This window comes from Bacillus sp. 0102A, from assembly GCF_036765155.1.
In the GTDB taxonomy this organism is placed as follows: Bacteria; Bacillota; Bacilli; order Bacillales; family Bacillaceae; genus Bacillus; species Bacillus subtilis_G.
On the sequence record NZ_JBAIZW010000006.1, the window covers coordinates 230364 to 288034 of the forward strand.

At 45.0% G+C, this 57671-nt stretch carries 47 protein-coding genes, 1 pseudogene and 2 riboswitches (2 of these 50 cut by a window edge); of the genes and pseudogenes, 6 read left to right on the forward strand and 42 right to left on the reverse strand.

Annotated features, from left to right (window positions below):
- From V6D41_RS15245 to V6D41_RS15310, 14 genes are all read right to left on the reverse strand, one after another.
- Positions 1-3162, reverse strand: the start of a protein-coding gene (locus V6D41_RS15245) for a non-ribosomal peptide synthetase/type I polyketide synthase (protein ID WP_333518776.1). Its footprint begins 5934 nt before the window's first position; 3162 of the gene's 9096 nt are visible here — the first part of the coding sequence; the start codon lies at positions 3160-3162; the stop codon falls past the left edge of the window.
- A gap of 21 nt (positions 3163-3183) precedes the next feature.
- The gene (locus V6D41_RS15250) at positions 3184-4326 is read right to left on the reverse strand and encodes an acyl-CoA dehydrogenase family protein (protein WP_333518777.1); all 1143 of its coding nucleotides are present in this window, start codon (positions 4324-4326) and stop codon (positions 3184-3186) included.
- Positions 4313-4582: an acyl carrier protein gene (locus V6D41_RS15255; RefSeq protein ID WP_003240117.1), complete on the reverse strand. Its 270-nt coding sequence runs from the start codon at positions 4580-4582 to the stop codon at positions 4313-4315. The genes V6D41_RS15250 and V6D41_RS15255 overlap by 14 nt, the downstream gene beginning before the upstream one ends.
- A 25-nt stretch (positions 4583-4607) precedes the next feature.
- Positions 4608-5669 carry an HAD-IIIC family phosphatase gene (locus V6D41_RS15260; RefSeq protein ID WP_333518778.1) on the reverse strand — a complete coding sequence of 354 codons (1062 nt, stop codon included), beginning with the start codon at positions 5667-5669 and terminating at the stop codon, positions 4608-4610.
- A 15-nt stretch (positions 5670-5684) separates the two neighbouring features.
- On the reverse strand, positions 5685-6539 hold the full coding sequence (locus V6D41_RS15265) for a 3-hydroxyacyl-CoA dehydrogenase family protein (RefSeq protein ID WP_148963508.1): 855 nt from the start codon (positions 6537-6539) through the stop codon (positions 5685-5687).
- A gap of 1 nt (position 6540) precedes the next feature.
- On the reverse strand, positions 6541-7242 hold the full coding sequence (locus V6D41_RS15270) for a thioesterase II family protein (RefSeq protein WP_333518779.1): 702 nt from the start codon (positions 7240-7242) through the stop codon (positions 6541-6543).
- Positions 7239-8222: a hypothetical protein gene (locus tag V6D41_RS15275; RefSeq protein ID WP_333518780.1), complete on the reverse strand. Its 984-nt coding sequence runs from the start codon at positions 8220-8222 to the stop codon at positions 7239-7241. The genes V6D41_RS15270 and V6D41_RS15275 overlap by 4 nt, the downstream gene beginning before the upstream one ends.
- On the reverse strand, positions 8212-9714 hold the full coding sequence (locus tag V6D41_RS15280) for a serine hydrolase domain-containing protein (protein WP_333518781.1): 1503 nt from the start codon (positions 9712-9714) through the stop codon (positions 8212-8214). The genes V6D41_RS15275 and V6D41_RS15280 overlap by 11 nt, the downstream gene beginning before the upstream one ends.
- A complete protein-coding gene (locus V6D41_RS15285; protein WP_333518782.1) occupies positions 9711-14204 on the reverse strand; it encodes an amino acid adenylation domain-containing protein in 4494 nt (1497 codons plus the stop codon). Before V6D41_RS15285 ends, V6D41_RS15280 begins: the two co-directional genes overlap by 4 nt.
- 86 nt (positions 14205-14290) lie before the next feature.
- Positions 14291-15484, reverse strand: a complete 1194-nt coding sequence (locus tag V6D41_RS15290; RefSeq protein ID WP_148963503.1) for an MFS transporter — start codon at positions 15482-15484, stop codon at positions 14291-14293.
- A gap of 125 nt (positions 15485-15609) precedes the next feature.
- Complete coding sequence (locus V6D41_RS15295) at positions 15610-16800, reverse strand: CamS family sex pheromone protein (RefSeq protein ID WP_333518783.1); 1191 nt, start codon at positions 16798-16800, stop codon at positions 15610-15612.
- A 15-nt stretch (positions 16801-16815) separates the two neighbouring features.
- Entirely contained in the window at positions 16816-18822 is a 2007-nt protein-coding gene (gene ligA / locus V6D41_RS15300; protein WP_333518784.1) for an NAD-dependent DNA ligase LigA, read from the reverse strand.
- A 23-nt stretch (positions 18823-18845) separates the two neighbouring features.
- Entirely contained in the window at positions 18846-21065 is a 2220-nt protein-coding gene (gene pcrA, locus V6D41_RS15305; RefSeq protein WP_333518785.1) for a DNA helicase PcrA, read from the reverse strand.
- A gap of 61 nt (positions 21066-21126) precedes the next feature.
- Complete coding sequence (locus V6D41_RS15310; RefSeq protein WP_333518786.1) at positions 21127-21813, reverse strand: heptaprenylglyceryl phosphate synthase; 687 nt, start codon at positions 21811-21813, stop codon at positions 21127-21129.
- Between the two features lie 247 nt (positions 21814-22060).
- Here V6D41_RS15310 and V6D41_RS15315 point away from each other — a divergent pair, with 247 nt between their 5' ends.
- A complete protein-coding gene (locus V6D41_RS15315) occupies positions 22061-23638 on the forward strand; it encodes an FMN-binding glutamate synthase family protein (RefSeq protein WP_333518787.1) in 1578 nt (525 codons plus the stop codon).
- 37 nt (positions 23639-23675) lie between these two features.
- Here the strand turns inward: V6D41_RS15315 and V6D41_RS15320 are convergent, their stop codons facing one another.
- The 3 genes from V6D41_RS15320 to V6D41_RS15330 are packed head-to-tail and all read right to left on the reverse strand — an operon-like array spanning position 23676 to position 26757.
- Positions 23676-23990 (reverse strand): YerC/YecD family TrpR-related protein, encoded by a 315-nt coding sequence (locus tag V6D41_RS15320; protein WP_148963497.1) that lies wholly within the window; start codon positions 23988-23990, stop codon positions 23676-23678.
- Between the two features lie 2 nt (positions 23991-23992).
- Positions 23993-24988: a DUF3048 domain-containing protein gene (locus V6D41_RS15325; RefSeq protein ID WP_333518788.1), complete on the reverse strand. Its 996-nt coding sequence runs from the start codon at positions 24986-24988 to the stop codon at positions 23993-23995.
- A gap of 26 nt (positions 24989-25014) precedes the next feature.
- Positions 25015-26757 carry an adenine deaminase gene (locus tag V6D41_RS15330; protein ID WP_333518789.1) on the reverse strand — a complete coding sequence of 581 codons (1743 nt, stop codon included), beginning with the start codon at positions 26755-26757 and terminating at the stop codon, positions 25015-25017.
- Positions 26758-26883: 126 nt separating this feature from the next.
- Between V6D41_RS15330 and V6D41_RS15335 the strand changes: the two genes are divergently transcribed.
- Positions 26884-27117, forward strand: a complete 234-nt coding sequence (locus V6D41_RS15335) for a YgaP family membrane protein (RefSeq protein WP_087991352.1) — start codon at positions 26884-26886, stop codon at positions 27115-27117.
- Positions 27118-27132: 15 nt separating this feature from the next.
- Here the strand turns inward: V6D41_RS15335 and V6D41_RS15340 are convergent, their stop codons facing one another.
- A complete protein-coding gene (locus V6D41_RS15340) occupies positions 27133-28407 on the reverse strand; it encodes an APC family permease (RefSeq protein WP_333518790.1) in 1275 nt (424 codons plus the stop codon).
- Between the two features lie 143 nt (positions 28408-28550).
- Here V6D41_RS15340 and V6D41_RS15345 point away from each other — a divergent pair, with 143 nt between their 5' ends.
- Complete coding sequence (locus V6D41_RS15345) at positions 28551-28973, forward strand: Lrp/AsnC family transcriptional regulator (protein WP_333518791.1); 423 nt, start codon at positions 28551-28553, stop codon at positions 28971-28973.
- A 40-nt stretch (positions 28974-29013) separates the two neighbouring features.
- Here the strand turns inward: V6D41_RS15345 and purD are convergent, their stop codons facing one another.
- From purD to V6D41_RS15465, 24 genes are all read right to left on the reverse strand, one after another.
- The gene (gene purD / locus V6D41_RS15350; protein WP_333518792.1) at positions 29014-30282 is read right to left on the reverse strand and encodes a phosphoribosylamine--glycine ligase; all 1269 of its coding nucleotides are present in this window, start codon (positions 30280-30282) and stop codon (positions 29014-29016) included.
- A 15-nt stretch (positions 30283-30297) separates the two neighbouring features.
- Complete coding sequence (gene purH, locus V6D41_RS15355) at positions 30298-31836, reverse strand: bifunctional phosphoribosylaminoimidazolecarboxamide formyltransferase/IMP cyclohydrolase (RefSeq protein ID WP_333518793.1); 1539 nt, start codon at positions 31834-31836, stop codon at positions 30298-30300.
- Positions 31833-32420 (reverse strand): phosphoribosylglycinamide formyltransferase, encoded by a 588-nt coding sequence (gene purN, locus V6D41_RS15360; RefSeq protein ID WP_333518794.1) that lies wholly within the window; start codon positions 32418-32420, stop codon positions 31833-31835. The genes purH and purN overlap by 4 nt, the downstream gene beginning before the upstream one ends.
- Positions 32417-33457: a phosphoribosylformylglycinamidine cyclo-ligase gene (purM, locus tag V6D41_RS15365; protein ID WP_087991346.1), complete on the reverse strand. Its 1041-nt coding sequence runs from the start codon at positions 33455-33457 to the stop codon at positions 32417-32419. Before purM ends, purN begins: the two co-directional genes overlap by 4 nt.
- Before the next feature lie 99 nt (positions 33458-33556).
- On the reverse strand, positions 33557-34987 hold the full coding sequence (purF, locus tag V6D41_RS15370; protein WP_333518795.1) for an amidophosphoribosyltransferase: 1431 nt from the start codon (positions 34985-34987) through the stop codon (positions 33557-33559).
- Complete coding sequence (purL, locus tag V6D41_RS15375) at positions 34963-37191, reverse strand: phosphoribosylformylglycinamidine synthase subunit PurL (RefSeq protein WP_333518796.1); 2229 nt, start codon at positions 37189-37191, stop codon at positions 34963-34965. Before purL ends, purF begins: the two co-directional genes overlap by 25 nt.
- The gene (purQ, locus tag V6D41_RS15380) at positions 37175-37858 is read right to left on the reverse strand and encodes a phosphoribosylformylglycinamidine synthase subunit PurQ (protein ID WP_333518797.1); all 684 of its coding nucleotides are present in this window, start codon (positions 37856-37858) and stop codon (positions 37175-37177) included. Before purQ ends, purL begins: the two co-directional genes overlap by 17 nt.
- Positions 37855-38109 (reverse strand): phosphoribosylformylglycinamidine synthase subunit PurS, encoded by a 255-nt coding sequence (purS, locus tag V6D41_RS15385; protein WP_003219409.1) that lies wholly within the window; start codon positions 38107-38109, stop codon positions 37855-37857. The genes purQ and purS overlap by 4 nt, the downstream gene beginning before the upstream one ends.
- A complete protein-coding gene (gene purC, locus V6D41_RS15390; protein ID WP_148963485.1) occupies positions 38102-38827 on the reverse strand; it encodes a phosphoribosylaminoimidazolesuccinocarboxamide synthase in 726 nt (241 codons plus the stop codon). The genes purS and purC overlap by 8 nt, the downstream gene beginning before the upstream one ends.
- 74 nt (positions 38828-38901) lie before the next feature.
- Entirely contained in the window at positions 38902-40197 is a 1296-nt protein-coding gene (gene purB / locus V6D41_RS15395) for an adenylosuccinate lyase (protein ID WP_333518798.1), read from the reverse strand.
- On the reverse strand, positions 40194-41336 hold the full coding sequence (gene purK / locus V6D41_RS15400; RefSeq protein ID WP_333518799.1) for a 5-(carboxyamino)imidazole ribonucleotide synthase: 1143 nt from the start codon (positions 41334-41336) through the stop codon (positions 40194-40196). The genes purB and purK overlap by 4 nt, the downstream gene beginning before the upstream one ends.
- Positions 41329-41817, reverse strand: a complete 489-nt coding sequence (gene purE / locus V6D41_RS15405; RefSeq protein ID WP_087991339.1) for a 5-(carboxyamino)imidazole ribonucleotide mutase — start codon at positions 41815-41817, stop codon at positions 41329-41331. Before purE ends, purK begins: the two co-directional genes overlap by 8 nt.
- A 140-nt stretch (positions 41818-41957) precedes the next feature.
- Positions 41958-42059: riboswitch (purine riboswitch) on the reverse strand.
- Positions 42060-42138: 79 nt separating this feature from the next.
- Complete coding sequence (locus tag V6D41_RS15410) at positions 42139-42336, reverse strand: NETI motif-containing protein (RefSeq protein WP_148963482.1); 198 nt, start codon at positions 42334-42336, stop codon at positions 42139-42141.
- Positions 42336-42890, reverse strand: a complete 555-nt coding sequence (locus V6D41_RS15415) for a DUF2179 domain-containing protein (RefSeq protein WP_333518800.1) — start codon at positions 42888-42890, stop codon at positions 42336-42338. Before V6D41_RS15415 ends, V6D41_RS15410 begins: the two co-directional genes overlap by 1 nt.
- A 214-nt stretch (positions 42891-43104) precedes the next feature.
- Positions 43105-43272 (reverse strand): Fur-regulated basic protein FbpA, encoded by a 168-nt coding sequence (locus tag V6D41_RS15420; protein WP_052245624.1) that lies wholly within the window; start codon positions 43270-43272, stop codon positions 43105-43107.
- 159 nt (positions 43273-43431) lie between these two features.
- Positions 43432-44238 carry a hypothetical protein gene (locus V6D41_RS15425; RefSeq protein WP_148963480.1) on the reverse strand — a complete coding sequence of 269 codons (807 nt, stop codon included), beginning with the start codon at positions 44236-44238 and terminating at the stop codon, positions 43432-43434.
- Positions 44239-44445: 207 nt separating this feature from the next.
- Positions 44446-45768 (reverse strand): hypoxanthine/guanine permease PbuG, encoded by a 1323-nt coding sequence (gene pbuG, locus V6D41_RS15430; RefSeq protein WP_087991336.1) that lies wholly within the window; start codon positions 45766-45768, stop codon positions 44446-44448.
- Positions 45769-45910: 142 nt separating this feature from the next.
- Positions 45911-46012, reverse strand: a riboswitch (purine riboswitch).
- Positions 46013-46158: 146 nt separating this feature from the next.
- Positions 46159-47625: a DUF4179 domain-containing protein gene (locus V6D41_RS15435; protein WP_333518801.1), complete on the reverse strand. Its 1467-nt coding sequence runs from the start codon at positions 47623-47625 to the stop codon at positions 46159-46161.
- A complete protein-coding gene (locus V6D41_RS15440; protein WP_316274982.1) occupies positions 47607-48140 on the reverse strand; it encodes a sigma-70 family RNA polymerase sigma factor in 534 nt (177 codons plus the stop codon). The genes V6D41_RS15435 and V6D41_RS15440 overlap by 19 nt, the downstream gene beginning before the upstream one ends.
- A gap of 110 nt (positions 48141-48250) precedes the next feature.
- The gene (gene guaA, locus V6D41_RS15445; RefSeq protein ID WP_087991386.1) at positions 48251-49792 is read right to left on the reverse strand and encodes a glutamine-hydrolyzing GMP synthase; all 1542 of its coding nucleotides are present in this window, start codon (positions 49790-49792) and stop codon (positions 48251-48253) included.
- 161 nt (positions 49793-49953) lie between these two features.
- Entirely contained in the window at positions 49954-52158 is a 2205-nt protein-coding gene (locus tag V6D41_RS15450) for a DUF4129 domain-containing transglutaminase family protein (RefSeq protein WP_333518802.1), read from the reverse strand.
- Between the two features lie 20 nt (positions 52159-52178).
- Complete coding sequence (locus tag V6D41_RS15455; RefSeq protein ID WP_333518837.1) at positions 52179-53375, reverse strand: DUF58 domain-containing protein; 1197 nt, start codon at positions 53373-53375, stop codon at positions 52179-52181.
- Complete coding sequence (locus V6D41_RS15460; protein WP_148963475.1) at positions 53372-54334, reverse strand: AAA family ATPase; 963 nt, start codon at positions 54332-54334, stop codon at positions 53372-53374. The genes V6D41_RS15455 and V6D41_RS15460 overlap by 4 nt, the downstream gene beginning before the upstream one ends.
- A 151-nt stretch (positions 54335-54485) precedes the next feature.
- Positions 54486-55358 (reverse strand): cation diffusion facilitator family transporter, encoded by an 873-nt coding sequence (locus V6D41_RS15465; RefSeq protein WP_333518803.1) that lies wholly within the window; start codon positions 55356-55358, stop codon positions 54486-54488.
- Positions 55359-55623: 265 nt separating this feature from the next.
- Here V6D41_RS15465 and V6D41_RS21550 point away from each other — a divergent pair.
- The 3 genes and pseudogenes from V6D41_RS21550 to cotA all read left to right on the forward strand — a co-directional run.
- Positions 55624-55731, forward strand: a pseudogene (locus tag V6D41_RS21550) (hypothetical protein); the annotation flags it as partial.
- 37 nt (positions 55732-55768) lie between these two features.
- Positions 55769-57178 carry a GABA permease gene (gabP, locus tag V6D41_RS15470; protein WP_148963473.1) on the forward strand — a complete coding sequence of 470 codons (1410 nt, stop codon included), beginning with the start codon at positions 55769-55771 and terminating at the stop codon, positions 57176-57178.
- A gap of 152 nt (positions 57179-57330) precedes the next feature.
- On the forward strand, positions 57331-57671 hold the beginning of the coding sequence (cotA, locus tag V6D41_RS15475) for an outer spore coat copper-dependent laccase CotA (protein ID WP_333518804.1). It continues 1201 nt past the right edge of the window; 341 of the gene's 1542 nt are visible here — the first part of the coding sequence; the start codon lies at positions 57331-57333; the stop codon falls past the right edge of the window.

Here is a 57671-nt window from a genome sequence, read left to right on the forward strand (position 1 = left end):
TTGCTCTTCATCATGACCTGACAAGAACTCAGCAAGCAATTGAACTGTTGGACGGCGGAACATCTCAACCATTGGGATACTTTTTCCCGTTTCCTTAGAAAGCTGCTGATTGACTTGGATCAAATGCAGGGATGTGCCGCCGATTTCAAAAAATTTATCCTGCACATTGATGCTGTCTTGACCAAGTACGCGTTTCCAAACCTCCAGCACCATCTTTTCTGTTTCAGAAGCGGGGGCCGATGCAAACACCTCTCGTTTTGTCTCTGCTCCAAGCTCGGGCAGTGCTTTTTTATCCAATTTTCCATTGGCCGTCAGCGGCATCTCACTCATCACAATAAATCGGGATGGGATCATATATTCCGGCAAATAACGGCGCAAGTAAACGCGCAGCTGCTTTTCATCAATCGTCTCATCAGTGAAAAGATAAGCAGCCAAGCACGGCGTCTGGGACGCATCCTTCTTCACGACAGCCGCTGCCCCTTTTATACGCCCGTACCGGCAGAGCCAGTGCTCAATTTCCCCGCTCTCAATCCGATAGCCCCTAAGTTTGATTTGGTCATCGTTTCTGCCTAAAAACTGAATGGTTCCATCCGGTAAAAAGCGGGCTGCGTCTCCTGTTTTATACATTTTTTCTCCGGGTTTAAAAGGATGCGCCACAAAGCGCTCTGCCGTCAGTTCCTCCCGGCCTAAGTAGCCTTCTGCTACTCCTTTTCCGGCAATATATAGTTCTCCCGCTGCTCCCTGAGGCAGCAGATTCATATGTGAATCAAGAATGTATATATCAGTATGTGCTGCCGGCCGGCCAATCGGCACATACAGACCTTTATCCCTTTCAGATGAGTAGCGGTGAATCATGCAGCCGACTACCGTTTCCGTCGGGCCATATTCGTTAAAGATTTCAATTTCCCCATCGAAGTTCTGTTCAATTTTCGCCGCAAGAGAGGTTTCTAATTGCTCTCCCCCCAGTATCAGGCACTTCATCACACTGTCCCGAAACGGCATTCCGGAAATGAAATGCAGATGGGACGGCGTTAACTTCATAACATGGGCTCGATTATCTTTCAGAATCTGTTCCACAAGAAGCTGCTTGTTTTTATCACGATACACAATAATTGCGTTTCCTGTAATAAGCGGGGTAAAGATAGAAGTTACAGTTAAATCAAAAGACAGGGAGGTATAAAGGGCAAAATCTCTTTTATCACCTCTTACATATTGCTCGGCGGCCCAGGAAACATAATTTTCAAGACCAAGATGCTTAACAAGCACCCCTTTTGGCCTGCCTGTTGTTCCAGAGGTATATATGCAATACGCAATGTCCTGCGAACCGTATTGTTTCACCAGATTGCTGTCGTTTCCTTGATAAAGGTTTTGATCGGTAATATCTATTTTCACACCATCGAACGAGTAAACCAGCCCCTCAATATCTTCTGTCAGCAGCAGTTTTATCCCGCTGTCCTGCAGGAGATATTCAATTCTTTCCGAAGGATAATCGGGATCAACTGGGACATAAGCGCCGCCCGCTTTTAATACAGCGAGACAAGCGATCACCATTTCAATTGAATGTTCTGTTAAAATACCGACTCTTTGTGCAGGTTTGACTCCCCGACTTTCTAAAAAGCGGGCGAGCTGATTCACTTTTTTATTTAATTGATCATAGGTCAGGGATTCCGAGCGAAAGTCCACAGCAAGCGCGTCCGGCGTCTTTTCCGCCTGCTGTTCAAACAAATCAATAACAGTTTGATGTTTGTTGCCGGTCATACCTTTATAGCTGCAAAACTCTTCAAGCTGATAATGCACTTCGTCTTCGGAAAGCATATTCAAGCGGTGCACAGATCTGTCTGCCGGATACTCAATCACTTCCGATAACAGGTTGAGAAAATGATCTCCCAGCTGCTTCACTTGAAGGGCAGACATGACACCAGGATTGTATATAAATGAAAAATGGATATGCTCATCAAAAGCTTGTACACTCAATGTCAAATCGAATTCAGTTTGTTCAAACATGTCATATTGCTCGATTGAAAGAGGAAGACTGTTTGACTTAAGCATCTGGTCAAGCGGATAATTTTCAATCACGACGATCGTGTCAAATAATGACTGCTCAGCGGTCAGACCCGCATAGGTTTTTAAATCAGACAGCGGTGTATGTTCATACTCACTTCTCTTAGCAATCTGCTCATGTGCAAGCTGAATCACATCTAAAGGAGTGGAGTGAGGCTTGAAGCGGAGACGAAGCGGAATGGTATTGATAAACAGCCCCGTCATTTGTTCTATTCCCGGTACATCTGCGCCTCTTCCGGAAACAGTTGTCCCGAACACCACTTCTTCTTGATCAGAATAATTCTTTAGCAGCAGACCCCAGACACTATATAGAATTGAAGCCAGTGTAACCTGCCTTTCAGCAGCGAGTGAGCGCAGAGCTTTTCCTGCTGAAGCTGGAAGCTGTATCTCATGTTTAGAAAAAGTACCATTTCGCTTCCCTTGCCTTTCTGAATTCGGCAGCAATTGCACAGGCTCCCAGTCTTTCAATAATCCTTTCCAAAATGAAGCCTGGCTGTCTATTGTTTTACGCTGCTGTGCCTGCTGCCATTTCACAAATGCTTGATATGAAGGTTTTTGTGGTATAACAGGTGTTTGACCCATGGCTAACGCTTGATAGGACTCCATCCACTCTTTGAGGACAGTCCCCATGCTCCAGCCGTCCATCAAGATATGATGAAAGCTGATCATCATCCAGGTCCCGTTTTCTTCTGTTTGATACAGTGTGACACGGAAAGGTACTTCTTGAAGTTGAAACGGCTCTTCTCGATCACTCTCCGCAAGCTCTTCCTTCAGCTTTTCCTGAGAAATGCCTTTCTCGAACGAGAGGCTCAGATAACGGATATCTATTTTATGATGCTTTAATATAACCTGAATTGGCTTAGCTGTTTCCTTCCACCTAAACACCGTCCGAAGCATTTCATTTTGCTGAACCGTTTGCTGCCATGCTTTTTCAAAAAGATCGCGGGCTGGCTCACTCTCTAGCTTGATTAGCATTTGTTCAAAATAAGCATTACCTTCCGGCTCCATTAAATGATGAAAAAGCAGACCTTCCTGAATGGTGGTCAGTCCGAGAATGTTGGCTATGTTATTTTTATCTATTTTTTTCATTTGCTCACTCACAGAATCCTCTCCATCCTCTGCCTATATATGTTTGACAAAATATCGTCTCAATCCATAATTCGCTATGACTTGCTGCTGAATTTGAGATGTTCCTTCAATGATTTCCAACACTTTGGCTTCTCTGTACAAGCGGGCAGCTGAATGATCTCTGCTGAAACCGCTTCCTCCATGGATCTGCACATTTGAATTGGTAATCTCCACAGCAATCTTTGAAGTGAAATATTTCGCGATAGACGTTTCCGTCACGGCCTCTGGATCTTGTTTCATCCGCATTTCGCCTGCTTTCATACATAAGGCTCGGGCTGCATGCAGCTGTGTTACAGCATCACCGATCATTCCTTTAATCATTTGATGTTTGTAGAGCTTCTCTCCAAATTGGCTTCTCTTCCGTGAGTATGTGACTAAAGAATCGACGGCTTCCTGTGCAATCGCCAAGCCGGCCCATGCCACACTGTACCTCCCATGATCCAAGGCTAAATTAACGATGTAATTAAAGCCGCCCCCGATTGGCCCTAATATCTGATCATCAGAAACCTCGACGCTGTCAAACTCTATTTCCGCAAGATAAGAAGCTCTATTGGCCATCATGCCTTCCATTTTTTTAACCGTTACTCCGCTCTGGCGGCTGTCTACGATAAAGGCTGTAACCACTTCTCTATCACGGGCTATAACCAGAAAAAAGTCAGCAATGGCGCCAAAAGAAATCCATTTTTTTCTCCCGTTGATGACATAGCAGCTTCCGTTTTTTGTATAAGATGTTTCAATGTGGTTTGCGTCTGAACCAATGTTTGGTTCAGACAATGCAAACGCTCCGATTTTCTCTCCTTTTCCGATTGGGATAAGCCATTCTTCTTTTTGGTACTCTGTACCGTACCGCAGCAGAGATTCGCCGACTAACGAATTCACAGTCAAAAGGGTTCGAATATTACAGCACGCTTTACCTGCTTGTTCAGTAAACAAACCGTACTCGACAGGGTTCAATCCCAATCCGTGATAGACCTTCGGAATACCCGCGGCAAAATAAGATTTGCTCCCTAACTCTTTTATTAATGCTGCAGGAATGCATTCCTTCTCATCAAACTCTCCTGCAAAAGGTCGGATTTTTTCGTCACAGTAAGCCTGGAAATCTTGAATGATGTCGGCTTTCATCTCAGCTGTTTTCATTAGCAAGAGCCCCGTTCTGTTTCTTTTCAATTAGGCTGACGATTCGGTTTACCGTGCTGAAGTTAGCAATATCTAAATCTTCGTTATCAAGCTGAAACCCAAAGTTTTGCTCAAGAAATGTTACAAGTTTCATCGCAAATAAAGAATTCACAAATCCCATTTCAAAAATGTGATCATCATTGGTTAATTCGATTTCATCGTCAAAGACCACCAAATTTTGTTCAATATATTCTCTAATTTGTTCATGAAGATTCATCTATTTGCTCTCCCCGCTATTTAGATTAATTTCTGCTTCTTGCAACAGGTGATTGGCTGAATTCCGTTTTGACCTCGACATACGCAGGATAAGGCTGAATCCGGCTCAAGTCATTTTCAAATAAGATGAAGCCGTCCGGGCCCTTCGTATGTTCTTTGAAATTGGCAAATTTATATGTGATATACATGACTCTGTTCCGATCTGTTTGTTTAAAATCAGCGAACAGTTTTTTCCTTTTTTGTTTCGCTTCATTTAAAATAGCTGTCAGTAAAATCGTACCGACGCCGCGGGACATCACGCGGCATGACATTAAAAGAAGATTAATATGCCATTCATCTCCCTTTTCTTCTATTAAAGAGAGTCCAATTTTTCCATAAGAACCGTACTTGTCCTCAAGCTCGCAAACTAACAGCATATGAGAATCTGACTCTCGGAAATAATTTAATTCCTGATAATCATATGTTTTTCCGCTTGCATTCAGCTGGTTTGTACGTACCGTTAGCTCTTCTGCCCGCTGCAAGTCGCTTTCTTGCGCATGGCTGATCGTAAACTTCATATTCAGAGTAGCAAGGAATTGTTCAGACGGTCCTTCAAACTGCTCTTCGTCCTCTTTTCTGCGGTCATCCTCAAGATACATCTGCCGGCGTCTTTTGGCATCCTCCGTTACGAATGCAGGCTTCAGCAAAGGATCGACGATGAGATCCTTATACCGAACGGCATCCCAGCACGAAATCTCCGGATGGGCATTTTGCACTTCTTCCCTTTCAAATGCTTGATCGTCAATAAAGAGAAGCGTATCCTTATGGATATTGAGATTTTTACTTATTTTTTCCAAAGAAGCCGATTTGGCATTCCAGCTGATTTCCGGATATAGAAAGAAATGATCAATTCCAAATTCCTTTAATTTTTCCATAACAGCAGCTTCGTCATTTCTGCTTGCGACAGACAGCAATATGCCGCGTTCATCAAGCTCAGTCAAAATTTCTTTGATATTGTCCTTCAGCTTTACATCATCAGATTCAAGCAGAATACCATCCCATAGCGTATGATCTAAATCCCAGACAACACACTTAACTCCCTTTTTCAATGGTCTGCTCCTCCTTTAACTGTATTGAAAGAATCCTTGTCCTGACTTTCTCCCTAACTTTCCTGCGTCTACCATTTTCACGAGCAGCGGACATGGCCTGAATTTTGAATCTTTGTAGCTTTCATATAAAACCAGCAAGGAGTTAAGGATCGTATCAAGACCAATTAAATCCGCAGTCGCGAGCGGCCCCATTTTATGCCCGAATCCGCCGCGAAAGATTTTATCCACATTGGCTGGTGTCGCCACTTGATCTTGAACCGTCCAAATGCTTTCATTAATGGTCAGCATTAACACACGATTTGACACAAAGCCAGGCAAATCATAAACAACGACAGGATTTTTATCGAAAGATTTCAAAAACCCGACGGCTGCATTGACAGTCTCGTCAGAAGTGGAATCGCCCCGAATCACCTCTACAAGTTCTTTCAGAGGAACAGGATTCATGAAATGCGCTCCAATTACCTTATCCGGACGATTCATCAGTGAACCAACCTTCGTGATTGAGATACAGCTTGTATTTACAAGGTAGATGGTATCCTCTCGGCAGATATCCTTTAGTTGTAAATACACTTGTCTTTTTATCTCCCAATCTTCTGTTACGTTTTCAATGATGATATCAGCCGGCTCCACATTGTGCGGCTCAGTCGTGAATTGAATGTTATCAAGCACATTTTCCAGTGACATGCTGAATTTTTCTTTCCGCATTAGTTGAACAAGCCTGAATGTCTTTTTAATATTTTCCTCTGCGGCTTTCAGTTTTTCATCACTGATATCCAGCAAAATCACTTGATACCCGTTCGCAGACAAATCAAGAGCCATATCGGCCCCCATGACGCCTCCTCCGATAACACCGGCAGTTCTGAAATCCATTTCACACCACTCCTGTCTGATTCAAAATATGATTGATTTTAGCTGTCACTTCTTCTGTCTTCTGATTAATGAAAAAATGATCTCCTTCAAATTCGTAAAATCTGCATGTCTGATCGGTGTACTGATTCCAGTCGGATAAATCAAACAGCACCGACGGCAGATCACGTTCTCCATACAAAACCGAAATATCGCAGGATAAAGGAGCAACAGTTGTATTCTTGTATGTTTCCAGCAACTCAAAGTCAGCTCTTAATATAGGAAGGAAAAAGTCAATCACCTGCTCATTTTTGCTGAATTCTTCTGGTACACCCCCCATTTCAATAATCGCTTGTTTTAAAGCGGAATCTGAAAGCTGATGAAGCACTTTCTTTTCCGGGATGTGGGGCGGGAAACGTCCGGAAAAAAACATATGGATTGGCTGTTTATGTTCCGCGGCTAACTTCTTTTGCAGTTCATATGCAAGCAGCGATCCCATGCTATGTCCAAAAATGGCATAATCCGAATGGCCCAAATGGGGTATTGCTTGTTCCAAAAGATCTTCCGCCACGGATTCCGCATGATGCAGCAACGGTTCAGACATTCTCGTTCCGTGTCCGGGAAGTTCTAAGGCCACCAATTCAACTGACGCATCAAGAAACCTTTTCCATCCGCTGAAGATGGTGCTCGAACCCCCGGCATACGGCAGACAGAATAGTTTGATCATTTGACCCTCTCCTCTTTACCAATATCCTTCAAACATTCAATATGGGCTGCTTCCAGCTCCAGCACTTTCTGCAGTGAATCTTTGATCCGGTCTTTATAACCAGAAGAAGATCTTCCTGAAAAATAAAGCTTAGCCGCAAGATGCCGCGCTGCTTCCCATTCATCAATAATGTCAGATGTCACAGCGGCAAGCTGTTCAAAAGCCGGAAGAAATGCGAGACGGTATCGCTCTGTTTTTTTCACATTTAAAATTCCATTAAATGAATGAAGGAGTTTTTCGCTGTCTCTTATGCCGTGAAATTCCTCAGTAAACCGGCTGAAGCTCGCCAAACCGGATAACATCCGATCTAAGTGCTCGGTGATGTTATGAACAAAAAAGGCAGCAGCATCTTTGAAAAGGCTTTGCCCTGAGCGATCCCTGCCCGGATCATAAGAAAAGGAGGCATAAGAATGAAAAGCGGCAGGAGTCTGGAAATAACGATGAAAGCCTTGATAGGCTTTGGCCAAATGATCATATGAAATGTGTCTGGCTTCATATGACAAGTTATCGGGATAACGGTTTTCAAGGGCAAGAGCAGTTTGATTTGCGTCATGTAAGCCATAAATCAGTATGCTGTTCCGATTATGCTTAGACATATATTCCTGTCTGTAAGGCTGCGCATATGTATCCAACCAAATGATGACGGGTTTATTTTTAAGAACATCCCGTTTCACATCATCTATGAGACTGCTGCTCATCGATTGCTTATCCGCGCTTATTCCCTGCTGATTCATGACAAACTCAGGATCATAAACTTCAGTCCGATCAATCATTGGGTAACCGTCTTCATCCAATTGATACGAATATATGTCATTTAAAAGATAAGGATAGATTTCTTGTTGAAACGAGCGAACCACGGAAAAATAACAGTTAAAAAAACAGCTTCGATAAAATAAATCGTTAAATGGCTGAATACCAGGGATGTATGCTTCACATTTCATGCGTTTCACTCCTTCTTGCGGCGCGGTGATTGAAAAAGCATGCGGCTAAACCGAATAGACAGGAGGCAAAGAGCAGCATATAATAAACCGCTGCCAAATAAAGAAGAGAACCGGGCCCCCAAATAAATATCATGCTCCAAGGTAATCCATTAAAGGCGAAGACTGAAATGAGCTTAGGCGCCACTATTCCCGCTGCCAGCAAAATCCCCCAAAGCAGCGCCTTTATTCTGATTCGCTGCTGAACAGGAACATTTTTCGATTTTACGCTTTTTAGAAAAATATAAATTCTCCACAGCAAAACAATAAGCAATAAACTGAATAAAACCAGCATGGCAACCGCAACTTGATCAATGACCTGAAACGGGTCAGTGACAGAACCGTCCTGTTTTTGCTTTTGTTCGGCAATCACTTCTAAAACAGAACGTGCGATTTTCTCAGCGTACGCGCTGTTCATATTTGCCAAAACCCCTACAGCCGCATTATCATTAGGGCTGATGATAATAAACGAAGAAAAGTTAGGGTTGGAGCCGGCATGGAACATTTCTTTGACTGCGCCCTTTTTTTCAAAAATTGACCATCCCGCACCATAATACACGCCCGACTCATCCGTTTTTACGCTTTTATCAGGCAGGTGGCTCTGCTCGATCAAACGGCTTATATCAGTGTCACTGCGATTGAGCTGAAAACGAAGCCATTTGGATAAATCTTCTGCGTTCGTGATGATATATCCAGCAGGCGTGTTCCCTCGATACTCAGGCGCATTATAGGCTCTGGCCTTTAAAAATCCAATTTTAAAACCTGATGATACATCGCCGGCCTGTCCAGCGTGACGTCCAGCATACGTGTTTGACATATCTAACTGCTTAAAAACGTGCTCAGCCATATATTGCTCGTACGGCTGGCCTGATGCCTGTTCGATGATATATCCCAGCACATCATAATTGATTGTGGCATATTCAAATGTGCTTCCCGGTTTATGGCTAAGCTCAACTCCCCTTAATCCCTTCGCCGTTTTCCCCAAGGCATCTTCTTTTGAATCAACTTTGATATCAGCTATCGATAAAAAAGGAATCCCACTTGTATGATGCAGCAGCTGATCAATTGTGATATCTACTTTCTTTCCGTCATAAACTGGATAAAATCCGCTGATATACCGGCTGACAGGGTCATTTAGTCTGATTGCCCCCGAACGTACAAGCTTAAGTACACCCAGTGCAGTAAACGCTTTAGAGGTTGAGCCCATCTCAAATAATGTCGAAGTAGTTACAGGGCGGCTATGCCTTTCGCCGGCATAACCAAATCCCTTTTCATATACAACATCCTCTCCTTTTACCACTGTCATAGAGATCCCGGGTATTCCGCTTTCCTTCATTTGCTTTTCAATCAGGGCGTCAATGCGCTTATCAACTGGTGTCTGAGCGTTTACCTGCCCGCCATCCCAGACTAGAATTGACAGACAAAAACATAAAACCAGCCATACGTTTCTCATCATTTGAACAAAGAATCCAATTCTTCAATAGATAATGAGGCGGTCTCGAAATCTGATGGCGTATATTCGACAGACTCTTGTTTACAACAATGTTCTGCCAGCTCCTTCAGCTGTACAGAAAACTCATCTAAAAGCTGTTCCATATCTCCTGTTTGATAAAGATCGGTGCAGATTAAATCCAACGTTAGCTGTCCGTCATAGATTCCTGCTGTCAAATCAAGACTGACTGTCAGATCATTTTCCGGTGATGACTCGGCGCCTGAATTTAAATAAGTTATCCGGTATTCTGATTTGTCTGCTAAAAAACGGTCAACTTCTCCTAGATAATTAAAGCGCAGCTCAGGCTTCCTGTGAGCCGGCATTCGTTTACTCAAATAGGTGAGAGCGCCGTAGCCAATACCCTTTTTGGGAATGCTTCGCAGGTTTTCTTTCACTGACCGGATTTGCGCCGGCAGTTCAGCCTCTGCCTGAAATACGGCAGGATACATCGCTGTAAACCACCCGAACGTTCTTGAAAAATCTAAATCTTCTTTTATTGGTTCTCTTCCGTGACCTTCTAATTCCAAAGAAATAACCTCTTTGCCTGTGCAATGATGGCAAGCCCGGATTAACGCAGCGATAAGCAAATCATTGGTTTGGGTTTGATACGCCTCATTTGCTTCACTGAGCAGTTTTTGAGTCATCTGGCGGCTCAAAGCCCGTTTCAGTTTTAAGCTATTTTCAACTTTGGAATTTTCCGAACAAAACTCATAGAGAGGCTCAATCTGTTTCACTTTTTCATCCCAATAGCTGCATTCTTCTTCCGCTTCACGCGAATTAGCATATTCATGGATCGAATCTGAAAATTTTTGATAAGAATGTGTCTTTAAAGGAAGTCTCCTCTCTTCCTTCTTATCTATTGAATGTAAAAGAGTAAGAAAATCATCAATCAAAATTTGCCATGATACACCGTCCGTGATCAGGTGATGAGCTGTAAATAACAAATGCGTTTTTTTGTTTGCTTTGATCACTCCGGTTTTAAAAAGCACTCCATTGTATAAGTCAGTGCTTTCTCTCATTTCCTGTCCGATGACCGCTATTTGTTTGGTTTGCTCTTCCTCGGAAAAATTAGACAGATCCCAGTATTCGGTATAAGGTTCGATATCTGTATTGTGATAAAACAAGGTATTCGTTTCTTTTTCTACATTCATTCGCAAGCTGTCGTGATGATTGATCAAAATAGATAGAACCGCTTTTACATCTTCAAGATGAATCTCTTTTTCAGCAGTTAGCATAACCGATTGATGCCAGAAATGAGCGCACTTTAAATTCAAGGACCAGAACCATTGGGTAATCGGCGTTCCCATCACTCTGCCTTCTGCTTGTTGTTGAGAAATTGAAACCGATTGTTTGCTAGTCACGGCACTGACAAGTTCTCTAAATACGGGATATGTCATCATATCCTGAGTCTTGATAAAAAGACCTTTTTCTTTCATTTTTGAAACGAATTGAATGGCTTTGATAGAATCTCCGCCAAGCTGATAAAAATGATCCTCTGGGCGAATATCAGTCTGGCCGAGAATCTCCTTCGCGGTTTCTAAAAGAACCGCCTCCGCTTCTTTCTGCTCTTCAGTTAACAATCCATAATCTGTCTGCTCTTGATACAGTAAAGGGTCAGGGAGAGCTTCTCTGTCTGTTTTTCCATTTTGCGTCAGCGGAATCCGATCCATATGAATAAAGTAGGCCGGAACCATAAAAACAGGCAGTTTGTCAGAAAGCTTTTTCCGGAGCTCCAGCGCTGCCGTTTTGGTTGAGCTGACAACATATGCCGCCAATTGTTTTCTGCCCTGTGAATCATTAAAATCAATGACAACCGCCTCATCTATGTCTTCAAGCGAAAGCAGAGCTAGTTCAATTTCTCCCAGTTCAATACGGTAGCCTTTTAATTTGATTTGATGATCTTTCCGCCCCGCATATTCAAGCAGTCCATTATTCATTCTTTTCGCCAGATCGCCTGTCTTATACATTTTTCTGCCCTTCATGAAAGGGTTATCCAGAAAACGCTCGGTTTGCAAATTCGGACGCTTCCAATATCCTCTGGCGACATTATCGCCTGATATATACATTTCCCCTTGAGTTCCCGGCAATACAGGCTGCAGCTGTTCATCTAATAAATAAATTTCAGTGTTCTGCATCGGAATCCCTATTGGCACCGAAGCCTGCTGATCCCGTTTTAGGTCATATTTGTGGATCATACATCCCACTGTCGCTTCTGTCGGTCCGTATTCATTGAAAATCTCAATGCATTGATCTGATGATTCTGTTATTTGGCGTGCTAATAAAACAGGCAGCTGCTCTCCGCCGACGATCATTCTTTTTATAGAGGATTCTGACAAATTTTCATCTTTCAATAACGCTAAATGTGCTGGCGTCAGCTTGATAACAGCTGTTTTCTTTTCTTTTACGATTCGATGGAGTACAAACTCCGGTATATCTTCTTGTCTGTAAATGTTGATTTTATTTCCTGTCACTAATGGGGTATAAATGGATGTAACGGTTAAATCAAAAGCTATGGATGAGTAGAGCGCAAAGCTATCATCTTGGGAAGAAGTGTAATTCTTAGAGGCTGATATAATGTAGTTTACAAGGCTCTGATGTTCGATCATCACGCCTTTCGGCTGCCCTGTTGATCCAGAAGTGTAAATCATATATGCAATGTCGGAAGGATCGTTCTTGATGTCTAACTGTCCCGTATCTAAATCATGAAACATGGCGCAGTCAAAACTGATTTTTTTCACTTGGCTTGGCAAACGGCAGTCTGTCTCAAAAAGCGGATCTGTAATAAAAAATGCCGCTTCGCTGTTTTCCAAAATATATTGAATGCGTTCGGCGGGATATTCGGGATCAATCGGCACATAGGCGCCGCCTGCTTTTAAAATGCCCAGCAACACAGCGATCAAATCTGGTGAATGTTTCATGCTCACGGCGGCAAAATGACCGCGGCTTATTCCTTTATGGATTAGGTAACGGGCAATCTGGCTGGAGCGTTCATCCAGTTCTTGATAGGAAACCTGTTTTATTCCATCCTCAATCGCTGTATAAAACGGATACTGTGCGGCTTTTCCTTGAAATAATTGATCGATTGTCAGATCTTTCGGATAATCAGCCCGTGTCTGATTCCACTTCACGATTTCGTCTCTTTTTTCTTGTTCTGTTAATAGAGACAAATTCCTTAATTCCAGATCTGGATTCTCGATGACTGATAAAATCAAGCGCTGTAAACGTTCATTCAATAGCTGAATGTCCGCTTCGCTGTGATCGGATACCTTGTAGTCAAACTGCAATTCGATCGCTCCGCCTTCATCCCACTCTTTAACAGCGATCTGCAGAGAATAAGGCTGTGACCCGTTATATAATTCATCATATTCGACACGACACCCGCTTATATCAGAAGCCAGGTCAGTGTTATATGAATTCATATAAATTTGGAAAAGCTGGTCGTATCCCTGTTTTGCAAGCTGCAGTTCCTTCACCAATTCATCATAGGGATATCGTTGATGGAGAAAGTATTTCATGTAATCGGAATTGACTTCTTTTAAAAAGTCCGAAAAACATACATCACTGTCTGTTTTCTTTCTGAACGGCATCGTACTGACCGTCATCCCTGCAGTGCTTTTTTCCTTCTTGCCTGATCTGTTTAATACCGGCGTGCCTATAATAAAATCATTCTCTCCGGTTACCTTGCTTAAATACCAAAACAACGATGCAGTAAACAAAGCGTTTAACGAAGAGCCTTGTCGTTGAATAAATTCATAAACTGCGGCAGAATGCTCTTGGTCAAGCTTATACCGCTTGCGCTTTCCGGCAATGTGTGCAGAGCTTTTTGACAAGAAGCTGTCCGGCAAGTGAGAAAATTCAGCTTTCCAGAACGCAGCATCTTTGTCATATCGTGATGAAGAAAGGTATTTTTTCTCTTTTTCTATAAGAATCGAATAATTGTCAGCCTCTTCTGTAAGAAGTTCACCGGATGTGAGCTGCATGTACAGATTCTTAATCTTATCAATGATGATTTTCATAGACCAGCCATCAGCGACAATATGATGGCATTTGATTAAATATCCGCATGTCGCTTCATCTGTTTGAAACACATAAAATTGAGCAAGTGCGTTATCATATAAAGAGAATGGTATTTTAAACTCCCGTTCTGCCCAATCCAGCATTCTTTCATAAGGATAATCCGTTTGGGTAAAATCGGCTGACGGCACTTGCGCCTGAGTTTTTTCGTCTATGTATTGAAGAACTGATTCTTCCTGCTTCACGAGCCGTATTCTGAGGGATTCTGTCTGTCTGATACAAAGCTGAATGGCTTTTTGTAATGTCTCAAGATTCAGCTTTCCATTGATTTGTATAAGGCCGCCGATATGATTAATAGCTGTATCAGGATATAAATTTTCGATATTTAAAATTCTTTTTTGGTGATGAGAAAGAGGAAATAAATTCAATTTATCATTCAAAAATTCCCACCTCTTAATAAAAATTATTTGATACCACCAATTTAAACACACTAAAATACCTTTTGTAAATATTTATAATATATTGTCTATATTTGTTCATTTTTTAATTTTAATGATAGAAGTGCTGAAGCAGTAAAAATGATAAAATTCAAGAAAAACACATATTGCACACCAAGCCAATCAGTAAGACTGCTCATAATTAAGATGGAAGCGCCGTATACAAATGTACTTATCGTATGCTGAGCAGACAGGATTTTCGGCAGCATTGTTTCGTTTATGTTCTCCTGTACGTACGTTCTGATCGCAATCCCCCTGAGCTGAAATGATGGTCCCAGAATAAAGACAAAAAGCAGGGATGCCAGCGCATACTTGTTTAGTGCAAGACATAATGTGCAAGCGCCTATGGCAAGTGATGTCCATAAGATCATTGAGAACAGTTTTCCGCTGATGTTTTTCGAAAGTTTCCATACAATTAAACCGCCTGTAATGGTGCCGGCGAAATAGCTTGCATTAATAAACCCCCACCATGTCTCACTTTTATGAAGCACTTCATCGACATAAACAAGAATGATGGCCCCAGTCCAAATGCTTCTGCCAAACATAGATAAAAGTTCTAGAACAGTCAGCATTCTGATGACAGGCATTTGATAAATCGCTTTCCAGCCAGCTGAGATTTTATCAATAAAAGACTCATTTTCTTCTTTTTCGGCATCTCCTTTTCCGGCATCCTTGACAAAAAATAGAGACACTGTCGAAGTGCCATAAAGCACAAAAGTCAGCATTAAAAGCAATTGGGGCCCGAGCCATTTGATCAAAATGCCGCCGAGCAGCCAACCGAGCAAGAGCACGATTTGATCAGAGGTTAATACAAGACTATTTGCTTTCAATAGCATGGATTTGGGAACAAAACGGGGAATCATTGAATTTCTGACCGGGATGGTTCCTCCATCTAACAGTGACATGAAAAATACGATCAAAAAAAAGATAAAAATAGATTTAAAATCTATGATAAATATAACAAGCAGCAAAGATAAAAGAATAGTTTGCGTCAGCTGCAAAAAAATCAAAATTTGTTTGAGCCTGTATTTATTAATAAAAACAGGTATAAATACTGCGCTTAATGACTGTCCGACAAATTGCATCATAGCCACAAGCGATGCCAAAAAAGCTGAGTCTGTGACTTGATAGGTGAATAGGGTCAGAACCAGCACATATAGAGAATCCCCTAAATTGGCAATTGATTGACCCGCCCATATGAAATAAAAGGATTTATTTTTCATAATTTCAACCCTTTTCTATTTTTAGAACATCATAACATAAATATATATCCCCTCCAATGATACCTAAATTCAACACAAACGCAAAATAACCCCAGCGCCGTTGCGACGCAAGGGGTTACCTTATTTTAGTCATAAATATGAACAGTCGGCTCTTTATCTCCTGCATTGCGGATAATGACCGCTTCCTGTCCATCTGAAGATGTGATATTCACTTCGAGATTAAGTGAGCTCTTAGAGTAGTAATCCATCACTTCACCCGTTAAGAACTGGGTAAACGCGACGACTTCACTTTTTCCATAGAATTGCATTGGAATGTCGATCTTCATTTTCGTCATTTCATCATTCTCATACAACGCTGTACCTACAACGCCTGTGTAGTTCGGGAAATACTCTTCGATTGAGTTTTTGAACCGCTTAAAGACCTCGGTGTCATCCGGGTATTTTTCTGCTGTGGTTGTATCCGCCGGATAGAAAACATAAGTTTCATTGATGTTATCCCAATTCGAGATATCCGTGGAGCCTGCTTTGACTTCTGTTTTGGAGATGAAATTCCCCGGTACAATCGATGTTTTTGACGCCTGCTTGTAAAGCGCGATGGTGATCGGCACATTCTTCAGGTTATCTTTTTTACGGAGGCGGTTAATGACCTCCTGTGCGATTTTTTCTCCCTGTTTGCGGAGCGTGCTGTCCTTAATCTCCACCTCTTTTTGAGGGTCACCTGTTTTTTCACGATAGTAATACACAGAGTTCAACGCCAGTCCGATCATCACGCCGCCAAGCTGGATGGAATTCTTGTCTTTTCTGACTAAATAATCGTGCTCCAGCATGGACGCTAAATAAACCGGGCTGCTTTCGTATTTCTCTTCTGTTGAACCGGAGCTTGGAAGCGCCGGGTTCAATCCTTCATTTTTGAAGTCTTTATCTTCTTTTTGGGCTTTTTTCAGATCTGAGCCTGTTTTTTTCCGTGCCAGCCAGCTTAATACTGTATCTTCATCTAAATATTGCCCTTCTTGGAACAGGTAATCTTCAGTCGAGAAAGAATCTTGGGCAAGACGCATCAGCCCTGTTTCAAACTCATCAATGTCCAGTCTTGTATTCAGCTGTTCCGTCGTCAAGCCTCGCGCTTTTCCCGCCTTAAATGGCAGCACCATTTTGTAATAGGAGTCAGAGATATTATATTTCGGGACAATCGCTTTTTCTGACGATTTCGCTGTCTTTTGCGTGATCTCTTCCTCCTTCTCCCCCCCAAAACCTGACGAGCAGGCAGACAGCATTAACACTGCCGCCGTTGCCGCCATTGCCAACGTCTTTTTCAATAGAAAACACTCCTCTTATTTCTTTAGCTCTCCTATTAACTGTTCTTCATTCCACACTTCAATGTCCAGCTCTTGCGCTTTTGTCAGCTTGCTTCCCGCCGCTTCTCCGGCGATGACCAAGTCTGTGTTTTTGCTGACGCTTCCAGTCAGCTTTCCGCCGAGCGCTTCGATTTGCGCTTTGGCTTCGTTTCTAGACAGTTCTTCCAGCTTTCCTGTCAGAACAATTGTTTTACCGGCAAAGTAAGAATCGCTGTCCTCTGCTTTTACTTTTTTCGGGCCTTTGTAGAGTGTGTTTACGCCCAGCTCCTGAAGTTCATTCAAGAGATCAAGCATTTCTTCTTTATGAAAATAAGTGATGACCGCGTCAGCCATTTTTTCACCGATTTCATCGATCGCGAGAAGCTCCTCTTTGGAAGCTTTTTTCAGGTTCTCCAAACTTTCAAAATGCATAGCGAGCGTCTTTGCGGCCTTTGAGCCGATAAAACGGATGCCGAGTCCGAATAGCAAGCGTTCTAACGAATTTTCTTTTGATTTTTGGATGGAGCTGATCAGGTTTTCAGTGGACTTTTCTCCCATTCTTTCGAGCTGAATGACCTGTTCCTTTGTCAGCTTATACAAATCCGCCACATTGCGAACAAGGTTCTCCTCAAACAGCTGTGTGATGACTCGTTCGCCAAGCCCGTCAATGTTCATGGCATTGCGGGAAACGAAATGAATCAGCCCTTCCCGGATTTGCGCGGGGCATTCAGGATTAATGCAGCGGAGCGCCACTTCTCCTTCAATACGAACGAGCTCGCTTCCGCATTCCGGGCATTCGGTCGGCATGCTGAATTCCTTTTCTTCTCCCGTGCGCTGTTCAACTAGGACGTTTACGACTTCCGGAATAATATCGCCCGCTTTTTTGATGACGACCTTATCCAAGATCCGAATGTCCTTCTCTTTAATTAAATCTTCATTATGCAGGGATGCTCTTGAGACCGTTGTGCCGGCAACTTTTACCGGTTCGAGAACCGCGGTCGGCGTAATGACACCCGTTCTGCCGACATTTAATTCGATATCGAGAAGCTTTGTCACGACCTCTTCAGCAGGAAATTTATACGCGATGGCCCAGCGCGGGCTTTTCGCAGTAAAACCGAGCTCCTCCTGCTGATCGAGGGAATCTACTTTAATGACGATGCCGTCAATTTCATACGGGAGGTCAGCGCGCTTAGCCTGAAACTCATCGATCAGCGCGATGACTTCTTCTATGCTGCCGCATTTTTGTCGTTCCTGATTCGTTTTAAATCCGATTTCATCGAGAAAATCAAGTCCCTGGCTTTGCGTCTCCACCCCAATTTCATCAAGCTCCGCTATACTGTAGACGAAGATATCGAGATTTCGTTTCGCCGCAATTTTCGGATCGAGCTGTCTGAGTGAGCCCGCGGCGGCATTTCGCGGATTGGCAAACGGTTCTTCTTCATTTTTGATCCGTTCCTCATTGAGCGCTTCAAACGAAGGCTTCGGCATATACGCCTCGCCGCGCACTTCGATGGACAGATCACGTTTCATTTTGAGCGGGATATTGCGGATCGTCTTCAGATTCTCCGTAATATCCTCACCAGTCGTGCCGTCACCTCTTGTGGCGCCTCTGGCAAAATAGCCGTCTTTATAACGGAGAGAAACAGCAAGACCGTCTATTTTCAGCTCCACATTATACGCCACATCGTCACCGACCGCCTGACGCACCCGGCGGTCGAAATCACGGAGATCATCGGCATTAAAGGCGTTGCCCAAACTGAGCATCGGCGTGCCGTGAGTGACTTTCTGAAACGCTTCAAGCACGGCTCCGCCGACACGCTGCGTAGGAGAGTCAGGCGTTCTGAGGTCTGGATGCCCCTCCTCGATCGCAATCAGCTCCTGCATCAATCTGTCGTATTCGGCATCAGGGACGCTCGGTTCATCTAAGGTGTAATATTCATAGCTATACTTGTTGATGGTGCGGCGCAGTTCTTCTGCCCGCTGCTTCGCTGTTTCTTGGTCCATCTGCTTCTTCCTTTCCTCTTCAATTACTGCTTTTCAATAGGAGCGAATGCCGCTAATAGGCGTTTTACGCCGACAGGGCTCGGGAAGGCGATATCAAGCTCCGTCCCTTCTCCTTCGCCTTTCACACTGACGACAGTTCCTGTTCCCCATTTTTTATGGCCGGCCTTATCTCCAACTGCCCAGTTTAAGGAGTCACCGCCTGTTTTGCCGGCGTAGGATACCGGACGTGAAACAGGGCCGCGTCTCGGCTGCATTTTTCTCGCAGACGGCGTTCTCGTTTCTTTTTTCTCATTTAGGTTTTCCAATAAATCATCCGGTATTTCAGCAATAAAGCGAGATTCCGGGTTCATATTTGTTCGGCCAAACAAGGTGCGCATTTTGGCGTTGGTCAGATAAAGCTCCTGCTCCGCTCTTGTAATCCCAACGTAAGCAAGGCGGCGCTCTTCTTCCATTTCCGCTTCCTCCATCAGTGAACGGCTGTGCGGGAAGACGCCTTCTTCAAGCCCCATCAAGAAAACAACCGGGAACTCCAGCCCTTTTGCGGCGTGCAGCGTCATCAGAGTGATTGCATCCTTGCCGCCGGATTCCTCTTCTTTCTGGTCGAGCTGATCGATATCGGCGATCAGTGCCAAATCTGTCAGGAACGCAACGAGTGTTTTATCTTCGCTTTTCTGTTCAAAGTTTTTCGTGACAGACAGGAACTCGTCGATGTTTTCTAAACGGCTTTGGGCTTCGATTGATTTCTCAGCCTTCAGCATTTCTCTGTATTCGGTCTTATCGAGAATTTCTTCTGTCAGCTCTGTAATGGACAAGTAGTCCTGCATATTGGTCAGGTTCTCAATCATCTGTCTGAAGCTGTCGAGCGCGTTGGCCGCCTTAGCGCTGACGCCGATAAAATCAACCTGCTGAATCGCTTGGAAAAACGACAAGCCGTTCATCGCCGCATACGAAGCGATTTTTTCAAGTGAAGTGGCGCCGACTCCGCGCTTCGGCACGTTGACAATACGTGTGAAGCTGATATCGTCATCCGGATTGGATACGAGGCGCAGGTACGCGAGAATGTCTTTAATTTCTTTTCTGTCATAGAACTTTGTGCCGCCGACAATGTTATAGTTCAAGCCAGCTTTGAGAAGCGTTTCCTCAATTACACGGGACTGAGCGTTTGTCCGGTACAAAATGGCGATATCCGACAGCTTCCGCTTGCCTGAGCTGTGAAGCTGATAAATTTTACCTGCAACAAACTGTCCTTCGCCGAACTCGTTATCTCCGCGGTAGTAAGCAATTTTGACGCCATCATCGTTTTCCGTCCACAGATTTTTCGGTTTGCGGTTTGAGTTGTTTTTGATGACCTCGTTAGCCGCGCTCAAAATCCGTTTCGTTGACCGGTAGTTTTGTTCAAGCAAAATCACGCTTGCGTTCGGATAATCTTTTTCAAACGAAAGGATGTTGGTGATATCCGCGCCGCGCCATCTGTAGATCGACTGATCAGAGTCCCCGACCACGCAAAGGTTCTGGAAACGCTCCGCAAGCTGCTTAACAAGCATGTATTGGGCTCTGTTCGTATCCTGATACTCATCAACATGGATGTACTGGAATTTGCGCTGATAAAATTCAAGCACTTCCGGCACACGGTCAAACAGTTTAATCGTTGTCATAATTAAATCGTCGAAATCGAGCGACTGGTTTTTCAAAAGCTTTTTCTGATAATCAGCATATACGTCGCTGACCACCTGATCGTAATAACCGCCGGCAACTTTAGAGAATTCCTCCGGTTCGGTCAATTCGTTTTTCGCACCGCTGATCGTGCCCAGGATGCTTCTCGGATCAAACTTTTTCGGATCAAGATTGCGTTCCTTCAAAATCCCTTTGATGACCGAAAGCTGGTCCGCCGTATCAAGGATGGAGAAATTACGGTTGATCCCGATCCGGTCGATATCTCTGCGCAAAATCCGCACGCACATGCTGTGGAATGTGGAAATCCAGATATCGTCCGCGCCCGGTCCGAGAATGCTTTCCACACGTTCTTTCATTTCTCGTGCCGCTTTATTTGTAAATGTGATCGCCAGAATGTTCCACGGCGCCACATGTTTTTCCGCCATTAAAAAAGCGATTCTGTGTGTCAGAACACGCGTCTTTCCGCTTCCCGCTCCCGCCATCAGCAAGAGGGGCCCGTCCGTTGTTTTTACAGCTTCCTGCTGAACAGGGTTTAGTCCGCTTAATAATTGATTGCTAATGTAATTCAAAATTCGTTCACCCGCCTATACAAAACATATGTTCTATCATAAACCAAATCCGTACAATTTACTACTCGCCTTTCACAGCCGCTACTGTTTTTAAAGCCCGGTCAAAATCTTCATACACCGCATTGCCTACAACAACCACGTCCGCATGCTCTGCATACTGCTTTGCCGTTTCCGCGTCCTTGATGCCGCCGCCGTAAAACAGGGTGGACGTTTCCAATACAGCCTTCGTTTTCTTCACGGCTTCTATGTCTCCAAGCATACCGCTGTATTCCAAATAAAAAATTGGAAGCTGCAGCAGCTCAGACACACGCGCATAGGCGGCAATATCGTCAACACTCAGATCGGCATTCGCTTCAGTTAATGCAGCCGCTTTGCAATCCGGATTTGCGATGCAGTAGCCTTCCGCCACAATTTCTTCCATAGACATCAGTTCTCCGTATTCCTTCATGGCCTTCTGGTGCATTCCGACAATCCAGTCCACGTTTTTGCTGTTTAATACACTCGGAATAAAATATAAGTCAAAGCCGGGAACGATCGCTTCAATCGCTGACACCTCAAGGACACACGGCACTAAAAACCGTCTCACCTTTGACATCATGCGCAGGACATTGTCCTCTGTCACACCATCGCTTCCTCCTATAATGACCGCATCCGTTCCTGATTCACAAAGAATCTCCAGCTGTTCATCAGGCAAATCTTTATTTGGGTCGAGTTTAAAGACATGCTTCCACTCCGTTACATCGTACACGTCATACGTTCCTCCATTCGTTTGTTACCATTTAAACATTATAACAAATTCACATAGCGCGGAAAAACGGAAAAAGCCGTTAATCTCGTTATTCACTGAAAAAGGTGTTTTGATTCTTTTTTCATAAAAAAAGAAAGCTCCAGAAAGCCTTCAATAGCTTCAAGGCCTAGGCAAATGACTCACTTCTGTTATTGTTTGGAAAGCGCTCAACTGTGGAAAAGGTTACATAAAAAAGGGAGGCTGACAGATGGAAACCTTCATCATTGCACTTATCGCATTTCTTATCGGGATCATTGCCATCCCCATCGTTTTGTTTGTCTGGATCTACATAAAGGATGAAAAACAGCAGGAGCATTCGATCCTCCGCAACTACCCCTTGCTAGGAAGATTTCGATATATCCTTGAAAAAATCGGGCCGGAACTCAGGCAGTATTTATTCAGCAATGACAATGAGGGCAAGCCCTTTTCACGAAAGGAATATGAGCAAACCGTTATCTCGGGCAAATACAAAAGCAGAATGATGGGCTTTGGATCTGTAAAAGATTTTGACAAACCGGGATTTTATATCCGTAATGCTCTATTTCCGAAACAAAAAAAAGAATTGCACGTAAACCAAACGCCTAAAATTGAAACCCAAATCTATGAAATCGAAGCTGACAATCTGTTCAAGCGAAAGGAACACGCCGAACAAATCAAGGTCGATCCGTATCATCTCCACCCTGATGATGTGCAGGTGATCGGCTCCCATACATGCGAGAAGCCTTTTTATGTGAAGGGATTAGTCGGCCAGTCCGCCATGAGCTACGGTTCCCTTGGAGAACGAGCGATTACGGCGCTCTCAAAAGGGCTTCATCAGGCTGGCGGCACATGGATGAATACCGGTGAAGGGGGATTATCTGAGTATCACTTAAAGGGCGGCGCCGATATCATTTGCCAAATCGGGCCGGGTCTTTTCGGTGTGCGCAAAAGAAACGGAGAATTTTCATGGGAGGAGTTTAAAAGAAAAAGCAGGCTTGACCAAATAAAAGCGTTTGAGCTAAAGCTGGCGCAAGGAGCGAAAACCCGCGGAGGCCATGTGGATGGCGCCAAAGTATCAGAGGAAGTGGCAGACATCCGGAATGTCGAACCCGGGAAATCAATTGACAGCCCGAACCGCTTTCATGAATTTTCAAACGCTCCTGAAATGCTCGACTTTATTGAGAAACTTAGAGATGTCGGGCAAAAGCCTGTGGGAATCAAACTTGTCGCAGGCCACCCTGACGAATTGCACGAGCTTTTCTCTTATATGCAGAAAAGCGGAAAGCATCCGGATTTTATTACGATAGACGGGAGTGAAGGCGGTACTGGCGCTTCCTTTTATGAGCTCGCTGACACAGTCGGCCTTCCGATTATGACAGCGCTGCCTATGGTTGATACACTGCTTAGACAATACGGATTGCGCGGCCAACTGAAAATCTTTGCTTCCGGAAAGCTCCTGACTCCTGACAAAATTGCGGTCGCCTTAGCCCTCGGCGCTGACTTTGTCAATATTGCCCGTGGGATGATGTTTTCTGTCGGCTGTATCCGCGCCCTCGTCTGCCACACCAACACATGTCCGGCAGGTGTAGCGACAACAGATCCAAAACTGCAACAAGCACTAAGCGTTGAGGAAAAACAGTATCGTGTCTGCAACTACGTCATTTCGCTGCGCGAGGGACTGTTTAATCTCGCAGCCGCAGCCGGCATCAATTCGCCCATCCACTTTTCCAAGGAGCATGTTGTCTATCGAAAAGAAGACGGAAGCATCGTCGACATCGACAAACTGATCAACCAATTTGTTTCATAAAGAAACCGCCCATGCCAAACGGCAGGGCGGCTCTTTGTTATTTCGAAGAAGACCCTGTTTCCGTCTCCTTCACACGGTCAAGCGCCATTTCATAAGCGTCATTTCCGTAATTTAAGCAGCGTTTCACACGGGAAATCGTAGCCGTGGAAGCACCTGTTTCTGTTTCAATCTTATGATACGTGTTACCTTCGCGAAGCATGCGCGCCACTTCTAGGCGCTGAGCCAGCGATTGAATTTCGTTAATTGTGCAAAGATCATCGAAGAACCGGTAACATTCCTCCAGGTCTTTCAGCGATAAGATCGAGTTGAATAACTGGTCCAGCTCTTTGCCGCGTAATTTATCGATTTGCATCGTTACACACCTTCTCCTTTACTAATGGAAGCCGCATCGAGATCAGGCACGATATTGATCCAAGTTTTTCCGGGCACAAGCGGCAGCCATTTGCCGTCTTTTACCGGCACAATTCTGCCGTTTACTTGTTTCCAGTCTGTTTCAATAACGTTTCCGCGCTGAAACAACAGACCTTTCCCCCCTGATTCTAGATCGATGTCCCGCCTTCCATCTTGATCAATAATATGATGGCTCGCTTCAACAATGAAAATATTCTGCATTGCAACCGGCTTTCCGGTTTCCCGGTCTGTCGTAATGACACCATCAGAGCTTCTTGTATAAGCTTCGGCTTTTTTATCATAGTTGTATTCGACAAGATTCGTAACGTTCTTTGTTCCATAATCTACCCGAACATTGTAAAAGTCATTTGCAGGTTTTGCTTCTGATGTTTGAAACAGCAGCGGATCTGTTTTCTGCTTCAGCTCATATCCCATTTGCTCCGCCGCCTTTTTTATGTAATCATAAGACGTGTAGGAATTGTGGGGCGGTTTGCTGAAATCAGCTCTCCAAAATAAGCTTCCGTCAAAATCCAATCCGTTCATATAATCGGCAGCTCCGGATTCCAGCTGCTCTTTGGCGCCGGGACTCCAGCCGTGATGGACAAATATGCTGTCAAAGCCATTGCTGAGAGTGACGAAATATTCCCGCGCGCTCCGCACAGGCCCGACAGTTTCGGGCATCTGGCTTTGGAAAATGGCCAGAAATCTCGTGATTTGCCCTTCGGCAAGCGCTTCTATGACAATATCGGCTTTAGACAGTCCTGACTGCGGCCTCGCCTTCGGGTGATTATTCACCATAACAGCAACAGGCCGGCGTTCAGTCACCTTCTGTTCCGTCTCCAGTCCTGTCAAAGGAGCTTTCGGCTTCTTTGCAGAATCCGGGACAGCATCCTTCTGCTGGCAGGATACCAGCAGAAAAAACACGATACACAGCACGCAAACTGTCATCCATTTTTTCATATGTCGGCTCCCCGCTCTTTTATATTTTAACGCATTATCGATGGAAAGAGTACAGTTTTTTTCATGACGTCGAAGATTCCTCTAGGCGTAATGCGTATATACGGAAGGTGCGTACTTTGCAAAAAGAGCAGCGTATAGACGGGATCACAAAACTCGTAACCTCTTTCAGTCAAAAGATCTTTCAGCTTTTGTTCCTTCTCCAGCACGTCTTCATACGCTTCCGAAGAGGCGCAGCCGCACAGCGCAAGCGGAATTTCATGCAGAATGTTCCCGTTTTCCGCAAGAACGATTCCTCCTCCGATCTCTTTCATGCGAGCGAAAGCGAGCAGCATATCCGCTTTATTTTTTCCGATCGCGATAATATCACCTGTCGTCGTAAAGGAGCTCACAAATCCCTGCACGCTTGAGGCAAAGCCTTTTATCATCGTATTGACACGCCATTTCCCATGTCTGTCAAGCATCGTCAAATAACTTTCATCATGGTCAAACGAGAGCTGTTCCATCGAATTGTCGATCTCAATCATATACGGCTCCATAATGACCGCATTCCGCATTTTCACGCCCATCGGCATGGAAAACTGTAAATCATCCATCGTCATATCATATGAAAGCTCAAGCGGGACAAGACCGCCTTTGCTCCAGCCCGTCTTTGTAAACGCCTTCAAATCACAGCCATCTTCACGAAGGATGGCCCCTTTTGAGAGAACGGTCACGGGATTGGGATTTAACGGATCTTCTAGTACGTTCAGCGATGCCAGCCTTCCCGGTCCGACAACTCCTAAATAATCATCCATTTGATAATACTTTGCAATATTAAATGATGCCATATTGTAGGCGTCGATTGCCGGGACTCCTTCTTCTAACGCGATGCGGATCAGCTCGTTTGTCATACCGCTTTTATAGAAATTAGGCGTCGCGCCGTCTGTCGTGTAAAAGAAATGGTCATAATAGCGGAAACCCTTCTCATGCAGCTCCCGCAAGATTTTTCTTACATCAGGGCGAATGGAAGAGTTCCGAAGGGAAACATAGTAGCCCAGTTCCAGCCTTCTCATCACTTCATCACCTGTCATCGCTTCATGATCACAATCCGCTCCGAACAGCTTCATCTTTGTAAGCGTTTTATTTGAAGCGCCGGGAAAATGCCCTTCAATGCGTTTTCTCTGCTTCTTTGTAGCTTGCATGCAGTGAAGCATTAAATCATCACCATCTACCAAACGCGGCCATCCGGTCATTTCTCCGCCTTGAATCACATCCGGATGTTCAATCCACTGCTTTCTGACATCAAACGGAAGAACGTGATCCTCGTTCAGAACCTCGGTTTGGAGGTCATAACGTGACCACCAAAAATATTGAACAGGCTGCTTTTTGAGTTCATTTAAAATAGTAAGCGCTTTCTTTTTTCCACTTTGTAAAAGCAAAAATAAGTTATCATTCACAAATGTCGTTGTTCCGTATTGAGACACATATTCCGCCAGCGTTTGGGGATTATATATTTGAAAAGGATGTGCGTGCGGTTCGATATAGCCTGGCACAATGTATTTTCCTTCACAATCAATTGTATGAATTTCTTCGGCTCTATTCGGAAGTTCATGACCCACATAAACAATGCGGTCCTGATAAATCCAAATGTTTTTTTTCAGCCATTGTTTTACATATGGATTTAAGACGAGAGCATTCCGTAAAAGGAGCGTTGGAAGCAGCTTTGAGTCTACAACATCAACCTGTGCCCTGATGTCTTTGTTTTTCCAGTTAAAGGTGCGTTCGGACATTCACATACTCTCCTTTACATGTATTAGACTCATGTTATCACATCCTTCCTCATCACGCACGATAAAAACGTTACAAATTTTTGAAGGTTCAATCAAAAAATATTTAGTAAAAAGGAGCGGGTTACCATGAAGCCAAACATCAGTCTTATCAATGCCGTCTTTAGAATCGCCTGCGGACTGACGATTATGTCAGCCGCCAGCGCAAAGTTTACGAAAAAGCCTTGGTGCAGAATGCACCTCTTTTACATCTTTATGGGGGCCATGAAAGCAGGATCGGGAATCCTGCGCTTCTGCCCTGTGACCTACATGCTTCAAAACAGCGCTTCCGGTCATAACGAACAAGAGCATCAAGACAGGTGAACGAAAAAAGCTTGATCACGAAACGTGATCAGGCTTTTTCTCATGACATTTCTTTGTCTTCATATAGAGATACCCTGCGGCTGCCAGTGCTGCTGGAAAAAGGACTGCCCAGCCGCTGAATGAGTAAATCACTGCGCACGCCGCAAAAGCCCCTAACGCCATCCACCAGCCTGAATCTCTCCAGCTCAACAGTTTTAGCGCTGCCGCCATTGTACATATGTAAGATGCGATGAATGCCGCACTCGGCCCTTTTAACAGTGTTGTTAAATCGGTTTTAAACAGGCCATATGCCGCAAGCACGAAGCCAAACACTGCGGCCAGCGCTGTTAATACACGGATAGGCGTAAGTTTTGTCTCACTGAGTTTCCCGAAATATACGGGAATGTGCCCCTCTCTCGCCAATGCATACACCATTCTGGAAAAACCCGCAATATTAGCATGAATGGTGGCGAATGTGATAAACAGTGCTAAACACACCGTTACATATACTCCGCCTTCACCGACTCCTTTTGATATGAGCATGGCAAGCGATGCGATTTCTCCATTCACTCCATATGAATGAGTCCCTATCGTCACAAACGACAGCATGATATAAAGCCCTGCCACACAAGTTGCCGCTAAAAACAAGCTGAGCGGGACATCTTTTTCAGGATGTGTAAACTCTTCAGCCAATGGGGTAATCATTTCCCAGCCTACAAAAGAGAAAAAAATCATTACAGAAACAGACCCTGCGGCAGACCAGCCATGCGGAAGAAACGGTTTGAATTCTGCTACTTTGACGTGAGGAAATGACACGGCAATCGAAGTGACAAGCAGAAATACGATGACACAAATAACGAGTGTACTGATATTAGCGGATAGTTGAATGCCTTTCATATGAAGCAAAATGGAGACACCCAACATACAACCTGCAATCAATGTAATCTGCCAATCCGAAGCCTCTGTGACGTAACTGACGTAATGCGCGCCAGTCAAAGCGATGACAGGAACACCGATCGGAACGGACCCTAACATGATCCAGCCCAAAACCGTTCCGGCTTTTTTCTGAAAAGCCAACTGCACATAAGCCGTGATTCCTCCCGCGCTAGGCGCTATTTTCACAAGCCGGGCCAGCGTGCCGACAAGAAGAAATGATAAGAAAGACATGAACACCCAAACAAATAAAGAAGCAGGACCGGCTGCGTCAGCTGTGACAGACGGCAGAATTAATATCCCGCAGCCTAAAACGGCCCCAATCGTTAATGCCGTCCCTTGTATCCAAGTAATCGAACGCTGCAATTCTGGCAACATGATGCCTCCTCTCCCGTTGATGGCTTTATTATAGGAAAAATAAGACGGCATCCATATGCTACAATTAAGTTAAATCGACAGCATCACCTTATGATAAAAGGAATTTTCACGAATTCTCTTAAACATGTAAAGGAGCCAGACAAATGGACGATACAGACCTTCACATCCTCTCGCATTTGCAGCGAAATGGCAGATTAACGATGGTTGAGCTGGGAAAGCTTGTCGGACTCAGCTCACCCAGCGCGGCGGAACGTGTCAGGAAGCTGGAAGACAAAGGAGTGATTACCGGCTACAGCGCGAATATTTGTTACGAAAAACTAAACAAGCATGTTACGGCTTTTATCCTGATGGAACCGAAAAGCTGTAAACACTACGCCGCCTTTGCCACAGCGCACCCGGATGTGACAGAAAACCACCGCATCACAGGCATATACAGTTATGTGACAAAAGTGGTGACAGAATCGGTACATACGCTTGAAGATTTTATTGACGCCTCGATGGCCCACGGAAAACCGACTACGCTGGTTGTACTTTCTTCTTCCGCTCACCATCCCGCTTTTGTATAACAAAAAACCCGCAGTTCAACCTCTGCGGGTTTTCTTCACTTTATTTTTGGGCAGCCTTTAAAGCGCGTGCCCCAATGTCTTTTCTGAAAAAGAGTCCCGGCTTGATGATCTCATCAACGGCTTTGTACACTCGGTCTCTCGCCGCTTCAAATGTTTCATCAAAAGCCGTCACATTGGCGACGCGGCCGCCGTTTGTGATGAACTCTCCGCCTTCTGCTTTCGTTCCGGCATGAAAGACCACAACCTGATCAGTTTCCGCTGCAAGGATGCCGATCGGCGTGCCCTTTGCATAGCTTTCTGGGTACCCTTCTGAAGCAAGCACCACACTCACTGCCGCGGTATCCTTCCATTTCAAGTCGACTTCTTTATCTTCTAAAAGATCAAGAAGCACCTGTACCAGATCAGATTCCATGCGCGGAAGCACGACCTGTGTTTCCGGGTCGCCAAAACGGGCATTAAATTCGATGACTTTTGAGCCGTTTTCAGTGAGCATCAATCCTGCGTACAAAACGCCTGTGAAGGAACGGCCTTCTTGTACCATTGCTTTTGCAGTCGGCTTGACGATCGTTTCCACCGCATGGCGGACGGTTTCTTCTGAAATTTGCGGAACTGGAGAGTAAGCGCCCATTCCGCCCGTATTCGGGCCTTTGTCTCCGTCAAACGCCCGCTTGTGATCTTGGGCAATCACCATTGGATACACCTTTTCTCCTTTGACGAATGCCATCAGAGAAAATTCTTCGCCGGAAAGAAATTCTTCAATGACAACAGACGCGCTCGCATCACCGAATTTTTCATCCTCAAGAAAATCATGCAGACATGCAATCGCTTCTTCCTCTGTCATAGCAACGGTTACGCCTTTTCCAGCCGCAAGTCCATCTGCTTTTATGACAATCGGAGCGCCTTTTTCCTGCACATATGCCTTTGCCTCTTCAAAGGATGTGAACGTGTCGTATTCTGCGGTCGGAATGTCGTATTTCTTCATTAAATCCTTAGCGAACTGTTTGCTGCCTTCGATGATCGCAGCGGCTTTTGACGGACCGAACACACGCAGACCGGCCTTTTCGAATTCATTCACCAAACCTTCTATTAAAGGAACCTCGGGGCCAACGATGGTCAGGCCGACCTGATTCTCTTTTGCAAACGAGACAAGCCCGGCGTGATCGCTTTCCTCAATGTTTACAAGCTGTGCGGAATCAGCCATACCGGCATTTCCTGGAGCGGCAAATACCTTCTCTACGAGACTGCTTTGCGCCGCCTTCCATGCCAGCGTATGTTCTCTTCCGCCTTTACCGATAATGAATACATTCACGTCGTTTTCATCCCCTTAATGTTTGAAGTGTCTGATGCCGGTGAATACCATGGCAATGCCGTACTCATCCGCTTTTTTGATGGAATCCTCATCACGTACAGATCCTCCAGGCTGAATAATAGCCGTTACACCCGCTTTTGCCGCTTCTTCGACAGTATCAGGCATTGGGAAAAATGCATCAGATCCGAGCGCGCTGCCTTTCGCTTTTTCACCTGCTTGCTCAATGGCAATTTTTGCTGATCCGACGCGGTTCATTTGGCCTGCTCCCACGCCGACTGTCATGTTGTCCTTCGCGAGAACGATCGCATTTGATTTCACATGCTTGACGACTTTCCAAGCAAGCTTCAAGTCTTCCCACTCTTGCTCGTTCGGCTCTCTTTTTGTCGGAACGCTGATCTCAGCATCATCAAAGCCGTGCATATCCAAATCTTGAATCAGCAGCCCGCCTTGAACGGATGTCAGCTGTTTTTCCTTTTGAGCAGCAGCTGTCACATCAAGTGTCAGCAGACGAAGATTTTTCTTCGCAGTCAGGATATCAAGCGCTTCTTGGCTGAATGAAGGTGCAATGATGATTTCTAAGAAAATGTTGTGAAGCTCTTCGGCAGTTGCCTTGTCCACTTCCCGGTTCAGCGCGATAATGCCGCCGAAGATAGAAGTTTTATCCGCTTCAAACGCTCTGTCAAACGCTTCTGCGATCGTTTTTCCAGTTCCTACGCCGCACGGATTCATATGCTTGACGGCAACCGCAGCCGGCTCAGTGAATTCACGGACGATTTGAACTGCCGCGTCCGCGTCTTTAATGTTGTTGTAAGAAAGCTCTTTTCCGTGAAGCTGTTCTGCTTGCGCAATGGAGCCTTTGACAGGAAGAGCTGTTTGATAGAATGTCGCTTCCTGATGCGGGTTTTCTCCGTAGCGAAGTGATTGTTTTTTCTCAAATGTCACAGTGAATTGCTCTGGTTCTTTTTCACCGACAACATCTGTCAGATAGTCAGCGATCAGTGCATCATACGCCGCAGTATGACGGAATACTTTTGCCGCCAGCTCGCGTTTTTTCTGAAGTGATACGCCGCCTTCTTCTTTGATTTGATTCAGCACTGGGCTGTAATCCGCCGGATCGACGATAACCGTCACATCCTGATGGTTTTTTGATGCCGCACGCAGCATGCCCGGGCCGCCGATGTCGATATTTTCGATCGCTTCTTCATATGTGACATCTGCTTTAGAAATCGTTTCTTTAAATGGATAGAGGTTGACGACAACGAGGTCAATCGGCTGAATCCCGTGTTCATTGATCTGCGCCATATGCTCTTCATTGCCGCGAACCGCCAGAAGGCCGCCGTGAATATTCGGATGAAGTGTTTTAAGCCGCCCGTCCATAATTTCAGGAAAGCCTGTCACTTCAGAAATTCCGATGACATTCACACCGTTTTCTTGAAGAAGCCTTTTCGTTCCGCCTGTTGAAATGACTTCAACGCCAAGCTCTGTCAGTTCTTTTACGAAAGGAACGAGATTTGTTTTATCTGAAACACTGATTAATGCACGTTTAATAGTCATGCCTTTTCACCTCTGTTATTTAATCCTAATAGCTGTTTAATCACACTGGGATACCATTTATGCTCAAGTTTGTGAATCCGCTGTTCGATTGTTTCCAATGTATCATGTTCGTTAATTTCGATTGCCTTTTGAGCGATGATCGGGCCTGTATCCATTCCTTCATCGACATAATGCACGGTGATTCCGGCAACCTTCACACCCGCGCGGTACGCCTGCCCGACTGCGTCGATTCCGGGGAACGCCGGAAGGAGCGACGGGTGAATGTTAATGATTTTTCCTCCGTATGCCTGAAGCAGCGTGTCACCGATCAGCCTCATATAGCCGGCGAGAACAATCAATTCAACGTTATGAAGGTGAAGCTGTTCAATAATGGCCCGTTCAAATGCGGCCTTGTTTTCATAAGACTTCGGTTCAAATGCAAAGGATGGAATATGGAACGTTTCCGCCCGTTCGATGACTTTCGCCTGCGGTTTGTCGCAAACGAGAAGCGATACGGACGCATCCCAGTTCTCCTCTTTCAAACGCGTGACGATGGCTTCGAAGTTTGAACCGTTTCCGGATGCAAATACCGCAATTTTTTTCATGAAAGTGCCGCACCACCGAATGTGACGCCTTCGCCTTGTTTCACACGCCCGATCAAATAGGCTTTTTCGCCATGGCTTTCAAGCGTTTCGATCACATCTGTCAGATGCTCTTCTTTGACTGCCAAAACAAAGCCGATGCCCATATTAAAGACGTTGAACATGTCTTCTTCCTTCAGCTTGCCGTACTCTTGCAGGAAAGAGAAAATCGGCGGGATCGGCCATGAGCCGTGATCGATTTCCGCACTTAAGCCTTCTGGAAGCATGCGCGGGATATTTTCGATAAACCCTCCGCCTGTTACGTGAGCCATGCCGTCGACTTTCCCGCTCTTCACCGCGGCAAGCACAGGCTTCACGTAAATTCTTGTCGGTTCAAGCAGCTCCTCGCCAAGTCGGCGGTCAAACGGTTCGTATGTTTTATCAAGATCCAGCTCCGCATCATCTAGAAGCACTTTTCTCACAAGGGAAAATCCGTTGCTGTGAAGGCCGCTCGAGCTGAGGCCGATCAAAAGATGGCCCTCCTCGATGTTTTCACCAGTCACGATTTCGTCCTTTTCAACCACTCCGACTGAGAAACCGGCAATATCGTATTCATCAGCTGTATATAGTCCCGGCATTTCAGCCGTTTCGCCGCCAACTAGGGCTGAACCTGACTGCTCACAGCCGTCCGCCACACCTTGTACGATCTGCTCAATTTTCACAGGATCCGCTTTGCCGACCGCTAAATAATCGAGGAAAAACAGCGGTTCTGCACCTTGTGCCAGCACGTCATTGACACACATCGCAACAGCGTCAACGCCAATCGTGTCGTGCTTATCCATAGAAAAAGCGAGCTTTAATTTTGTGCCGACACCGTCTGTTCCCGAAATTAAAACCGGTTTTTGATAAGAAAGCTCAGACAGGTCAAACATGCCGCCAAAACCGCCAAGGCTGCCCATAACGCCAAGCCGTTTTGTACGCTCCACATGTTTTTTCATTCGTTTTACAGCTTCATATCCGGCTTCGATGTCAACTCCTGCGTTTTTATATGCTTCAGACATCCTATTCACTCCTTTTAGGCGCTTTTCAAAATATCTCCCCGAACGAGGGCAGAAAGAGAAGGCAGCCGAACTGCGCTGCCTTTATGTCATTTTCAAGGTTTATTTGGTTAATACCGCTTCTTTTACATGAGGAAGCACTGTATCCTGGTAAATTTCAGTCGGATATTTTCCTGTAAAGCAAGCGAGACACTGTCCGCAATTAGAGTCATCGTATTCTCTGCCGATGCCTTTCAGCAGCCCTTCCACACTCAAAAATGAGAGAGTGTCGGCTCCGATTTCCTGACGGATTTCTTCAACTGAATGGGAAGACGCGATCAGTTCTTCGTGAGTGGAAGTATCAATGCCGTAAAAGCACGGATGAGCGATTGGCGGTGAACTGATTTTCACATGCACTTCTGTCGCACCCGCTTCTCTGAGCATCGTGACAATCCGGCGGCTTGTTGTTCCGCGCACGATCGAGTCATCTACCATAACGACGCGTTTGCCTTCCACAACCCCGCGCACAGCAGAAAGCTTCATTCTGACGCCTTGCTCACGAAGAGCCTGAGACGGCTGAATAAACGTTCTGCCGACATAACGGTTTTTGATTAAGCCGAGCTCGTACGGGATGCCTGTTGCTTCTGCATAGCCGATCGCCGCTGAAATACTGGAATCCGGAACCCCTGTTACGACATCGGCTTCAACTGCGGATTCCTGAGCAAGCATTTTCCCAAGGTTTTTACGCGCACTGTGCACGTTAATCCCTTCAATATTGCTGTCAGGCCTTGAGAAATAAATGTACTCCATGCTGCAAATGGAACGGTTGATATTCATGGAAAAACGCTCTGATTTCATGCCTTCATCATTGATGATCAGCATTTCGCCCGGTTCTACCTCACGAAGGTACGTTGCGCCGACCACATCAAATGCGCACGTTTCTGATGCGACGACATAAGCGTCGCCCAGCATGCCGATTGAAAGCGGTCTGAGCCCATTCGGGTCGAGCGCGACGATCATTTCTGTTTCGGTCATGATCAGGAATGCGTAGGCCCCTTTCAGCATGGAAAGCGAGTTTTTCATTTGATCCTTCAGCGTGAAGTGGCCGCTTCTTTTGATCAGGTGAGCCAAAACCTCTGTGTCCGAAGAGGTCTGAAAGATACTCCCTTGATTTTCGAGCTGCTGCTTCAGCTGAGTGGCATTAACTAGGTTTCCGTTATGGGCAAGCGCCAGGCTTCCGTTATTTTGGGAACGGAAGAGGAGCGGCTGAACATTTTCGTATCCGCCGCCTCCAGCCGTTGCGTACCGAACGTGCCCGATTGCGCCTTTTCCTTTTACTTTGCTGAGCTCGCCATTTTGAAATACTTCAGTGATCAGCCCTTGGCCTTTGTGCGCCGTCAGTTTTTCACCGTCTGTCGCCACAATGCCAGCGCCCTCCTGTCCTCGGTGCTGGAGGCTGTGGAGACCGTAATACGTGATTTGTGGAGCTTCTTCATGTCCCCAAATCCCAAATACGCCGCACTCTTCATTTAAGCCTTTGATTTCAGCAAGCATGGGATAGCTCCTTTCCATGCGCGTTCAAGATCATTCGTTTGCGCATGAATCAATTGTTGTCCGTCTTGGTTTTGAATCGTCAGAAGTCCGTCCGCTGTTACCTCACCGATATGAACGGCATCTTTTACAGTCGCTTCAAACGCTGCTTGATGTTCTTTTTTCACAGAAACGACAAAGCGGGATTGAGATTCAGAGAATAATAACGCCGCTTCCCCTTCTACAGTCACGTTCGCGCCAAGGTTTTCCGTCGTCATGACACTTTCTGCAATCGCTACGCCTAAACCGCCTTCAGACACATCATGCGCGGATTGAACAAAGCCTTTTTTAATCGCGTCAAGCAATGCTTTTTGGCGTGACAGCTCTACATCAAGATCGATTTGCGGCGCTTTTCCGTAAATGCTGCCTTCTGTCATTTTTTGCAGCTCGCTTCCCGCAAACTCAGGTTTTGTTTCACCGATCACGTAGACGAGGTCACCCGCTTGTTTGAAATGCTGTGTTGTAATGTGGGCTGTATCTTCAATTAAGCCGACCATGCCGATAACAGGTGTCGGGTAAATCGCCGTGCCGTTTGATTCGTTATAAAGCGATACGTTTCCGCCGATAACCGGTGTGCTGAGAACATTGCACGCCTCGCTGATGCCGTCAGCCGCTTTTTCGATCTGCCAGAAGATTTCCGGTTTCTCCGGGTTTCCGAAGTTAAGGTTATCTGTGACCGCAAGCGGCTCTGCACCTGAGCAAATGATGTTGCGCGCCGCTTCAGCGACAGCAATTTTTCCGCCGACTTCAGGATCAAGATAGAGATAGCGCGCGTTACAGTCTGTCGTCATCGCCAGCGCCTTTTTCGTTCCGCGAATTCTGAGAACACCTGCGTCAGATCCAGGAGCGACAACTGTGTTCGTCCGCACCATGTAGTCATATTGATCGTAAACCCACTCTTTGCTTGCGATCGTCGGCTGCTGCAGGAGTGCCTTCAGTGTTTCATTCGCATTTTTAATTTGCGGAGCCGGAACATCCGTCTCTAAAAACTCGCGGTAGTAAGCAGGCTCTTGAGAAGGCTTATGGTAAACCGGCGCTTCTTCTGCCAAGGCATCAACGGGCAGCTCGCACACAATCTCACCTTTGTGTGTGAGGCGAAGCATCTTATCGTCTGTTACACGTCCGACAGAAACCGCTTCAAGATCGTACTTGTCAAAAATATCGATGATCTCCTGCTCACGTCCGCGCTCGATGACCAAAAGCATCCGCTCCTGTGATTCAGAAAGCATCATTTCATATGCAGTCATACCTGTTTCACGCTGAGGAATCAGGTCAAGATTCATCTCAATGCCAGAGCCGGCTTTACTTGCCATTTCCGCGCTTGAGCTTGTTAAACCGGCAGCTCCCATATCCTGAATGCCGACTAACGCATCACATTGGATGACTTCCAGACATGCTTCAAGCAAAAGCTTTTCCATAAACGGATCGCCGACTTGAACGGCAGAGCGCTTGTCTTCAGACGAATCAGACATTTCTTCCGAAGCAAACGTAGCGCCGTGGATTCCGTCACGCCCTGTTTTCGCTCCTACGTACATCACTGTGTTGCCGACACCCTTCGCCTGGCCTTTTTTAATGTCTTCATGATTAATTAAACCGACGCACATTGCGTTGACGAGCGGATTTCCTTCATAGCTGCTGTCAAACTGCACTTCTCCGCCGACTGTCGGGATGCCGATACAGTTGCCGTACCCCGCGATACCCGCTACTACTTCTTCAAACAAGTACTTCACACGCGGTGAAGTCAGTTCACCAAATCGAAGAGAGTTCAATACAGCGATTGGACGGGCACCCATTGAGAATACGTCACGGATAATGCCGCCTACGCCAGTCGCAGCACCTTGATAAGGCTCGAGAGCTGATGGGTGGTTATGTGATTCAATTTTGAACACAACCGCTTGGTTGTCACCGATATCAACGATTCCGGCGCCTTCCCCCGGACCTTGCAGCACGCGCTCGCCGCTTGTCGGGAATTTACGCAGAATCGGCTTAGAGTTTTTGTAGCTGCAATGCTCTGACCACATGACAGAAAAAATTCCGATTTCTGTGTAGTTCGGCAATCTGCCAAGAATGGATTCAATCAATGCAAACTCATCATCACTGACACCCATTTGCTGATACATTTTCTCTTCTTTTATTTGTTCTTTACTTGGTTCAAGCAGTAGTGACATGAGTTTCCCTCCAATTTTTCACGATAGACTGAAATAATTTTAGACCGTCGGCGCTTCCAAGCAGTTCATCGACCGCGCGCTCAGGGTGAGGCATCATGCCTAATACGTTGCCTTTCTCATTCACGACACCGGCAATGCCGCTGACACTTCCGTTAATATTGGAGCCGTATGTGAAAGCAATTTGGTTGTTTTCTTTCAATGAAGCAAGCGTGTCGTCATCACAGTAGAAGTTCCCTTCTCCATGGGCAATCGGGATTGTAATCGATTGGCCCTTTTCGTAGGAAGATGTGAATAATGTTTCGTCGTTCTGAACAATTAATTCAGCCGGCCGGCAAATGAACTTCAAATCTTTGTTGCGTCTCATTGCGCCTGGCAGAAGGCCAAGCTCCTGTAAAATTTGGAATCCATTACAAACGCCTAGAACTGGTTTTCCTTCAGCCGCCGCCTGTTTGACAGCTGGCATAATATTCGCAAATCGGGCAATAGCCCCGCATCTCAAATAATCGCCGTAAGAAAATCCTCCCGGAATTAATACGCCATCGAAGCCGTCAAGGCTTGTTTCCTCATGCCAGACGTATTCCGCTTCATGGCCGAGCTCATCCTTTACAGCATGATACATATCGATATCACAGTTGGAGCCAGGTAACACAATCACCGCAAATTTCACTGTGCGACTACCTCCTCAACTTCATATCTGTAATCTTCAATCACTGTATTCGCAAGAAGTTTTTCGCACATTTCTTTCACTAGCACGTCAAGATCACGATCAGATTTTTCGATCGTAAGCTCCATATATTTCCCAATGCGCACATCTTGAACTTCGTTGTAAGTCATACTGTGCAAGGCATGCTGGACAGCGCTCCCTTGTGGATCTAGTACACTTTCTTTTAAGCTGACATAAACTTTTACTTTATACATGATGAATGCCTCCCAGTCTTTTGAAAATCTCTTCATATGCGTCGGTTAAGCTTCCAAGATTGCGTCTGAATAAATCTTTGTCCAGCTTTTCGTTCGTGTTTTTATCCCACAAGCGGCATGTGTCTGGTGAAATTTCATCGGCCAAAAGCACTTGTCCGTCTGGATCTAAACCGAATTCAAGCTTAAAATCTATTAATCTGACGTGACAATCGGCAAAAATGGTTTGAAGCTCTTCATTTACTGTTTTTGTAATGGACTTAATGTTTTCTACCTGCTCAGGAGTTGCCGCTTTCAAGAGCCAAATATGATCTTCCGTGATGAGCGGATCACCCAGCGCGTCATCCTTGTAGTAAAACTCGATAATCGGCTGTTCAAGCTCGGTGCCTTCTGGAATGCCGAGACGTTTAGACATGCTTCCTGCCACAACATTTCTGACGACGACTTCAAGCGGCACAATCGTTACCTTTTTAATGAGCTGCTCCGTTTCCGACATGCGCTCGATAAAGTGGTTGTTAATGCCTTTAGCGTGAAGATGTTTGAAAATCAGGCTTGAAATCTCGTTATTTAAGCGTCCTTTGCCGCTGATTTCTGCTTTTTTCTCGCCGTTAAAAGCAGTGGCGGAGTCTTTATACACGACATACAACGTGTTTTCGTCATCGGTTTTGTAGATCTTTTTTGCTTTTCCTTCGTATAAAAGTTCATTCTTCACAATATTCACGGAAGGCCTCCTAATCCGAATCTTGGGAATTTTCAAATCACGGCGGCATAGAAGAAGCCGCCTAAAAGCTTCTTCTATGCTAAACCTAAACGTTCAAAGATCAGATCAACATTTTTCAGATGGTAGTTGTAATCAAAACAGTCAGCCATTTTTTCTGGAGAAAGACGGGACGTGATTTTCTCTTCCGCTTCCACAAGCTCACGGAACGGCACTTGTTTTTCCCACGCTTCCATTGCTTTCGGCTGTACTGTATCATAGGCTTCTTCACGAGTCAGGCCTGTGTCGATCAAAGCAAGCAGTACACGCTGAGAGTAAATAAGGCCGAGTGTGCGGTCCATGTTGCGCTTCATGTTTTCCGGGAAGACCGTTAAGTTCTTCACGATGTTGGAGAAGCGGTTCAGCATGTAGTTCAGCGCGATTGTCGCATCCGGAAGAATAATCCGTTCTGCTGAAGAATGAGAAATATCGCGCTCATGCCATAATGGAACATTTTCGTAAGCCGTCAGCATGTAGCCGCGGATGACGCGCGCAATGCCTGTCATGTTTTCAGAGCCGATCGGATTGCGTTTGTGCGGCATTGCAGATGAACCCTTTTGCCCTTTCGCGAAAAATTCCTCAACTTCGCGTGTTTCACTCTTTTGCAGACCGCGAATTTCCACAGCGAACTTCTCGATGCTTGTCGCGATCAAAGCAAGTGTCGCCATATAGTCAGCATGGCGGTCGCGCTGAAGGGTTTGGGTTGAAATCGGTGCTGCTTTCAATCCGAGCTTCTCACAGACATATTGCTCAACAAATGGGTCAATGTTCGCATATGTGCCGACAGCTCCGGAAATCTTTCCAACCTCGATGCCTTCTTTCGCTTGTTTGAAACGCTCAAGATTCCGTTTCATTTCCTCATGCCAAAGCGCAAGTTTTAAGCCGAATGTTGTAGGCTCAGCGTGTACGCCGTGTGTGCGCCCCATCATCACTGTGTATTTATGTTCTTTCGCTTTTTCTTTTATAATGTCAACAAATCTCTCAAGGTCCTTGAGCAGAATATCGTTTGCCTGTTTTAATAAGTAAGAAAGAGCGGTATCCACAACGTCAGTTGACGTTAAGCCGTAGTGCACCCATTTTCTTTCTTCGCCCAGTGATTCGGAAACGGCGCGTGTAAAAGCGACAACATCATGGCGGGTATCCTGTTCGATTTCTAAAATGCGGTTGATGTCAAATGACGCGTTCGCGCGCATGACCTTTACGTCTTCTTTCGGAATGACGCCAAGCTCCGCCCACGCTTCACAGGCAAGAATCTCAACCTCCAGCCATGCTTGAAATCTGTTTTCATCCGTCCAAATTGCGGACATTTCAGGTCTTGAATAACGTTCGATCATTCTGCTTGTCCTCCGTCTCTATTCATCCATTTATTTGTAATCTCCTGAATCCATTGGTCTTCAGGCTGCTTCATAAATGTAATATGCCCCATTTTGCGGCCTTTTTTAATTTCATGTTTTCCGTATATATAGAGCTTTGCTTCTTTTATAAGCTCCGGCTCTTCCTCAACAAGTTTCACTTCATCGCCGAGAAGATTCACCATCATGCCCGGCTTCAGCAGATCCGTTTTCCCGAGCGGAAGGCCGCATACCGCTCTGATATGCTGTTCAAACTGGCTCGTTTCGCACAGGTCCAGCGTATAATGCCCTGAGTTGTGCGGTCTTGGCGCCAGTTCATTGACCAAAAGCTCTCCGTCTTCTGTCAGGAACATTTCAACAGCGAGCGGCCCGATAAGGTTAAGCTCATCTGCAAGCTTAACAGCTAGCTGAGCAGCCTTCTTCTGAATCCCTTCCTCCACCCGTGCAGGCACGATGCTTTGGAAAAGAATATTATTGTGGTGAATGTTTTCAGCTGCCGGAAAGGTTGAAATCTCGCCATTTATCGATCTGACGACGATGACCGATAGCTCCATTTCAAAGGAAACCCAGCTTTCGAGAATGCAAGTACCGTGTTCTAAAAGAGCGGTAGCCTGCTCAATTTGCGCCTCTTCCTTGATCACAAATTGGCCTTTGCCATCGTATCCGCCGCGGCATGTTTTCAGCACTGCGGGAAGTCCAAGCTCCTGTACCGCCTGTTTCAATCCATCCTTTGTTTTGACGATGCTGTACGGAGCAACTTCACAGCCCGCGTCTTGAATGGCTTTTTTCTCTGTTTCACGGTTTTGGGTAATGAGCAGCAGTTCACTTCCTTGCGGGAGATAGGCATGATCTTTTAGCCAATGCAGCGCATCATAATCGATGTTTTCAAACTCATACGTGATGATGTCGCTGATTTCAGCCAATTTTCGAATCGCTTCATGGTCATTGTAATGAGCGGTAATTTCAATATCCGCAACCTGCCCGCATGGCGAATCTTTCACCGGATCCACGACCGCGACTTTATACCCCATTTGTTTGGCGGACACAGCCATCATTTTTCCAAGCTGGCCGCCGCCGATAATGCCAATCACTGCTCCTGGATAGATGATTTGTTTAGACAAGCTGATCACTGCTTTCTAACACTGTCTGTTTTGTATTTTCTCTTCTCTCATCCAGCTTACGGGCAAGATCCTCGTCAAAAGCTGACAACATTTGCGCCGCTAACAGCCCTGCGTTCACAGCGCCCGCTTTGCCTATGGCTGTTGTCGCAACAGGCACGCCTCCAGGCATTTGGACGATGGAAAGCAGAGAATCCATTCCGTTCAGCGCCTTGGACTGAACCGGAACTCCGATGACCGGCAGTGTTGTTTTCGCCGCCGTCATCCCTGGCAGATGCGCCGCTCCTCCGGCACCGGCGATAATCACCTTGATGCCTCTTTCTCTCGCGGTTTCAGCGTATTCAAACATGAAATCAGGCGTCCGGTGAGCGGAAACGACCTTCTTTTCGTACGGAACATTAAGTTCGTCAAGTATGTCGCATGCGTTTTTCATTGTCTCCCAATCGGAAGTGCTTCCCATGATGATTCCTACTAGCGGCTGCATTCTGTTCCCACCTTCTCATGCTTTTGTTTTCAGAAAATAAAAAATACCCGCTCTGCATTGCACTTATGAGGAAGCAATACAAACCGGGCATGGTACATGTATCGTCAGTCGTTCGCTTCTGCGATATATCCATGTCAGTTTTATCGATCACTTTCCTGCATAGTCCGGCAATTTACGGTTGCCAGGTAGAAACTTATGGGCCATATTCCCAAGATTATATGAGGTCGTGTTTTGATTTCATGTTTATCTTAACAACGGACATGGATAATGTCAACGACATTATCGAACGATACAAAAATTCATTCTGCTAATGTTCGTGTTTTAGATCAATTTCCCTTCAAATACGATTTTTTTCCCGCATGGAACGATCTGAATTGACCCGTTTTCCTTTTTCTCCATAAAAACAGGCTCCTCCATTCGCCGCACAGGCAAATATCCTTCTTCTTTCATTTGCTGAAGCACAGCATCAATCGTTTGCTGCTCTGTCACTTCAAACTTTTTCTTCTTCGGCTTTGCCATTATTCTTTAATTCTCCTCTTCTTCACCGCTTTGACCCAGAAGCCGCCGTGGATTGTTTTTGGTTCATACGCAATAATAAAGGCTTTTGAATCAATTGTCTTAATCGTATCATACAGCTGGAGTTCATATTTTCTCGGTGTCAGAATCTGAAGGGCTGTGCGGTCGCCTTCAAGCCCGCCGACCACCCAGTTTGTCACACCGTAGCCTTTTTCACGGAGCTGCCTCGGAAGATCAACATCAAGCTCCTTCGTAATCACATTGACCATAATATAGCCAAGCGCCAATTTTTCTTCTATTTTCATGCCGACAATGACACCAAGACCGTAACCGAGCGCGTACGCAATCACATTTTGAATCTGGTCTAAGTTATCGAGCACCAGGCTCAATCCTGTCACATAAACCAGTATTTCAATCGTACTGATGCCGGCCGCTAAATAACGCTGGCCTTTCAGCGTTAAAATCATTCTTATCGTAAAAAATGACACATAGACAATATTAATAATGAGAATTATGAGAACCATGGCTATTCCATTTGATAAGATGGTTTGCATCATTTCATTTCATCCCCCTACTCTTCATCTTGCATAAAGCAATCATATTCTACTAGAGAAACGCGTCGTTTACAATCAACTGAGGCCGTAAGCCTAAGGAAAATATTTCGACACGCTGTTTCGGATTGAACAGTAGTAGTTTACCCTCTTTCTTACCTTTTCAACATCAAAACAAAAAAGCCCGCTTTTCAGCAGACTCACCTTTTCTCATATATTGTCAGATCTCTTTTTTCATTTTCAGAAGGGACTTGTATTCTTTCTCAAGCTCACTCAGCGTATAATCAGCAAGCTGTTCCCCTCTTCCCTGATAAAATTCCGAGAGCAGTAATTTGGTTTTTAAAAATTGCTTCTTTTGATTAATCGCTCGGCGAAGTACTTCAGCCATGTCCATCATCCTCCAAAATATAAAGGTTTGTACGCTGGACGTTTACAGCATTTTCCTCATCATACACGGATTAATCCTACAAATCAACTATGTTTTTTAGATATATTTGTAAAAATTGTGACATCAAAAAACCGGCTATGAACAGCCGGTTTTTTCAGATTAAAGCGGAATCAGCGACGCTGTGAAATATTCAGAAATAAACGGCCAAGTCACCGCCGCAAACAGCAGCACGGCCGCAACTACTGCAAATACACAATAGATATAATCAATCGGTGCATCTTGTGCCGCCTGATACAGACGCTGCACATACAGCGCCATCATAAAAAAGATCGAAAACAAGATCAGCACTGTAAAAAGAACTGTCAGCATCGGGATATTCACGATCGCAAAGATCAGCCAAAGAATTGAAACAGCAATCACCGGTACAAGCAATGAACCCAAACCTGCAGCCGCTTCTCTAAACGTCACCTTCTGCTTCATCATATAGCGGGAGACGGCCCATACGGCTAAGACCATTACCGCGAAAAAGAGAAGCAAATAGACAAGAACAATTAAAAATCCGTCATAGAAAGCGTGATGGCGTTCTCCGAAACCGAGCGGCCGATTCCAGCTGGCCTTTAACTGAAACCAGTTCCCGATTGAAAAGATCATACTGAATATAAGCATTGAAATCAAACCATACTTATAATGAGAAAATCCATCCGCCACGACGGTTTTCGCCGGTGATTTTAAAATCGAGAACGCAAAACCGCAATATCTGTTGATGGCTGCCCATACAGACGCAAGCTTGTCTTTAGCAATGGATACACCACCGCGTTCCTGATGCGGTTTCTGCTTTTGTTTTTGCTTCTGCTTGCTTTGCCGGCTCGCCTTTCTGGACATTCTCGATAGCGGTTCTTCATCTGTATCTATTCTTTCACTCTGGTTAACTTCTTCTTCAAACGTTTCTTTTCTTTCTTCCGTCATGTCAGCAACTCCTATCAAAAAAATACGGCGGAATACCATTCAGCAAGAAAATAAAACACTTATATAAGGTACCGAAGCCTTCCTGAACAGTCAAGTCATTTCCATTTAAGTAAAGCATGGCGGCACATCTACATGACGGTATATCGTATGAAATGGTTTTACCTTTTGCAACAAAAAACCAGCTGCCGAGGCAGCTGGTTTCATTCGTTATTTTAAGAAGATAAAGTACAGGATAAAAACGATAAACAGCCCGTACATAATGGGATGGACCTCTTTGGCTTTTCCTTTGCACACCATCGTAATCGGATAGAAAATAAATCCGATGGCAATCCCGGTTGCAATGCTGTATGTTAACGGCATCATGATCATGGTAAGGAAAGCGGGAACGGCCACCTCGAACTTATCCCAAGCGATTTTGCCAAGCGGCGCCACCATCAATGCACCGACAATGATCAGCGCCGGAGCCGTTACATTTGAGGTAACGACTGATAGAAGCGGCGAGAAAAACGTAGCCAGTAAAAAGAGAATACCTGTTACAATTGCCGCAAATCCTGAGCGGGCACCCGCAGCGACACCTGAGCTTGATTCCACGTAAGAAGTTGTGGTAGACGTACCGAGCATGGCGCCGATCACAATCGAAGATGAATCAGCTAAAAGCGCACGGCCCGCACGCGGTAATTTGTTTTCCTTCATTAAACCAGCTTGAGTTGCCACAGCAACCAGTGTACCCGCTGTATCAAAAAATCCGACAAACAAGAACGTTAAAATGACGATCAGCATTTGTACGGAGAAAATATCCGGCAGGTGAAGCCACGCTTGTCCGAAAGTCGGCTCAAGGCTCGGCACACTGCCGATGATTTGAGTCGGAACCGGAACCAAACCGAAAATCATGCCGGCAACCGCAGTTAACAGCATCCCGATAAACACGCCCGCGTTAACGCGAAGCACCATTAAAATAACCGTTACAATGACACCGAAAATCGTTAAGAGCACAGGACCGCTGTGAATGTTTCCGATGGTGACGAGTGTGGAAGGGTTGGATGTAATAATTCCTGAACCTTGTAATCCAACGAATGTAATAAACAGGCCGATACCCGCGCCGACTGCCAATTTCAGCTCTGGGGGAATGGCGTTGATGATTTTTTCACGAAAACCTGTTAACGAAAGAGCAACAAAGATAAGACCTGAAATGAAAACACCAGACAAAGCGGCCTGCCATGAAATGCCCATGCCGAGGACGACAGAAAACGCAAAAAACGCGTTTAGCCCCATACCTGGCGCGATGGCGATCGGATATCTCGCGATCAGACCCATTAAGATACAGCCTGCTGCAGACGCCAGTGCTGTCGCTGTAAAGACCGCTCCTTGGTCAATTCTCAGCGCTTCCGGAAAATCTTTCACGCTCTCCAAAGCAAGTGTAATCGGATTGACGAACAGAATATATGCCATAGATAAAAAAGTCGTTAATCCGCCAATAATTTCATTGCGATAGCTGGTGCCCAGCTCATCAAACTGAAAAAACTTTTTCAAGCTATTTGACTCCCTTCACTCTTTGTTATTTATCCTGCCCTGAAAACGCCAAATAAAAAACGCCCCAATGCATTTTGCATTTTGGGACGCTTGACTACAGACGGATTTCAGTTCGAATAAATAAACGTGTTTTATTTATATCAAACGAAAGAAATGTTTACGTAGTCAAGCCATTTACGGTAGCTTGGTAGAGACTTGCGAGCCATATCCCCGCGATTATACGAATTATCTTATTTGATTTCTGTGTCTATTGTACCAAGTTCATTTTGAAATGACAATATAAAAAACGAACATTACTTATTAAAAAAATTGGTTTATTCGTCTATTGACTAAATTGGTAACAATTATAAAAACCGTATGTATGACTTCATACGGTTTTTCAACTTATGCTTATTTTATCTTGGCAGGCTGACTCACCTGATGCACTGGTACAGTAAACGAGAATGGCTTTAGTTGAATAAGATCATTTATAACACCTTTATCGATATACAGACCATACTTATCAAACTCGAAATGTTTTAAAGACAGCTTATCAAGATAGGCATCATCCAGTTCAAAAGTGGATACCATTTCGGCAGTGTTCATATTTTTCACTTTAGCTGTATTTGCTTTCACATAATAACCTTCTTCATAATAAGCCAACGGATCAGCCCATGATTTCATTTTTTTTATATCACCAAGGCCAATCGTTTCACCTATATTCACTAAATCATTTTCATCCATGCTTGAGGTATCAATTCCAGTGAAGCGGTATTGCACCAATACTTTTCTTCCTTCTTGTTTCATGTTATTGATTTCAATCCCTATGTTTTGATGGTTTGTTTTTGAAACATGAAACGGCATCTCAGCATTTAGCGGTACAATTTCACTGCCCTCTGCCTCAGATTTAATATATGCTCTTAATGTTAGCTTTTTCGCTTTTGGATTGATTGGTGATTCTAACTGTGTTTGTCCTTTTACTCTTACTGTTCTCTCGTTTACCTTTTTGCGATTTCCAAGTTCGATGTTTGACTCTGTCATCTCATATGTGTTTCCTAAATCATCTTTGACTTCATCAATTGCCACCGTATCATTTTTTGCTATGCCTTGATAATCGATTGTAAATTGAAGGACAGATCCGAGCTTTCCGTTCTCCACTTGAATATTGGAAAATTGATAACGATTATGATGAGCTGATACCACTTTTGAGCTTTCTAAATAATTTGCTTTCTTTTTGATTATTGGCAGTTTGAACCTCCAATTCCCCTGTATTTCATTGATATGAGTAATCACAAAGGGTACGGTTTCTCCATTTTTTATTTGAATGCCATTTGTATAAATCCTTAATTGTCCTGCATATTGTTTGTTATTTATTTTTTTAAGCATTAAGGAATCGTAGTTAATTGAAAAATTGTCGTTATAACTCACTTCATCCACATCATACATGAGCTCTTTTTCATCAGACTGGAGGTTATCAACAGTAAAGTTATAGACAAGCTGGCCAGCATCGTAATAGGAGCTGTTTACAGAAACGGTGATTCCTCTGGATTCAGCCTTTTCATTCAAAGCTGTGACCAAATTGCTTTCAAACAATGATAGGCCAACTTTATCTTGAAAATCTTTATAAATTTGGCCGACAATGGGTATGCTTCCCATCGCTTTGTTTACAGACGGCAGAAAAAGGCCGGACGTTAAATACAGTATACCTACCACAGCAGCAACAGCGATTCCATTAGTAATGGTTCGTCCCCATTTAAAACGGCGCTTTGTGTTACTTTCATTTTCAGCACGAACGACAGCTTGATGTATTGCTTTTTTGAGTGCTCTCTTTGGCACTTCTATGTCATCATACAACTGCTTTACTTGGTGTTTTTCCATATTTTTTTATCCTCCTTTTCCAGCTCCTGTTTTAGTGATTTTCTTGCTCTATGTAAATGTGTTTTAATTGTGCCTTCTGCCATTCCTGTTTGTTCAGCTATCATTGAAATCGAATAATCTTGAAAATAATAGAGCTGAATTGTTAACTGAACATGTTCATCAAGTGTATCCAGCGCATTGCGCAAGTCTATATATTCTTCAATATTCCTTTGGTCCGTGCCAGTGTCATGATGGCTTTCAAACGGAACTAATTCCCCCTTCTTTTTCTTCATTGCAAAAATTGAATTAATAAGAATTCGGGTGAGCCACGTTAAAAAGTACTTTGGCTCTTTTAGTTTTTCTATACCTATAAAAGCTTTATAAGCCGTTTCCTGTACAGCATCAAGTGCATCTTCTTTATTTCTTAAATAGAGATAGGCTGTTTTATATAGAGTCTCCTGATGTGCCAGCATAAGCTTTTCAAAGGCTCGAGAATTTCCTTTTCTCGCCTTTGTAATCAATCTTTCTTCCTTCACCTTATCCACCTCCTATGTTGTTAGATAGGAAAACTGCCGAAACGGTTTCAAAAAGTTCACAAAAAAAACGCCCCTTTTGTAAAAGGGACGTTTTTCTATTAGCTATTTACTTATTCCCACTCAATCGTCGCAGGCGGCTTACTTGTAATATCGTACACCACGCGGTTAATGTGCTTCACTTCGTTTACGATACGTGTCGAAATGACTTCAAGCACATCCCACGGGATACGAGCCCAGTCAGATGTCATACCGTCAATTGATGTAACGGCGCGGATTCCGATTGTGTAATCATATGTTCTTGCATCACCCATTACACCAACGCTGCGGATGTCAGGAAGAACAGTGAAGTATTGCCAGATATCACGCTCTAACCCGTGATTCGCAACTTCTTCACGTAAAATCGCATCTGATTCACGAACGATTTCCAGTTTTTCTTCTGTTACTTCGCCAAGAACGCGGATACCGAGTCCCGGTCCTGGGAAAGGCTGGCGCCATACGATGTCATCGGGAATGCCGAGCTCTGTGCCAAGCGCGCGCACTTCGTCTTTGAAGAGCGTGTTTAACGGCTCGATCAATTCAAACTGCATGTCTTCTGGAAGCCCGCCGACATTGTGATGAGATTTGATCGTTTGCGCCGTTGCTGTACCGCTCTCGATGATATCAGTGTAAAGCGTTCCTTGTGCAAGATAGTCGATGCCTTTGAGCTTGTCCGCTTCATCATCGAACACGTAAATGAATTCATTACCGATGATTTTGCGTTTTTGCTCAGGATCAGAAACGCCTTTTAGTTTATTTAAGAATCTGTCTTGTGCGTCTACTTTAATGACGTTCATGTTAAAGCCTTCGCTGAATGTTTTCATAACCCCTTCAGCCTCGCCTTTACGGAGAAGACCATGGTCTACAAAGATACAAGTCAGCTGGTCGCCGATCGCTTTATGAATCAAAACAGCAACAACAGAGGAATCAACGCCGCCGCTAAGCGCACAAAGAACCTGCTTATCTCCGACCGTTTCACGGATTTTTTGCATTTCAATTTCGATAAAGTTCTCCATTGACCATTTGCCTTCACATTCGCAAACGCCGAATACAAAGTTTTTCAGAAGGTCATTGCCGTATTCAGAGTGGCGCACTTCCGGATGGAACTGAACGCCGTACCATTTTTTGTCCGCTTTGCTCATCGCTGAATTCGGGCAGTGATGGCTTGTCGCGTCAACAGTGAAGCCTTCAGGAACTTCTACAACCAAATCGCCGTGGCTCATCCAAACCACTTGTTCGTTCGGAAGATCTTTGAACAAATCAGGTGCGCCTTCGATGTGGATGTTTGCTTTTCCGTATTCACGCTGGCTTGCCGCTTCAACTTTACCGCCAAGGTAATGAGTCATCAACTGCATGCCGTAGCAAATTCCCAAAACAGGAATATCAAGCTCGAAGATTTTCTCGTCACAGCGGAAAGAGTTTTCATCATACACACTGTTTGGACCGCCGGATAAAATAATTCCTTTCGGATTCATTTCTTTAATTTCTTCAGCCGTCAATGTATGGGGATGCAGCTCGCTGTATACACCGAATTCACGGATACGGCGTGTAATCAGCTGGTTATACTGACTGCCGAAATCAAGGACAAGAATCATTTCATTCACTAACTTTGTCATGGTTGTCACCTAATCTCCTCTAAGTTTTTTGACACAGAAAAAAACGAGGACAGATATGAAGCACGATCCGCCCTCTTTGGCAAGGCCGTTTGCCGGAGTCCGGTAACTCGCTCCCAGACTCCGATAATATTCACTAATTCTAACAACACGTCGATAAGCGGTCAAGACCATCTTCTTTTAATTAAATTTTCCCATAACTCTCTGGTTTCATTCCAAAGCGCCGTCGAATCTTCATTTCTGTAAAGCGCCCGTTCATAGCTTGATGTCAGCTTTGACATGTCTTCCGAGCCGTATTTTCCATCGATTCGTTTCGCATAGTCACGCAGCGTTTCACTGTCTCGTTTCGGCATGCCTCTTCTCTTCAGCTGTTTCAGCAGCGCGCCATATGCCTCAAAAAACACGTGCTGATCGCTGCGCCGCTTCAATTTTCTTACAACGAAAATAGGAATCCATAGCGAACGGAAAACATACAGCAAGACCGCTGCCAAGAGCAGGACTGCAAGAACCGCAAGCGCTCCATACCAGCCCGCCCCGGCATTTTCATGTGAAGCGGACGGCTTTTTAGAAACAGGTGTCTCCCGTTTTTCCTTTTGTTTTTCCGGCTGTTTTTTCTCTTTTTTCTGCTCTTCTTTTGTTTTCTCCGGTGAGCTGCTGCTTTCGCTGCCGGAATCCTTTGTGTCAGAAGAAGTAAACGCAGCCGGGTTTGTAAACCCTTTAGTCGGCTCAAATGTGACCCAGCCCTGTTCTGGGAAATACACCTCTACCCAGGAATGGGCGTTGTTATTTGTCACCTCGTAGATGCTGCCGTTTTTGTTTCCCGCTTCTTTATATTCGCCTGATGTATACCCCTTGACCCAGCGGGCCGGAATGCCGGCCGAACGCAGGAGCACCACCATAGCGGAAGAAAAGTTATCACAGTAGCCCATCTTTGTTTGAAACAGAAATTGATCGACATAATCCTCATCATCCTTAGGGATGGTCACGTTTTCGGTTTCATATGTGAACTGATTTGAACCTAAATAGTCCTCAACCGCTTGCACCTTATCAAACATATTATCGTGATCCTGAGTCAGCTTGGCCGCAAGGGTTCTCACCCGCTCAGGCAGTGAATCCGGCAGCTGCATATAGCGGTTGCTGAATGTGTATTCCTCACTGTTGTTTCTCACTTTCACCTTTCTCAGCTCATCCAACTTGTAGACCGGGGAATTGTACGTTACGATATAGCTCCCCATATTTCTGATCTCACCGGCTTGTTCACTGATCGGGGAAATTTGTTCCGTGTTTCCGTTCATTTCAAGCGAGACAGCCTGCTTTGGCTGTATGGTTTTCGCACCGATCGGATACATCACATGGTTATACCCGTAGTGTTCATCAACTTTGACACGGACGGCGCTGCGTTCTGTCGCAACCTTGTGGTCAAACCATAGATTTTCAACTTTCCCTCCGCTTAGCTGATATGACATGCCTGTGTCTGTTTCAATCCAGCCTTTCCCGGTATACGTATCCTTCGTTTCAACACGGAAATACGTACGCTCTTTTCCCTGCCAAGTAAAAACAGGGGTATCATCCTGCTGAAACGGGCCGCCGAGTGATTCGTCATGGTTCCCGTATCCGATTTTGCTTTCACCAGCCGGCACACGCTCTTGATTGGTAATTTTTTTAAGAAAAGGCACCGGATCAGGCCAAGCCGGATCTGATTTCGGAGCGGCAAGTCCGAATCCCACGGCAGCCAAAATGAATACCGATAACGGCAGAAACCATTTCAGGACAGATATTTTTGGCAATGCGATTCTTTCCATCAGCTTGATGCGTTCTAAGTATAAAAGGCCAAGCATAAAGAAGCCGATCAGCACGATACGGATGACGGCAAAAGTGGCATCATATGGCGTAAAGGTATCAAGAATCGTAATATACGCTACTGTCATCATAAAGAAAAATAAGATTCTTCTCTGGTAAATCACCCAATAATGAAGGAGATAGACCAGCAGCCACAACAGCACAAAAAACAACAGGGTCCGAAACGAAGGAATCATGTCATTCCATTGCCCTGATTGTATCAGCGTAATATTCAAATAGACATCCCGCAAAAAAGAGCCGACCCAGTTCAAGTCAAATATGGACCCTTGATAAAACAGGATGTGCACCGAGATCAACGTAAATAAGACACAAAAAGGAACGGTGACAAACCACCTCATTCTGAAAAAACTCAGTAGAAACGTCAAGCCGATAAAGACAATAAAAAAGCCCGTATGTTTCGTATCTGTAAAACGGTCAAGCGGCCTGAGCCACTCCCACAGCAATAAAAACGCCAGAAAATAAAATAGCAGCAAGCTCAAACGGCTTCCCTTCTGATCATCGTGCGGCATGTGCACCGTCACCCCTCTTTCTAAACAACACGCGAAACTCGTCCGCCCCTCATGACCTGAACTCTGATTTGGCGTTTCATCATGCGTTCGATCATGACATTTTCAGCTTGAGAAAGCTCAGCGTCTTTCTCTTTTGCCAGGATCACTGTAAACCGGCCTCCCCCGGCATCTGCTAAGTTCAACAAATCTTCCGTGAACTGCCCCGTGACGATCACCTTATCAGCTTTGCGAACAGACGGCTTACCCAGCTCCTCCCGTACATATCGGCTTACCGGGTCAGCCGCATCACAATGAACGACGGCTAAATGCCGAAGCATGCGCTTAAAATGCTGCTCCCCTTCTTGAATAGGAAAAAGCGTTTTTTCCTTTCCGACTGAGGCCAAACCTGCCTCCGCACCGCTTTGTAAAACAGAATGAAGAATCGAAGCTGACACAGTAACGACCTCTTCGAATGCTTCAGAGGAAAAACGGTCCATCAGAAGAAACAGATTTTTGCTTCGAGACGGTTCAAATTCCTTCGTCATCAGCTGGCTCCGCCGTGCAGAAGTCTTCCAGTCTAACGCGGCAAACCGGTCTCCCGGCTGGTAATCCCGAACACTCGCTGCGACTGCGGAATGGTGCTGATGAACCGGAGAAGAACCGGTTGCACCATCTTCCTGATGCCTCTCATTCACCTGATAAGAAAGACGATGAAAGGATGGATAGACAAACAGGGTATCATCCAGCTCATAAAAAGCTGTTTTTTCAATCAAGCCGAGAACGTCCCCGGTTCGTACCCTGACAGCATGAAAATGATGTTCTCCGCGCGGTACGCGAGCTAATTCATACGACATCGTCATACGCCGTTTAAACCAAGGAAAAACGAGACGTTTGGCCGCGGCTTCGTCTCGGTTCAATGACTCGATTCCTTCTGGCAGGCAATCTTCAATCACCATATACATCAGCGGAAACGGCAGCTTCCTTCTCAGCGTTACCGACACGCCCAGCCTGTCCCCCGCTTGCAATTGTGTTTTGGCCATTTGCCGTGAAGCCTGGAAAGAGCGGAGCGGATACAACGCCAGCAGCCCGGCATACACGACAAAAGGGAGAAATGCGTAAAACAAAAACCAGCTGACAAAGCCGCCTTGAAACATCGCGTAAGAAAAAACAGCAGCCGTCAATAGCGTTAATACAATCAGCTTCCACCCATATACCAGCCATTGCGTCTTCTTCATCAGCGGATCGACGACCTTTGAACCGGTACCTTCACAACGGACATGATCTCTCGTACGATCGCGCCTGCCTCGATTCCTTCAAACTTCGCCTCTGGCTGCAGCAGCATCCGGTGCGGAAGCGCGAAAGGAGCCAAATATTGAATATCATCCGGAATGACATAGTCGCGATGATGGAGCAGCGCATATGCTTGGGCCGCTTTCATGAGAGCGATTGATCCGCGCGGACTGACGCCTAATTGAACAGAGGCATGCTGTCTCGTTTTCTGCACGATTTCCACAATATATTCTTTAATGCTGTCATCGGCACGGACATTTTGCACTTCCCGCTGCAAACGGATGAAGTCTTCTTTTGAAATAACCGGCTCAAGCGTCTCAATCGGATGGCTTTTTTCCTGAAGAGATAAGACGTCCAGCTCCTCATTAAAGGTCGGATAACCCATGCGAAGTTTGAATAAAAAACGGTCAAGCTGGGCTTCCGGCAATGGGTACGTCCCTTCATATTCGAACGGGTTTTGCGTTGCCATCACAAAAAACGGAGCCGCAAGCGGCATCGTATGGCCATCCACCGTTACACTTCCTTCTTCCATCGCTTCAAGCAAAGCAGACTGTGTCTTCGGAGAGGTACGGTTGATTTCATCGGCCAGCACGATATTTCCCATAATCGGGCCGGGCCGATATTCAAATTCCATCGTTTTCGCATTATAGATGGACACGCCTGTGACATCAGATGGCAGCAAATCCGGAGTAAATTGAATTCTTTTGAAATCGGCGCCGATTGACTTTGCCAGCGCGCGGACCATCATCGTTTTACCGACTCCGGGCACATCCTCAAGCAGCACATGCCCTTTGGCAAGAATGGCTGCTAAGCTGAGTACGGCGATGTCTCGTTTTCCCACCATTACTCTATTAATATGTTCAACTGCTTTCCCCAGCAAAGGATGCAGGTCTTCTTGGTATGCCATTCTTTTCCTCCTAGTCATCTACAAAATTCATCATATTGTAACCTAACTTTACCACAAAAAGCGATCTGTATAAAAAAACGATTCTAGCAAATTGTTTCCAATAAAATAGAATAAAACACACCAAAAAAGCTTCCTATGACAGGAAGCTCAATTATTTGCGTTCTAAAGGTTCCATATGAACATGTAAATAATCAATCGCATGCTCCTCCTTCATTCTCCGCTCAATTTCATTGGCAATATCGTGGCTTTCCGTAATATTTAAATCAGCGGATACTTCAACCACCACATCAACGTAGACCGTACTGCCCAAGTATCTCGCTTTAATATCTTTTAAACGGCGTACACCTGGAATCTTTTCGATTGTCTGTTTATAAGCTGAAATGTCTTTTACGTCGAAGCCATCTGTCAAAGAGTGAGATGATTCTTTAAAAATATCCCATGCTGTTTTGCAAATGAGCAGACCGATCACAAACGCCGTGACCGTATCAATCCAAGCAAGGCGGAATTGCGCAGCCGTAATTCCGATAAACGTGCCGACGCTGACGAACGCATCCGATTTATTATCAGCGGCCGCGGCAAGGAGCGCATGACTCTTCACCTTTTTGGCCAGCCTTTTATTGTACTGGTACACCATAAGCATCAGGACTGCCCCGCCTGCTGCCGTCCAAGCCGCAATCATATCCGGTGTCTCTTGTTTAGGAGAAAAAATAGATTCTCCGGCGCTGAACAGCACTTGCAGTCCGACAACCATCATAATAAAGGATGCGATAAGTGATGCAATCGTTTCCGCCCGAAAGTGGCCGTATGGATGATCTTCATCAGGAGGCTTTTGAGAGATGCGAAGGCCGATCAGCACAGCAACAGAAGCAATAATATCAGTTGTGTTATTAAACCCGTCTGCCATAAGCGCTTCCGAGTGAAAGAAATAACCGATGATCAGCTTAATCGCGGACAGGACAAGATACGCGGAAATGCTGACAATAGCCCCTGCTTCTCCCTTTTTCAGTTCATCGTATCTCTCCATACAAAACCTCCTCTCCGCTCGTGTATTCCTATTATAATGATACAAAGCTGAATAGCAGTGGGTCTACAGAAACATGATTCACTCGCCACAGAAAAATAGTTATGGCGGAACACTGTTTCTCTAAACCAATTTACTTTCTCCTCTAAAAATCCCTTAAAATTCAATGCCGCCAATACCTCTGCGATCTTCGATATTTTTAAAATTACGCTAGCTGCAAAAATGAATAATTAACGAAACATTTTTTCTTTTAGTCCAAGCTTATCTGCTGAAAACACCACAAACAAAAACCTACAAATTTGAAATAAACTGTTATATTTTCTCACACAACTTTTCGACAAACTGTATATTTATGATAGAGTTTCAATTATCATAATATTCAGTAATGGTTTCATTCTTTAAGGAGGTAATTTATGAACCAGTCTCAATCAGGATTAAAAAAAGAATTAAAGACCCGCCATATGACCATGATTTCGATCGCGGGCGTGATCGGAGCCGGCCTATTTGTAGGCAGCGGTTCAGTCATTCACTCGACCGGTCCTGGTGCTATCGTTTCTTACGCGCTAGCCGGCTTACTGGTTATTTTCATCATGAGAATGCTCGGTGAAATGTCTTCCGTAAACCCGACAAGCGGATCGTTTTCCCAATACGCTCATGACGCCATCGGGCCATGGGCCGGATTTGCAATCGGCTGGCTGTATTGGTTTTTCTGGGTCGTCGTTATCGCGATTGAAGCAATTGCCGGAGCCAGCATCATTCAATACTGGTTCCACGATATTCCTCTGTGGCTCACAAGCTTAATTTTGACCGTATTGCTCACACTGACCAATATTTATTCCGTTAAATCATTCGGTGAATTCGAATATTGGTTCTCCCTTATTAAGGTCGTTACGATTATTTTGTTTTTAATTATTGGATTCGCTTTCATTTTTGGATTCGCACCAGGAAGCAGTCCAGTGGGCCTCTCCAACTTGACGGGCCAAGGCGGATTTTTCCCGCAAGGCATCAGCTCCGTATTGCTTGGCATTGTCGTCGTTATTTTTTCCTTTATGGGAACGGAAATCGTTGCTATCGCTGCAGGAGAAACATCCAATCCGTTGGAATCCGTGACCAAAGCGACGCGTTCCGTTGTGTGGCGCATCATTGTCTTTTACGTCGGCTCTATTGCCGTTGTCGTTGCGCTTTTGCCTTGGAATTCAGCCAATATTTTAGAAAGTCCGTTCGTCGCTGTGCTCGGGCATATCGGTGTTCCCGCTGCCGCGCAGATTATGAATTTTATCGTCCTCACCGCTGTACTCTCTTGCCTGAATTCAGGTTTGTACACCACATCCAGAATGCTGTATTCACTTGCAGAAAGAAACGAAGCACCGCGCCGCTTTATGAAATTAAGCAAAAAAGGTGCTCCCGTACAGGCGATTGTTGCCGGTACACTTTTCTCATATATCGCGGTTGTGATGAATTACTTTTCTCCTGATACCGTCTTTTTATTTTTAGTCAATTCATCAGGCGCAATTGCACTGCTCGTCTATCTCGTCATCGCTGTTTCCCATTTGAGAATGCGTAAAAAACTTGAAAAAACGAACCCTGAAGCTTTAAAGATTAAAATGTGGCTCTTCCCATACTTAACCTACGTGACCATTATCGCCATCTGCGGGATTTTAGTATCTATGGCGTTCATTGATTCCATGAGAGACGAGCTGCTGCTGACAGGCGTCATCACAGGAATCGTTCTGATTTCTTATCTTGTGTTCAGAAAACGCAAGGTGAGCGAAAAAGCGGCAGCCAAGTCTGTCACACATCAGCAGCCCGACATCCTCCCTTAATGCTGATCAAATCCTAAACGGACTCCCGTTTAGGATTTTGTTATTTCTTCTTCGGGCAGGCAGCGGCACGCCATTTTTTTTGTAACCATCACGCCCTTATTGTCATTAACTATAATACCAATATAGAAAATTTAGATAAGGACAGATGAAAAATGATACTTGAAAAATTTGCGGATGCTCTCCCAATCCCAGATACACTAAAGCCTGTTCAGCAAACAAAAGAAAAGACATACTACGAAGTCACTATGGAAGAATGCACTCACCAGCTCCACCGCGATCTCCCCCCGACCCGCCTTTGGGGCTACAACGGCTTATTTCCGGGGCCTACCATTGAGGTCAAAAGAAATGAGAACGTTTATGTGAAATGGACGAATCACCTTCCTTCAACGCATTTCCTTCCGATTGACCATACGATTCATCACAGCGACAGCCAGCATGATGAGCCCGAAGTAAAGACTGTTGTTCATTTACACGGAGGCGTCACGCCAGATGA

What these genes read in the sequence shown, in the direction of transcription:
- V6D41_RS15250 (WP_333518777.1), bottom strand. Translation starts at nt 4,326, where the DNA reads ATGAAAACAGCTGAGATGAAAGCCGACATCATTCAAGATTTCCAGGCT.
- V6D41_RS15255 (WP_003240117.1), bottom strand. Translation starts at nt 4,582, where the DNA reads ATGAATCTTCATGAACAAATTAGAGAATATATTGAACAAAATTTGGTG.
- V6D41_RS15265 (WP_148963508.1), bottom strand. Translation starts at nt 6,539, where the DNA reads ATGGATTTCAGAACTGCCGGTGTTATCGGAGGAGGCGTCATGGGGGCC.
- V6D41_RS15270 (WP_333518779.1), bottom strand. Translation starts at nt 7,242, where the DNA reads ATGATCAAACTATTCTGTCTGCCGTATGCCGGGGGTTCGAGCACCATC.
- V6D41_RS15275 (WP_333518780.1), bottom strand. Translation starts at nt 8,222, where the DNA reads ATGAAATGTGAAGCATACATCCCTGGTATTCAGCCATTTAACGATTTA.
- V6D41_RS15280 (WP_333518781.1), bottom strand. Translation starts at nt 9,714, where the DNA reads ATGATGAGAAACGTATGGCTGGTTTTATGTTTTTGTCTGTCAATTCTA.
- V6D41_RS15290 (WP_148963503.1), bottom strand. Translation starts at nt 15,484, where the DNA reads ATGAAAAATAAATCCTTTTATTTCATATGGGCGGGTCAATCAATTGCC.
- ligA (WP_333518784.1), bottom strand. Translation starts at nt 18,822, where the DNA reads ATGGACCAAGAAACAGCGAAGCAGCGGGCAGAAGAACTGCGCCGCACC.
- V6D41_RS15315 (WP_333518787.1), top strand. Translation starts at nt 22,061, where the DNA reads ATGGAAACCTTCATCATTGCACTTATCGCATTTCTTATCGGGATCATT.
- V6D41_RS15320 (WP_148963497.1), bottom strand. Translation starts at nt 23,990, where the DNA reads ATGCAAATCGATAAATTACGCGGCAAAGAGCTGGACCAGTTATTCAAC.
- V6D41_RS15325 (WP_333518788.1), bottom strand. Translation starts at nt 24,988, where the DNA reads ATGAAAAAATGGATGACAGTTTGCGTGCTGTGTATCGTGTTTTTTCTG.
- V6D41_RS15330 (WP_333518789.1), bottom strand. Translation starts at nt 26,757, where the DNA reads ATGTCCGAACGCACCTTTAACTGGAAAAACAAAGACATCAGGGCACAG.
- V6D41_RS15335 (WP_087991352.1), top strand. Translation starts at nt 26,884, where the DNA reads ATGAAGCCAAACATCAGTCTTATCAATGCCGTCTTTAGAATCGCCTGC.
- V6D41_RS15340 (WP_333518790.1), bottom strand. Translation starts at nt 28,407, where the DNA reads ATGTTGCCAGAATTGCAGCGTTCGATTACTTGGATACAAGGGACGGCA.
- V6D41_RS15345 (WP_333518791.1), top strand. Translation starts at nt 28,551, where the DNA reads ATGGACGATACAGACCTTCACATCCTCTCGCATTTGCAGCGAAATGGC.
- purH (WP_333518793.1), bottom strand. Translation starts at nt 31,836, where the DNA reads ATGACTATTAAACGTGCATTAATCAGTGTTTCAGATAAAACAAATCTC.
- purN (WP_333518794.1), bottom strand. Translation starts at nt 32,420, where the DNA reads ATGAAAAAAATTGCGGTATTTGCATCCGGAAACGGTTCAAACTTCGAA.
- purM (WP_087991346.1), bottom strand. Translation starts at nt 33,457, where the DNA reads ATGTCTGAAGCATATAAAAACGCAGGAGTTGACATCGAAGCCGGATAT.
- purF (WP_333518795.1), bottom strand. Translation starts at nt 34,987, where the DNA reads ATGCTTGCTGAAATCAAAGGCTTAAATGAAGAGTGCGGCGTATTTGGG.
- purL (WP_333518796.1), bottom strand. Translation starts at nt 37,191, where the DNA reads ATGTCACTACTGCTTGAACCAAGTAAAGAACAAATAAAAGAAGAGAAA.
- purS (WP_003219409.1), bottom strand. Translation starts at nt 38,109, where the DNA reads ATGTATAAAGTAAAAGTTTATGTCAGCTTAAAAGAAAGTGTACTAGAT.
- purB (WP_333518798.1), bottom strand. Translation starts at nt 40,197, where the DNA reads ATGATCGAACGTTATTCAAGACCTGAAATGTCCGCAATTTGGACGGAT.
- purE (WP_087991339.1), bottom strand. Translation starts at nt 41,817, where the DNA reads ATGCAGCCGCTAGTAGGAATCATCATGGGAAGCACTTCCGATTGGGAG.
- V6D41_RS15410 (WP_148963482.1), bottom strand. Translation starts at nt 42,336, where the DNA reads ATGGCAAAGCCGAAGAAGAAAAAGTTTGAAGTGACAGAGCAGCAAACG.
- V6D41_RS15415 (WP_333518800.1), bottom strand. Translation starts at nt 42,890, where the DNA reads ATGATGCAAACCATCTTATCAAATGGAATAGCCATGGTTCTCATAATT.
- V6D41_RS15420 (WP_052245624.1), bottom strand. Translation starts at nt 43,272, where the DNA reads ATGGCTGAAGTACTTCGCCGAGCGATTAATCAAAAGAAGCAATTTTTA.
- V6D41_RS15425 (WP_148963480.1), bottom strand. Translation starts at nt 44,238, where the DNA reads ATGACGGAAGAAAGAAAAGAAACGTTTGAAGAAGAAGTTAACCAGAGT.
- V6D41_RS15435 (WP_333518801.1), bottom strand. Translation starts at nt 47,625, where the DNA reads ATGGAAAAACACCAAGTAAAGCAGTTGTATGATGACATAGAAGTGCCA.
- guaA (WP_087991386.1), bottom strand. Translation starts at nt 49,792, where the DNA reads ATGACAAAGTTAGTGAATGAAATGATTCTTGTCCTTGATTTCGGCAGT.
- V6D41_RS15450 (WP_333518802.1), bottom strand. Translation starts at nt 52,158, where the DNA reads ATGCCGCACGATGATCAGAAGGGAAGCCGTTTGAGCTTGCTGCTATTT.
- V6D41_RS15460 (WP_148963475.1), bottom strand. Translation starts at nt 54,334, where the DNA reads ATGGCATACCAAGAAGACCTGCATCCTTTGCTGGGGAAAGCAGTTGAA.
- V6D41_RS15465 (WP_333518803.1), bottom strand. Translation starts at nt 55,358, where the DNA reads ATGGAGAGATACGATGAACTGAAAAAGGGAGAAGCAGGGGCTATTGTC.
- gabP (WP_148963473.1), top strand. Translation starts at nt 55,769, where the DNA reads ATGAACCAGTCTCAATCAGGATTAAAAAAAGAATTAAAGACCCGCCAT.